The organism is Sphingomonas abaci (genome assembly GCF_014199625.1).
Lineage (GTDB): Bacteria > Pseudomonadota > Alphaproteobacteria > Sphingomonadales > Sphingomonadaceae > Sphingomonas > Sphingomonas abaci.
The window spans coordinates 1-55,021 of the sequence record NZ_JACHNY010000001.1 but is presented as its reverse complement, the minus strand read 5'-3'; the positions used below and the strand labels follow the sequence as shown (position 1 = coordinate 55,021).

The window sequence follows — 55,021 nt, the reverse complement described above, 5'->3', positions numbered from 1 at the left end:
GCGACCTGGCCTAGACCAGGCCGGGATGGTGGGTTCTACACAGGTCTCGCCGTCGCCGGATCATTTTGACGCTTCGGATGATCCGGAGGCGATCGCAACCATCCCGGGTGGATGCGAAGCGCCCTCAATCCTCGCCGAACTTGCCCTCGACCAACGCGACCAGCGCCTCGACCGCCGCCTCCGCGCCGTCGCCGCTGGCGCTGATCGTGATCGAATCGCCCTTGGCGGCGCCCAGCATCATCAGGCCCATGATCGAGGTGCCGGTGACGCTGGACGAATCCTTCTCGACCTGCACCTCGCAGGGCTGGGTCGAGGCGAGGGTGACGAACTTGGCGGAGGCGCGGGCGTGGAGGCCGCGGCGATTGGTGATGCTGACCGTCCGGCGGACCGTCATGCCGCCGCCTCGCCCAGCACCTCGGAGGCGACCGAGATATATTTGCGACCGGCCTCGCGCGCGGCCGCGACCGCGTCGACCACCTTCATCGACTTGCGCGCCGATCCCAGGCGGATCAGCATCGGCAGGTTCATGCCCGCGATCACCTCGACCCGGCCGCGCTCCATCAGGCTGATCGCCAGGTTGGACGGCGTGCCGCCGAACAGGTCGGTCAGCACGATCACGCCGCGCCCGATATCGACCGACTGGATCGCCGCGGCGATATCCGCGCGCCGGCCCTCCATATCGTCCTCCGGACCGATCGCGATCGTCGCGACTCGCTCCTGCGGGCCGACGACATGGATCATCGCGGTCACGAATTCATCGGCCAGATGCCCGTGCGTTACCAGAACCAAGCCGATCATAAAGCGGACACGTACCTCATGCGGGACTCGTCGGCAGTCCTTCCAGTGGATCCTGCGGCCGGGTGCCCAAATCGCGATGCGTCACCGTGGGCGAAAAACCGCGATCGTGCAAGAACCGGCCGATCCGTTCGGCGACATGCACGGACCGATGTCTCCCTCCGGTACACCCTATCGCCACGGTGACATAGGATTTTCCTTCGGCCCGGTAGCGTGGCAGCAACAGCGCGAGCAGGTCCTCGATCCGCGACACCGCCGGTTCGTAACAGGGGTCCTCGGCAACATAGGCGGCGACATCCGCGTCCAGCCCGGTGCCCGGCTTCAACGCGGGCACCCAGTGCGGATTGCGCAGGAAACGCATGTCGAACACCAGGTCGGCATTGCGCGGCAGCCCGCGCGCGAAGCCGAAGGAGGTGACGGTCAGCACCGGCTCGGTGGCCGGCCCTGCGAAGCCGGTGCGGATCTGCGCGGCGAGCTCGCTGCTGTTGAGCGTGCTGGTGTCGATCAGCCGACCGGCGGCGGCCCGCAACGGCGCGAGCAGCTCGCGCTCGCGGGCGATGCCGTCGCGCGCCGGCCGGTCGAGCGCCAGCGGGTGGCGGTGGCGCGTCTCGGCATAGCGTCGCTCCAGCTCCGCGCCGGTGCAATCGAGGAACAGCAGCTCGACCTGCGCGCCGCGCTGTCGTTGCAGCCGCTCGATCCCCTCGACGATCCGCTCCGGATCGAAGTCGCGGGTGCGCGCGCCGATGCCGACTGCCAGCGGCTGGTCGCGGCCGCCCGATCCGGTCGGTGCGGCGGGCGCTTCGAGCAGCCGGTCGAGCAGCACCAGGGGAAGGTTGTCGACCACCTCCCACCCTAGATCTTCCAGCGTCTTGAGCACGGTCGACTTACCGGCGCCGGACAGGCCGGTGACGAAGAGGATGTTGGCGGTCATGGCAGGGGGGCCTGTTCCAGGGCCAGCTCGATCTTGATCGGCGTGGCGGCGGGGAAGGGGGCGAGGGCGATCTCGCGGATCGCCACACCGAGGATGGCATGGCGTCGGTCGTCGGGCATGCGCGGCACCTCCGCATCGATACGGACGATCAGCGCGACCGGGATATCGGTCATATAGGGCCGGGCGATGACACCGATCCCGCGTACTTCCATTTGTCCCGCGATAGTGGCGGGCGGCGTGGCGCACAATTCGTCGCCGGTCCGGGTCAGGATTGTATAGTCATCGCTGACCAGCACCGCGCCGCGGTCGATCAGCCGCAGCGCCAGGTCGGATTTGCCCGAGCCCGACGGACCGGAAATCAGCACGGCGCGGCCGCGGATCGCGACGCAGGTCGCGTGGATCGTGGTCGACCCTGTGTCCGCCATCACGCGTCCTCGGTCATCGGCGCGGCGGCGGGCAGGCGGACGACGAAGCGCGCGCCGGTCCGCCCGTCCGCCCGGTGCTCGACCGTGATCTGGCCGCCATGGCCGTCGACGATGGTGCGGGCAATGGCCAAGCCCAGTCCGGAATGGCGGCCGAACGCCTCGCCCTCCGGCCGGATCGAATGGAATCGGTGGAAGATCGTCTCGCGCTTGTCGGCGGGGACGCCGGGCCCCTCATCCTCGACCGCGACGATCCGCTCGCCATCGTCGGCATGGAGCAGGATGGTGACGATGCCGCCATCGGGCGAGAAGGACAGGGCGTTGTCGATCAGGTTCTCGAACACCCGTTCCAGCCGCGCGCCTTCGCCGGGCACCAGCATCGCCGCGCCCTCCTCGATCAGGTCCAGTCGGATGTCGCGCTCGATCCCGCGCTCCTCGCGCTGCATGACCAGCGCGTCGAGCAGCGCGGCGAGGTCGACCGGTTCGAACTGCGCCCGGCTGAGCTGCGCGTCGAGGCGCGAGGCATCCGAGATGTCGGTGATGAGCCGGTCGAGGCGCATCACGTCGTCGCGCACGATCGCGATCAGCTGCGCCTGGAGCGCCGGGTCCGACACGCGGCCCAGCCCGTCGACCGCCGACCGCAGCGACGCGAGCGGGTTCTTCAGCTCGTGGGTGACGTCGGCGGCGAAGCTTTCGGTGGCATCGATCCGGGCGCGCAGGGCCAGGCTCATGTCGGACAGCGCGCGTGCCAGCATCCCCAGCTCGTCCCGGCGCGACGGCAGGCGCGGCACCACCACTTCGCGCGCCCGCCCCCGCCGCACCCGCACCGCCGCCCGCGCCAGCCGGCGCAGCGGCCGGACGATGGTGCGGGCCAGGAACAGCGACAGCAGCACCGAGAAGATGGTGACGCCGAGCAGGACCACGCCCAGTCGGTAGCGTTCGATCCGCACCGTGCGGGTGATGCCGCGCGCATTGTTCGCGGTCATCACCACCTCGCCGCCGGGCAGCGGCGCGGCGGCGGTGATGACGGGCGTGCGGTCGGGCGCGCGCCAGACCGTGGCGGCGACCCGCCCGGTCCGCGCCGCGACGACCTCCGGCCAGCCGGCGGGATCGGTGCGGTCGCGATAGAGGGGCGGACGCTGCGCGGAGACGACGGTGTCGATCGCGCCGTCCAGGAAGCGCGCGATGCGCTGGTCCCAACCCTCGCGATCCGGGTCCTGAAGGGTGAAGTTGCGGACGCCGAGCGCACGGCTGTCGAGCGTCACGCCGCCCGGCCCCAGCAGCCGCAGCCGCGCGCCGGTATCGCGGGCCAGCCGCCGGACTAGCGCCACCCGCCCGTCCGGGTTGCTGGCGCCGATCGCCTCCGCCACCAACCGCGCTTCCCGCGTGGCCTGTTCGATCCGGCTGTCGACGATGCGGCTGCGATAGGAGTCCAGATAGAAGAACCCGCCCGCCAGCAGCGCCAGCGCCAGCAGGTTGACCAGCAGGATGCGCTGGGTGAGCGAAATCTGCCCGGACCAGCTCAGCGCCAGGTCGCGGGCGTCCTCGCCGTCATTCCTCGGAAAAGCGATAGCCGGCGCCATAGAGCGTCTCGATGGCATCGAATTGTGGGTCTACCGCGCGGAACTTGCGGCGGACGCGCTTGATGTGGCTGTCGATCGTCCGATCGACGACATAGATGTCGTCTTGATAGGCCGCGTCCATCAGCTGGTTGCGCGTCTTCACGATGCCGGGCCGCTGCGCCAGCGTCTCGAGGATCAGGAATTCGGTGACGGTCAGCGTCACCGGTTCGCCGGCCCATAGCGTGCGGTGGCGCGCCGGGTCCATGGTCAGTCGGCCGCGCTCCAACACCGGGGCGGGGGCGGTCTCGCCCTCGCGCGGCGCGCTGCTCGCCTCGGTGCGACGCAGGATCGCGCGGATGCGGGCGATCAGCAGCCGCTGCGAGAAGGGTTTGGCGATGTAATCGTCCGCGCCCATCGCCAGCCCCATCGCCTCGTCCAGCTCGTCGTCCTTGGACGTGAGGAAGATGACCGGCGTCTGGCGCTGCGCGCGCAACCGGCGCAACAGCTCCAGCCCGTCCATCTTCGGCATCTTCACGTCGAGCACGGCGAGGTCGGGGGGATTGTCGACCAGCGCCTTCAACGCCGCCTCGCCATCGGCATAGACGCGGGTCAGGAACCCCTCGGCCTGGAGGGCGATCGACACCGAGGTCAGGATGTTCCGGTCGTCATCGACCAGCGCGATCGTGGCGGTCATGCGATCCGCGCTAGGCGGGCGTCACGCCCTTGGCAATGAAAACCACGCGGATAGCGGCTGGCAGGCCCATCGAAATGGCGTAGAGCCGGGCGCATGACCGAACCGACCGCGACCCGCTTCCTGCCGAGCTTCGACAACCACTGCATCGCCTGGCGCGAGCTGGGGAGCGGGCGGCCGGTGGTGCTGATCCATGGCTATTTCTCCGACGCCGCGACCAATTGGATCCGCTACGGCCATGCCGAACGGATCGCGGCGGCGGGATTCCGTGTCATCATGCCGGACCTGCGCGCGCATGGCGAAAGCGACCGCCCGCACGACGCCGCCGCCTATCCGCCCGACGCGCTCACTCGCGACGGCCATGCGCTGATCGAGCATCTGGGCCTGACCGACTATGATCTGGGCGGCTATTCGCTGGGCGCCCGCACGGTGGCGCGGATGATCGCCACGGGCGCCCGGCCGCGCCGCGCGATCTTCGCCGGCATGGGGCTGGAGGGGCTGACCGACACGCATCGCCGCGTCGACCATTTCCGCAACATCCTGACCCGGCTGGGCCAGCACGAGCGCGGCTCGCCCGAATGGCTGGCGGAAGCGTTCCTGAAGAGCACCAGGGGCGATGCCAAGGCGCTGCTCGGCATCCTCAGCACCTTCACCGACACGCCGCTGGCGGCGCTGCATGGCTTCGACCTGCCGGCGCTGGTGGTGGCGGGAGTCGACGACCATGACAATGGCTCGGCGCAGGATCTGGCGGCGACGCTGCCGCAGGGGCGCTATGTTGAGGTGCCGGGCAATCACATGAGCTCGGTGGTGAAGCCCGAACTGGGTGCGGCGATCGCCGCATTCCTGGCGGGGTAGGGTGCGGCATGGGGCAGGCTCGGGTGATGGCCGCGTCTGCGCTGTCGCCGGTTCGCCGCCCGGGACGACGCACCACCCGGCGCAAGCGGGGTGGGTAGGTTCGGTTTGGCGAAGGGCGCGCCTTCGCCGAAATGGTTGCGGCGGCATGACCAAGGTCGCGCCCCCGTCCGGGTCGCGATGTCAGGCCTCGTCCGGGGCCTCGCCTTCAGACGCCCCGGTCGCGGCATCGTCGCTGCCGGGCCGATCCTTTTCGGGCTTGGCGGGATTCTCGGGCCTGGCGGTGCTGCCACGCAGCGACAGGAGCGCCGCCGCCGCGGCCAGGCCCCCCGCGATCGCCGCCGCGCCCCAGGGACCGCGGACCCGGTCGCCGAAACGGTCGAGCGAGTCGCGCAGCGATCCGCCCTTCACTACGGGGGCGGGCGCGGCGGCCGCCGCCGTCCGGCTGCGCTTGGCACCGGTCTTGGCGGCGCTGCGTTTGCTGCTGCGCGGCTTGGGGGCCGGCTTCGCCTTGGATTTGGTCGCCATGGTCGCATCCAGCGCCGCATCCCCGCCCTTGCTCTTGGCCTTGCGCGACGGGCGCGACTTGGCGGCGGCCTTGGCCGGCGTCGTGGCGCGGCGGCGTGGCGTCTTGGGCGTGTCGCCGCCCGGCTTGTCCTTGTCGGCCATGGTCGCTGTCCCTGAGCTATGATCGGGGGGCGTAACGCTGGCGGGTGGGCGAGGTTGCCCGGCCTGGTTCCGGCCAGCGGTCAGCGGAAGGGTGGCTCGTTGAACGCGCGCAGCTTGCGCGAGTGCAGCCGGTCGCCCTCCAGCCGAAGCTGCTCGCAAGCCTGGATGCCGATCCGCATATGTTCGCTGATTGCCCGTTCATAGAAGCGATTGGCCTGACCCGGCAGCTTCAGCTCGCCGTGCAGCGGCTTGTCGGATACGCACAGCAGCGTCCCGTACGGCACGCGGAAGCGGTAGCCCTGCGCCGCGATCGTCGCCGACTCCATGTCGATCCCGACCGCGCGGCTGAGTGAGAAGCGCAGGGCCGATTGCGAATAGCGCAGCTCCCAGTTGCGGTCGTCGGTGGTGACGATCGTGCCGGTGCGCAGGCGGCGCTTCAACTCCTCGCCCGACTGGCCGGAGACGATCTCCGCCGCCTTGGCCATCGCCACCTGCACCTCGGCGATGGCGGGAACCGGGATCTCCGGCGGCAGCACGTCGTCGAGCACATGGTCGTCGCGCAGATAGGCGTGCGCCAGCACATAGTCGCCGATCCGCTGCGACGGGCGCAGGCCGCCGCAATGGCCGATCATCAGCCACGCCTCGGGCCGCATCACCGCCAGATGGTCGCAGATCGTCTTCGCGTTGGAAGGCCCCACGCCGATATTGACCAGGGTGATCCCGGTCTGGTCGTCCGCCATCAGGTGATAGGCGGGCATCTGATGCCGTCGCCACGCACTGTCGGTGACGATCGTGTCGACATCGTCGGGCCGGTGGATCATCACGTTGCCGGCACCGGACAGCGCCGTGAAGCGGCTGCCCTCGCCCAGTTGGGACGCCGCCCAGCGGACGAATTCGTCGACATAGCGGTGATAGTTGGTGAACAGCACGAAGCGCTGCACATGCTCGGCCGGCGTGCCCATGTAATGGCGCAGCCGCGCCAGGCTGAAATCGGTGCGCAGGCCATCGAACAGCGCCAGCGGCCGCGTGCCGTCGACGGTCATCCACAGGCCGTCGGCGATTTCATCGCCGATATGCGCCAGCTCGGTCGCCGGGAACCAGCGCGCCAGCTCCGATGCGGACACCTGGTCGAGGCTCAGCGCATGGCCGGGATCGAGCACATAGGGGAAGGGGATTTCCTGCCGTCCCTCCGCCGCGCTGACCTCGACGTCGAAATCCTCGATCAACAGGGTCAGCTGCTCGGTCAGGTAGTCGGCGAAGATCGCCGGCTTGGTGACGCTGATCCGATAGTCGCCCGGCGACACCAGCCGGCCGAACGAGCGCGGCGGCGTCGGCCGGGATTCCTGGCCGCGAAAGCGCAGGTGGATCTCGGGATAGGCGAAGCTGCCGTCGCGCCGGCTGTCGGCCGAAGGAATGGTGCCGTCGCGCAGATAGGCGGTGAGCGCGGCTTGCAGCCGCTCCACCGAAGCCGTGTAAAGCCGGTCGAGTTCGGAAACGATCTGGGAAGCCTGAGTCATGCCAAGGGCGCTACGCCCGTCACAGGACTCTGACAAGACGCGGGCCGGCGTCAGGACACCAGGGCCTGGCGGAGGACGCGGGGGCCGAGCTGCATCAGGTCCTCGACCTTGTCCGGGTCGGCGGGCCGGTGCGACGGCCGGCCGATCAGATAACCCTGGATCGCCGAACATCCCTCGCGCGCGACGATGGCAAGCTGAGCGGGACGTTCGATCCCCTCGGCCAGAACGGGCATGTCAAGGATCGTGCCGGGCGCGACCACCGAGCGCAGGATCGCCACCGCCTGCTCGCTACGTTCGATCTCCGCGACGAAGGAGGAGTCGAGCTTGATCCGGTCGAAGGGGAAGGAGCGCAGCACGTCGAGCGAAGAATAGCCGACACCGAAATCGTCGAGCGCGATCGCGATGCCCATCGCCTTCAAGGCGGCGAGCTGTCGCAGCGCGTAACGCCGGTCGCGGATGATCGCGCTCTCGGTCAGCTCCAGCAGCAGCCGTTCGGCGGGCAGGCCGCTCTCGTCCAAAGCCGCGCGCACCATGGCGATCAGTTGCGGGTCCGCCAGGTGGAGCGGCGACAGGTTGACCGACACGATGTGCGGATCGGGCCACAAGGCGGCTTGGAAACAGGCCTCGCGCAGCACCCAGACGCTGAGCGGCACGATGTCGCCATTCTCCTCCGCCAGCGGGATGAACTTGGCCGGTGAGATCGGCCCCCGCGATGGATGCGTCCAGCGAAGCAGCGCCTCATAGCCGGTCACGCGCCCGGTCGCAATTTCGGCCTGCACCTGGAAATGGAGATGGAATGCCCCCGCCTGGACGGCGGCCCGCAGGTCGCAGGCCAGCTCGCGCCGGTCGCGCACCGCATCGTCCATCGCCGAGTCGTAGAAACAGGGCTGGTCCGAATGCGCCGACTTGGCGCGGTACATGGCGAGATCGGCCTTGGCGAGCAGCGTGTCCTGGTCACGACCATCATGGATAGCGAGCGCGACGCCGATATTTGTGCCGATCGAGGCGGTGAACCGCTCGAATTGGAAGGGCGGTACGAAGACCGCTCCGAGCCGCCCCAGGAAGCCGGCGAGCTGGTCGGGCGTATCGTAGGAAATCAGCGCGCCGAACTCGTCGCCGCCCAGCCGCGCCACGATCTCGCCCGGAAGCAATGTCGCGGTCAGCCGCGCGGCCAGCGCGGTCAGCAACTGGTCGCCGGCTTGGTGGCCATAGGTATCGTTGACCGCCTTGAACCGCGAGAGGTCGAGCATGATCACCGCCATGCACGGCCGGCCGCCCTTCATCGCCAGGCGGCGCGCCAATTCCTCGTTGAAGCTCATGCGGTTGGGCAAGTCGGTCAGGCCGTCGTGCAGCGCCATGTGGCGCAAGCGGCGGAAGGCTTCGTCCTGGCTATGCTCGTCGATCAGCGCGCTGACCGCGGCACAGCCGAGCACCAGCAGGCCGGCGACCGCCGTGGTCATGCCAAGCACGGTCATCGTCGTCGGCGACAGGCCGCCATTCAGGTCCAGCACCGCGATCGACATCGCCGCCATGCCGGTGAAGTGGAGCGCGGCGACCGCCAGGCCCAGCAGTCCGCCGGCGATGATGCGCCGTCTGCGGTGCTGGCCGACCAAGGTACCGAACGCCGCCGCCCCGAGCAGCATCGCCAGCATGACGGACGCCGCGACATAGCGCATATCCCAGTGGACGATCCCGTCGATGCGATAGGCGGCCATGCCGATATAGTGCATCGCCGCGATCGACGCGCCGATCAGCGCGCCGCCCGCCAGCGCCCAGGACCGGTTACGGCCGACGATCTCGATCCCCGGCGCCGAAGCGACGATCGCGACCAGTAACGACACCAGGGTGAGCGGCGGATCGAGGACGACCGGCGCATGGCTGCGGAAGGCCATCATCGCGACGAAATGCGTGCACCAGACCATCGTGCCGGTGCCGGTCGCGGCCAGGAACACCCAACCGGCATGGCGCCGTCCGACCGCCGAGCGGACCCGCTCGACCAGCTCGATCACCGCGGCCGAGCCGACCAGGCAGACCAGCAGCGCCGCCGCGACCAAATAGGGGTCGTGCTCCTGAAACAGGCACAGCGCGACCCGCTTCATGCCAGACCGGTCCCGCCACCCGCCAGGCCCGCGCGTGCCGCATCCTGGACGTCGTTCCAGACCTCGCCGCGCGTCTCCAGCGCCAGCATCGCCTGGCGCGCGAGCGCCAGCAGATAGGCCTTCTGGTCGGCGGAGGCGGGGACGCGCGGCACGGTGTCGATCACGCAGAGCGCGCCGACATCGATGCCGCTCAGTAACCGCAGCGGCGCGCCGATATAATAACGCGCGAAGGGCGCCTCGACCACCGGCGGCAGGCTGGCGAAGCGCGGATCGGCGCGGGCGTCGCACACCTCCAGCACGTCGGGCCGGTCAAGCGCGAAACCGCAGAAGCCGCTGCTGCGCGGAATGCAGTCCATCGCCAGTCCGTGCGCTGCCTTGAACCATTGCCGGTCGTCGTAGATCAGGGACAGCGCGGCAATAGGGGCGTCGAACGCATCGGCCGCGGCGCGGACGAAGCGGTCGAACGCCTGCTCGGCCGGGGTGTCGAGCACGTGGAGGCCGTGGACGGCCACGGCTCGCCGGCGTTCGCGCATCAGATTCTTGAACATTGACCGGTCACCGCGAGCGTGGAGGGACCGGCCATAGCTGGCGGTGAAAGGTTAAGCTTCGGTCAAATTGGCGACAAAAGTGATGTCGCTCAATTGATGTATATTTGTTCGCCCTTACCGGCCGGCGCGCCACAGTGAGTCGAGCCGCGCCTGGTCACCGCCGGGTTGGCGGAGCCGGAAATCGACCAGTGCAAAGCCGCGTCCGCGCAGAGGGCGGCCATGGCTGCGCCAGACCAGGTCGTAGATCGCCCGCTTCGCGACCGGCCGGTCGTCGACCAGATAGGTGTAGCGGACCAGCACCGGCACGCGCCCCGTGCCCTCATCCGCGCCGCCATCGGTGGCCTTGCGCAGCGGCTCGACGAACCAGTCGAGTGGGATGCGCCGGTCGACCACGTCCTTGGTGCCGACGCCAAGCGCGCCGGGGAAGGTGACGCGAATATCGGTCAGGGGATGCGCGTCGTCCGATGCCAGCTCGATCGCCTCGCCGCCGGAGCCCGGGACGCCCTGCACGTCGTAGCGGCGGCGCTCCTGTGCACCGGCGATCCGCTCCGCCGCCTTGGTGGCGGTGGCGTCGCGGCGGTCCTGCCAGTTGTTCCAAAGGCTGAGCCCGGCGATGATCACGCCTGCCACCGCGACGATCTCCGCGATCGTCAGCCAGCGGCGGCGCGCCTGCCGGTCCGACGTATCGCTCATCGGCCGCCGACCTCCAGCAGCCGGTCCGGCGCGGTCACTTCCCAGGCACGGGCGATCCGGTCCTCGACCAGCGGCCGGTCAAAGGCGTCGGTCAGGGCGATCGCTTCGCCGGCGATCTCGGCAGGCAGGATCAGCCGGTCGCCGGCGACCGTTGCGAACTCACGGCCGTCGACCAGGAAGCGCGTGACGTCGCCGTCGACCTGCGTCTCGACCTCGGGCAGCGTGGTGGCGAAGGCGTGGATATGATCGGCTGGGGACATGACGAACTCCGCTAGGGTGCGCGGGTATAACGCATGTTCGGCGATCAGGACGCGCGCGGCGAGCGTATCGGCATCGTCGCCGGGCAGGATCGGCACGCGCGCCTGGCCCAGCAGCCGGCCGCCGTCCAGTTCCTCGGTGACGATATGGACGGAGCAGCCACCCTCCGCATCGCCTGCCTCGATCGCGCGCCGGTGCGTGTCCAGGCCCTTGTAGAGCGGTAACAGCGAGGGATGGATGTTGACGATCCGGTCGCGCCAGCGGGCGACGAAATCGTCCGACACCAGCCGCATATAGCCGGCCAGCGCGATCACCGTCACGCCCGCCGCGCGGAGGGCGGCGTCGAGCTGCGCCTCGTAGGCGGCCTTGCCGATCCCCCTGGGCGACAGTGCCCAGGTCGCAAGACCGCGCTCGCGCGCCCAGGCGAGGCCGGGCGCATCGGGCTTGTCGGAGGCGACCAGCACGACCGAGTAGCCGCGCGCCTGCTCGACGAGCGCCATCATGTTCGAGCCCCGGCCGGAAATCAGGATGGCGATCTTGTGGTCGGTCATCGCTGGCGCGCTCATCTCCTGCCCGCTCACTGGTGGTGCGTCGCGGTCCAGTCGGCGCGCGCGCTCCACGTCTCGGCGGAGCCGCGCACGGTGCAGCCGCGCGGTCCGGCCTCGACCCGGCCGATCGCGAACACCGTCTCGCCCGCCGCGTCCAGCGCCGCGGCTACGGCCTCCCCCGCTTCGGCCGCGACGACCACCGCCATGCCGATGCCGCAGTTGAAGGTGCGCGCGAACTCCGCCGGCTCGATCCCGCCCTGCGCCTGCAGGAACGCCATCAAGCGCGGCTGGGGCCAGGCATCGGCGTCGATCACCGCATGCGCGCCCTCGGGCAGCACGCGCGGGATGTTCTCCAGCAGGCCGCCGCCGGTGATATGCGCCAGGCCCTTGATCTTCCCTTCGCGCAGCAGCGGCAACAGGCTGGCGACATAGATCCGCGTCGGCGCCATCAGCACGTCGATCATCAACCGGTCCTGGTCGAACAGCGCCGGCCGGTCGAGCTTCCACCCCTTGTCGGCGGCGAGGCGGCGGACCAGCGAGAAGCCGTTGCTGTGCACGCCCGAGGAGGCGAGGCCGAGCACCACGTCGCCGGCCGCGATGGTCGCGCCGGTCAGCAGCTGTTCGCGCTCGACCGCGCCGACGCAGAAGCCGGCCAGGTCATAGTCGCCGGGCGCGTACATGCCCGGCATCTCCGCCGTCTCGCCGCCGATCAGTGCGCACCCGGCCTGTTTGCAGCCCTCCGCGATCGACGCGACGACTCGCTCGGCGACGCCGTTCTCCAGCTTGCCGCTGGCATAATAGTCGAGGAAGAACAGCGGCTCCGCGCCCTGGACGATCAGGTCGTTGGCGCACATCGCGACCAGGTCGACGCCGACCCCCTCGTGACGGTCCCATTCGATCGCCAGTTTCAGCTTGGTGCCGACGCCGTCATTGGCGGCGACCAGCAGCGGATCGGCGAAGCCGGCCGCCTTCAGGTCGAAGATGCCGCCAAAGCCGCCCAAATCGGCATCGGCACCTGGCCGGCGCGTCGACCGGGCGAGCGGCGCGATCGCCCGGACCAGCGCATTGCCGGCGGCGATCGAGACGCCGGCATCGGCATAGGTATAGGCCCCGGAAGGGGGCGCGGCGGGCGTGGTGGAGTCGGGCTGGTCGCTCATGTTCGCCCGCCTAGCCATATCCCGCTTGGATTTCCACGCCCCCTCCTGCAAAAGGCGCGGCAATCCTATGCGCCGTCTTCTCCCCGTCCTGGCCCTCAGCGCCCTTCTCGCCGGCAGCGCCACGCTCGCCCAGGTCGATGGCGGCAGCCGGGGCGTCGCCCCGGTCGACAGCGGCAGCGCGTTCGAGGTGGCCGGCGTCATCGTCGATGTCTCTGGAAAGACGGCGGAGGCGGCGCGCTATGGCGGATGGCGGCTGGCGCAGCGCAAGGCCTGGGTGCAGCTGTCGCGCCGGCTGGGCGGGCCGGGCACGCTCCTGTCGGATGGCGCGCTCGACCAGCTCGTGTCGGGCATCGGCGTCGAGAACGAACAGATCGGGCCAACCCGCTATATCGCGCGGCTGGGCGTGTTGTTCGATCGCGGGCGGGCGGCCGGGCTGCTCGGCATTTCGGCCTATGCCGACCGCTCGCCGCCGATGCTGGTCGTGCCGCTGATCTGGCAGGGCGGCACCGGTCAGGTGTTCGAGCGGCGGACGCCCTGGCAGGAGGCCTGGGCCCGGTTCCGGACCGGCGACAGCCGCATCGACTATGTCCGCCCCGCCGGCACGGGGCCCGATTCGCTGCTGCTGAACAGCGGGCAGGTCGGCCGGCCGGGGCGTGGCTGGTGGCGGGCGATCCTCGACCAATATGGCGCGTCCGATGTGCTGATCCCGACCGTGCGGCTCAGCCGACAATGGCCCGGCGGCCCGGTCATCGGCGTGTTCGAGGCGCGGCACGGACCGGACAATGTGCTGCTCGGCCGGGTCACCCTGCGCGTCGGCAGCGCCGGCGGCCTAGCGCAGTTGATGGACGCGGGCGTCGCGCGGCTCGATTCGATCTACCAGAACGCGCTGCGGGGCGGCCGGCTGAGCCCGGACGCCAGCCTGTCGCCACCACCCGAACCGGCGCCCGTACCCGCGCCCGTGGCGGAGCCGACCATCGATACGCTGCTCGCCGACATCGCCGCGTCGAACGCGGTGCCGGTGACGGTGCAATATGACACGCCCGGCACCAGCAGCGTCGCCAATAGCGAGGCGCTGATCCGCTCCCTGCCGGGGGTTCGGTCGGCGAGCACCACCAGCCTGGCGCTGGGCGGCGTGTCGCTGATGCGCGTGTTCGTCGACGATCCCGCCGCCTTCGCCACCGCGCTCCGCTCGCGCGGCTACGAGGTGTCGGGCAGCGGCGCGGCGCTGCGCATCCGCCGGCCGGCGGCGCCGGCGGCCACCCCCACGCCCGGCGCGACGGGGCCGGGATGAACCAGATCGCGCTGCCGCTCGAATGGCCGGAGGACCCGCGCGACGACGCCTTCCTGGTCACGCCCTCCAACGCCCGCGCGGCGCAGTTGCTGGAACATTGGGGCACTTGGCCGGTGCGCGCGGCGCTGCTCACCGGTCCGCGCCGGTCGGGGCGCAGCCTGCTGGCGCGGATCTTCGCGGCGAAGAGCGGCGGCACGATCATCGACGACGCCGACCGCGTCTCCGAGACGGGGCTGTTCCATGCCTGGAACCGGGCGCAGGCGGAGCGGCGGCCGCTGGTGATGGTCGCCGACGTCGCGCCGCCGGTCTGGCGGATCGCACTGCCCGACCTGCGGTCGCGACTGGCCGCGACGCCCCATGCGGAGATCGGTCCGCCCGACGACGCGCTGCTGCGCGCGTTGTTCGAGCGGCAACTGGCGCGGCGCGGCGTGGTCGCCCCGCCCGACGTGCTCGACTGGCTGGTCGCGCGGCTGGAGCGCAGCCACCTGGCGGTGGAACGCAGTATCGACGCGCTCGATGAAGAAGTCATGGAACGGCAAAAACGCCTGACTATTCCCCTGGCTCGAACCAGCTTGATCGAGGCGGGGCTGCTGCCCCCGCAACAGGAGACGCCATGACCCGCCCCGCGCATATCGCCGCGCTGACCAAGACCGACGATGACGGCTTCACGGCGGCCGAACCCAACGACCGGTACTTCAATCGCGAACTGTCCTGGCTGGCGTTCAACCGGCGGGTGCTGGAGGAGGCGTGCAACGAAGCGCATCCGTTGCTCGAGCGGCTTCGCTTCCTGTCCATATCCGGTTCGAATCTCGACGAATTCTTCATGGTCCGGGTGGCGGGACTGAAGGGGCAGCAGGCGCAGGACGTGGAACGCCGTTCCGCCGACGGGCTAACCCCAGGCCAGCAGCTCGGCGCGATCATCGAGGAGGCGGACCGGCTGATGCGCAGCCAGCAGGCGGTGTGGAGCGACCTGCGCACGCTGCTCGCGGCGAACGGCATCGAGGTGCTGCGCCGCGACGCGATCGACTCGGACGACCAGACCTGGCTGGAGAATCACTATCGCGAGCAGATCTTCCCGATCCTGACCCCGCAGGCGCTCGACCCCGCGCATCCCTTTCCGTTCATCCCCAACAAGGGGCTGACCGTGATCTTCGACCTGGAGCGGATCGTCGACGGCGAGCCGATCCGCGAGCTGGTGATGCTGCCGCCGACGGCGCCGCGCTTCGTGCGGCTGCCGGGCGACCCGGCGCGCTATGTCTGCACCGAGACGATCGTGAAGCGGTTCGCGCCCTTGCTCTTCCCCGGCTATGTCGTCCACGGCGCGGCGGCGTTCCGCGTGCTGCGCGACAGCGATATCGAGATCGAGGAAGAGGCGGAGGACCTGGTCCGGTATTTCGCCAACGCGATCAAGCGCCGCCGCCGCGGCCGCGTCATTCGGCTGGAGCTGGAGACGGGGATGCCCGACACGCTGGCGGCGGTGCTGAAGGACGAACTGGGCGGCGCGGACGCCATCATCACCGAAAGCGGTCATCTGCTGGGCATCGGCGACCTCGACCTGCTGGTGGAGGAGGATCGGCCGGACCTGAAGTTCCCGCCCTTCACGCCGCGCTTCCCCGAGCGGATTCGCGAGTTCGACGGCGATTGTTTCGCCGCGATCCGCGCCAAGGACATCGTCGTCCAGCATCCATACGAAACGTTCGGCGTCGTGCTCGCCTTTCTGAAGCAGGCGGCGGCGGACCCGGACGTGGTCGCGATCAAACAGACGCTCTACCGCGCGGGCAAGCAGCCGGCGGTCATCAACGCGCTGATCGCGGCAGCGGAGGCGGGCAAGTCGGTGACCGCGGTGGTCGAGCTGAAGGCGCGGTTCGACGAGGAGCAGAACCTGTTCTGGGCTTCGGCGCTGGAGCGGGCGGGCGTGCAGGTCGTCTATGGCTTCATCGACTGGAAGACGCATGCCAAGGTGTCGCTGGTGGTGCGGCGCGAGGCGGGGGAATTCCGCACCTACTGCCATTTCGGCACCGGCAATTACCACCCGGTGACCGCGCGCATCTATACCGATCTCAGCTACTTCACCGCCGATCCGGCGATCGGGCGCGATGCGGCGCAGATGTTCAATTATGTCACCGGCTATGTCGAGCCGCATGACATGAGCTGCATGAGCCTGTCGCCCCTGACCCTGCGCCAGCGGCTGACGGCGTTGATCGACGACGAGATCGCCCATGCCAATGCCGGCCGCCCGGCGGCGATGTGGGCGAAGATGAACAGCCTGGTCGATCCTGCGATCATCGACAAGCTCTACGAAGCGAGCGGGGCGGGCGTGCAGATCGACCTGATCATCCGCGGCATCTGCTGCCTGCGTCCGCAAGTGCCCGGCCTGTCGGAGAATATCCGGGTCAAGTCGGTGATCGGCCGCTTCCTGGAGCACAGCCGCATCTGGGCGTTCGGGGCGGGCGCGCCGCTGCCCAATGACGATGCCAAGGTGTTCATCTCCTCGGCCGACTGGATGCCGCGCAACTTCGACCGGCGGGTGGAATATATGCTGCCGATCACCAACGCGACCGTGCACGACCAGATCCTGGACCAGGTGATGGTCGCCAATCTGATCGACGACGAGCAGAGCTGGGTGCTGCAGGCCGACGGATCGTACATCCGCACAGAGCCGGGCGACAAGCCGTTCAACCTGCATCGCTACTTCATGACCAACCCGTCCCTGTCCGGGCGCGGCGCGGCGATCGAGGCGGGGCGCGGCGTCCCGACCCTCGCCTGGCCCCGCAAGCGTTGATGGGGCGGGATTGATGGGATTGTTCCGGCGCATGGCGTCGCCGCCGCGCAAGGCGATCGTCGATATCGGCTCCAATTCGGTGCGGCTGGTCGTCTATCAGGGCCAGCCGCGGTGCCCGGCGGTGCTGTTCAACGAAAAGGTGATGGCCGGCCTGGGGCGGGGCCTGGCGGAGACCGGCCGGATCGATCCGGCAGGGCTGGCGCAGGCGCATGGCGCTTTGACCCGCTTCGCCGCGGTGCTGCGCGAGATGGAGGTGACGGAGATCCGCACCGTCGCCACCGCCGCCGTGCGCGACGCCGCCAATGGCGCGGGGCTGATCGAGGCGGCCGGCGCGCTCGGCCTCAACCCCGAGATCCTGTCGGGCGAGCAGGAGGCGATGGCGGCGGGCGAGGGGGTGTTGTCTGGCATTCCCGATGCGGACGGCGTGGTCGGCGATCTGGGCGGCGGCAGCCTGGAACTGGTGCGCGTGGCGGACGGGCGATGCGGCGAGCGGGTGTCCTTTCCGCTCGGCGTGCTGCGCATCGCGGGGCTGCGCGGCAAGCCGCTGGAAGCCCGCGTGGTGAAGCTGATCCGCGAGGCGGGTTGGACGAAGCGCGGGCAGGGCCTGCCTTTCTATCTGGTCGGTGGATCGTGGCGCGCGCTGGCGCGACTCGACATGCACCTGACCGGCTATCCGCTGCCGATCATCCACCAGTACAGCATGAGCCCGGCGCGGATCGCGACGCTCGGCCGCACGATCGCGCATCTCGACAAGCCGCGCCTGCGCGAGGTCCCGGGCCTGTCCTCGGGCCGGGCGGGGACGCTGGCCGATGCCACCGCCCTTCTGGGACTGGTGGTGCGCGAACTGGGCAGCCGCGAGACGATCGCCTCCACCTATGGCCTGCGCGAGGGATTGCTCTTCGAAGCGCTCGATCCCGCCACGCGCGCGCAGGACCCGCTGATCGTCGCGACGCGCGAGGAGGGGCGGCTGCTCGGCCGCTTTCCCGAACATGGCGACCTGCTCCACGACTGGATCGCGCCGCTGTTCGCGCGCGAGCCGCATGAGCGGATTCGGCAGGCGGCCTGTCTGCTCGCCGATGTGGGCTGGCACGCCAATCCCGATTTCCGGGCGGAGCGCGGGCTGGAGGTGGCGCTGCACGGCCATTGGGTCGCGATCCGCGCGGCCGAGCGGGCGATGCTGGCGCAGGCGCTGTTCACCAGTCTGGGCGGCGGGGTCGCCACGCCCGCGCCGCTGGCCGCGCTGGCGAACGCGGACGAATTGAAGAAGGCGATCGCCTGGGGACTGGCGATCCGGCTGGGCCAGCGGCTGTCGGCGGGGCTGGCGGGACCGTTGCAGCGCGCAACCCTGCGCGACGATGGCGCGCGGCTGACGCTCGACCTGGCCGGCGCGGACCGGGCGCTGTATGGCGAGGCGGTCGAGAAGCGCCACGCGGCGCTGGCGACGATGATGGGGCGGATGCCGGTGGTGACGGGGTAGCCTGCGTCCAGCCGTTCACCCTTCTTGCTCCCCTGCGGAGGCAGGGAGCCAGTTGGTGGACATTGGTGACGACGCGCGGCACCGGAAACCACAGCCCTCCCAACTGGACCCCTGCCTGCGCAGGGGAACAAGGGGGCCTTACCCGCAGGTCAGGTCGGTGATCTGCCCGAAATCGTCGACCATGATGTTCAGCCGATCGGGACGGAAGTCCATCGTCGCCGGCTCGTTCGGGCGCAGCACGCGGGCGATGCGGGCCTGGGCGTCGCGGCGGACGGCATCGCGTTCGCGCAATTTGAAGTTCACGCCTGCCCAGCGCATCTTGACCGGCTCGGTGATGGCGCAGGGACCAGTGGGCTCGGGCGGCGGCGGCATCGTCGCGCAGGCCGACAGGCCGGCGGTGAGCAGGAGGGCGGGCAGGAGGGCGGGCAGGATGCGGTGCGTCATGCGACGGGTTCCTCGGTCCGGGTCATCTTGAGCTTGCCGTTCCGCACGGCGAAACCCAGCCGCCCTTCGACCAGGTCGACGGCATCACGGCCGAACTGATCGTAGCGCCAGCCCTGCAGCATCGGCAATCCATCGCGCACCCCCGAGGCCAGCGCCTCCAGTTCCTCCGACCGGGCGAGCAGGCGCGAGGCGACGTCGATGTCGCGGGCGCGGATCTTGAGCAGCAGCTTCAACAGGTCGGCGACCAGCGCGCCGTCCTTGCCCAGCCCCGGCTTCTTGTCGTCCTTGGGCGGCAGTTCGTCGGCCGACAGCGGCGTCGCCTCGGCCAGCGCCTGCATCAGCCGCGCGCCGATGTCGTTCTGCGCCCAGGTCGCCGACAGGCCGCGCACCTTGGCGAGATCGGCCTGCTTGCGCGGCGGGTTGCCGGCGAGATCGCCGAGCGTCTCGTCCTTGACGATGCGACCGCGCGGCAGGTCCTTGGACCGCGCCTCCAACTCGCGCCAACGGGCCAGCGCCTTCAGGCGGCCCAGCACCTCGGGCTTGCGGCCGGAGATGCGGACGCGCTTCCAGGCAAGGTCGGGGTCGTTGGCATAGTTGGCGGGATCGGCCAGCCGCTCCATCTCCTGGTCCAGCCAAGCGCCGCGCCCGGTGCGGCGCAAGCGTTCCAGCATCTTGGGGAAGATGGTCGACAGATAGGTGACGTCGCCGATCGCATATTCGATCTGGCGCGCGTCAAGCGGACGGCGCGACCAGTCGGTGAAGCGCGCGCCCTTGTCGATCGACACGCCCAGCCAGCTATCGACCAGGTTGGAATAGCCGATCTGCTCGCCCTGTCCCAGCGCCATCGCCGCGACCTGGGTGTCGAACAGCGGATGCGGCGTCTTGCCGGTCAGGTTGTAGATGATCTCGATATCCTGGCCACCGGCGTGGAAGACCTTAAGCACATCCTGATTGTCGACCAGCAGGTCGAGGAGCGGCGTGAGGTCGAGGCCGGGCGCGAGCGGATCGATCGCCGCCGCCTCCTGGGTGTCGGCGACCTGGATCAGGCAGAGTTCAGGCCAGTAGGTGCTCTCGCGCATGAACTCGGTGTCGACCGTGATGAAGTCGGCCTGGGCGAGGCGGGTGCAGAGATTGGCGAGCGTCGCGCTATCGGTGATCAGCGGGTGGATATGCATCCCACCGCCCATAGACCGACCGGGGCGGGTTGACAAAGAGGGGGTGGGAAGGGGAGTGGCGAAGGCTTAGGGATCATCCCGTCGCATCGGCCCAGTGGCCGGCGCGGCGTTCAGCCAGAGATTGCGATCATGCACGCCTATCGTACGCACACCTGCGCCGCGCTCGACGCTTCGGCCGTCGGCCAGACCGTCCGCCTGTCGGGCTGGGTCCATCGCCGGCGCGACCATGGCGGCGTGCTGTTCATCGACCTGCGCGACCACTATGGCATCACCCAGATCGTCGCCGACAGCGACAGCGCGGCGCTGCCGGTGCTGGAGAGCGTGCGCGTCGAATCGGTCGTGACGATCGACGGCGTGGTCAAGGCGCGCGCCGAGGGCACCACCAACGCCAATCTGGCGACCGGCGAGATCGAGGTGTTCGCGCAGAGCGTCACCGTCCAGTCGGCGGCGCAGGAACTGCCGATGCCGGTAGCGGGCGACGCGGAATATCCCGAGGATATCCGCCTGCGCTATCGCTTCCTGGACCTGCGTCGCGAGCGGCTGCATGCCAACATCCTGCTGCGCAGCCATGTCATTTCATCGCTGCGCCGCCGGATGATCGACCAGGGCTTCACCGAGTTCCAGACGCCGATCCTGACCGCGTCGTCGCCCGAGGGCGCGCGCGACTATCTGGTGCCCAGCCGCGTCCATCCCGGCAAGTTCTACGCGCTGCCGCAGGCGCCGCAGATGTTCAAGCAGCTGCTGATGGTGGCGGGCTTCGACCGTTATTTCCAGATCGCGCCGTGCTTCCGGGACGAGGACGCCCGCGCCGACCGCAGCCCGGGCGAGTTCTATCAGCTCGATTTCGAGATGAGCTACGTCACGCAGGAGGACGTGTTTCAGGCGATCGAGCCGGTGCTGCACGGCGTATTCGAGGAATTCGCCAACTGGCAGGGCAAGGGCCGAACCGTCAGCCCGCTGCCGTTCCAGCGCATCCCGTACCGCGAATCGATGCTGAAATACGGCAACGACAAGCCGGACCTACGCAACCCGCTCATCATCTCCGACGTCAGCGAGCAGTTCACCGGCTCGGGCTTCGGCCGCTTCGCCTCGATCGTCGAGGCGGGCGACGTGGTCCGCGCCATCCCTGCGCCGGGGACCGCCGACAAGAGCCGCAAGTTCTTCGACGACATGAACGCCTGGGCGCAGTCCGAGGGCTTTGCGGGCCTCGGCTATGCGACGCGCAAGGGTGGCGAATGGGGCGGCCCGATCGCCAAGAACCATGGCGAGGACAAGATGAGCGCGATGGCCGACGCGCTGGGCCTGGGGCCCGACGACGGCCTGTTCTTCGCCGCCGGCAAGGAGGCGCAGGCCGCCAAGCTCGCCGGGCTGGCGCGCACCCGCGTCGCCGACCAGCTTGGCCTGATCGACGACAAGCGCTTCGAATTCTGCTGGATCGTCGACTTCCCGATGTTCGAATATGACGAGGACGCGAAGAAGGTCGATTTCAGCCACAACCCCTTTTCAATGCCGCAGGGCGAGCTGGAGGCGCTGGAGACCAAGGACCCGCTCGACATCCTCGCCTATCAGTATGACATCGTCTGCAACGGCGTGGAGCTGTCGTCGGGCGCGATCCGGAACCACCGTCCGGAGATCATGTACAAGGCGTTCGAGATCGCCGGCTACAGCCAGGCTGATGTCGATGCCAACTTCGCGGGCATGATCAACGCCTTCAAGTTCGGCGCGCCGCCGCACGGCGGCTCGGCGCCGGGCGTCGACCGGATCGTCATGCTGCTCGCCGACGAGCCGAACATCCGCGAGGTGATCGTCTTCCCGATGACGCAGAAGGCCGAGGATCTGATGATGGGCGCGCCCAGCTTCGTGTCCGCCAAGCAGTTGCGCGAACTCAACCTGCGCTCCACCGCCGAGGTGAAGGCGGAGCCAAAGAAGGATGTCGACGCGGCGGTCACCCCCGCTGCGGGGTGATCATCGCCGCCGTGCTACCATCCCGGCAACCGCCGGGGTGGCGCATGGATTGATAAGATCGGGCTTTCCAAAAGCGTGTGACGACGGCGGGAGAGGTCGTCACCGCCGCCCATAATCCTGTCCCAGGAAGTCCAGCACCGGCAACGCCTCCCAGCGTCGGTGGAGGTCGAACCAGGCGGCATTCTCCCAGCCCGACCCCTGGCCCCATCGGGTCGAGCAGCCGGTGGAGATCCAGTCGGGCGCCCAATACACCACGCCCGACCCTCCGGCGCGCACCACCGTCCGGGTGAGGTCGATCATATAGGCGCGCTGCCCGGCCGGCGTCGCCGGATAGCCCGCCACCAGCGCGTCCGCGCCGAGCAGGTTGCTGGAGGCATCGCCATTGTCGAGCGTGTAGGGATAGGCGGTCTCCACCACCACCACGTCCTTGCCATGGGCGGCGCGCAACCGCCCGATCGTGGCGGCGAGCCCCGCCATCGGCTGCTTCGACCATTTGGCGTAATAGCTCAGGCCGATCAGGTCATAGTCGGTCAGCCCCGCCCGCTTGGCAGCCGCGAACCAGGGTTCGGCATGTTCCGGCTGGGCGATATGGAGCATGGTGCGGATCGGCTTGCCCTGCGCGCCGGCCGCTTCGCGCACCGCGCGCAGACCCGCGCCGAGCAGCGCGGCATTGCGGGTCCAGTCGATCGCCTTGGTCGGGCCGGCCATCAGCTCGCCGTTCGTCTCATTGCCGACCTGGACCAGTTCGGGCGTCAGCCCCTTGGCGGCGAGCGTGTCTAGCGTCGCGCGGGTGAAGTCATGAACCGCGCGGACCTGCGCCGGGGTGTCGAGCCTGGCCCAGGCGGCAGGCACCGGCTGCTTGTCGCCATCGGCCCAGTCATCGGCATAATGGAAGTCGAGCAGCACCTGCAGCCCTGCCTGGTGCGCGCGGCGGATGGTCTTCTCCACATCGGCCAGGTTGCTGTAGCGGGTCCAGCGCGCATCGTTCCACAACCGCACCCGGACCAGATTGCCGCCCGCGCGCCGCAGCATCGCGAAAGGATCGACGGGATTGCCCTGCTGGCGATAGACCGCGCCGCAATCCTCCATCTCGTTGGTGAAGGACAGGTCCGCGCCAAGGTAGAGCGGGTGGCTCGGCTCGGCGGCATGCGCCGGTCCGGCCAGCAGGGCAAACAGGGCCATCAGATGCTTCATGGTGGGCGATCCTCTCGCCGGTGTCCTACGGCATCAGGGGCAGGGGCACGCAAGTCCCTGATTTCGTGGAGTCGCTCAATCTGTCAGACATTTTCAAAATATATCATGAGCAATCTTGACGCTCTGCCATCGTGATATATCTTGACCCTATCGCGAGACGGAGATGATGATGTTCGATGGAATGGAACGCCGGGGCGGCGGTCACGGCGGTCGCCATGGCTGGCACCGCCATGGTGCGGGCCGCATGGGCGGTCCGCGTGGGTTTGGCGGGTTTGGCCCGGGCCGCGGCGGCTTCGACGGGGCTGGCGATGACGGCCGGCCGCACGGCCGGGGCCGGCGGATGTTCGAGGGGGGCGAGCTGCGGCTGGTGCTGCTGAAGATGATCGCCGATGCGCCGCGCCATGGCTATGAGCTGATCAAGGCGATCGAGGAGCAGACCGGCGGCGCCTATGCGCCCAGTCCCGGCCTAGTCTATCCGTCGCTGACCATGCTCGGCGAGATGGGCCTGATCGAGGAACAGGCGAGCGATGGCGCGCGCAAGCGCTTCGCCGCGACGGCGGACGGCGTCGCGCATGTCGCCGATCGTGCCGAGGAGATCGCGGCGGTGATGGCGCGGCTGACGGCGCTGGACCAGGAACGCAACCGCGTCGCCTGGAACCGGATGCCGATCCGCCGCGCCATGGGCAATCTGCGCGAGGCGGTGCGCCACCGGTTCGAACAGGGCGACCTGTCGGACGAGCGGCTGCACGACATGGCGGCCATGATCGACGACGTCGCGCAGCAGATCGAGCGGTTGAAATGAGCGTCGCCGTCGCCCGCGTGCCGACCCTGTCGGCCAGCCGCTATCTCCAGCAGCTCGCCAAGCATTGGAGCCACAAGATGGAGGTGGCGTTCACGGCGGAGGAAGGCAGCATCGCCTTCCCCAATGGTGCGCACCTCGCCATGCGCGCCGACAGCCAGACGCTCGATCTGGTGCTCACCGTGCCCGAGGACGGTGACATGGCCAGGATGCGCGAGGTGGTCGCCAGCCATATCGACCGCTTCGCCTTTCGCGAGGGGCCGCTGACCTATGATTGGCAGGAGGGGTAAGCCGATCCGTTTCCGACAGCGTACCGGCATTCCCTGACATGCCGGTACGCCGTGTTCGTTCAGATCAGGTCGAGCAGGTGTTCGGCGCTGCTGACCTTGAACGCACCCGGTTCCTCGACGTTCAGGCGGGTCACCACGCCGTCTTCCACCAGCATGGAATAACGCTGGCTGCGCAGGCCCATGCCATAGGCGGAGCCATCCATCGACAGGCCGATCGCCCGGGCGAAATCGCCATTGCCGTCCGCCAGCATGGTCACGCCCTCCACGTCGTTGGCCTTGGCCCAGGCGCCAAGCACGAAGGCATCGTTGACCGCGGTGCAAGCGATCTCGTCGACCCGCTTGTCGCGGAACGCCTGCACCTTGGCGGCGAAGCCCGGCAGGTGCTTGGCGGAGCAGGTCGGGGTGAAGGCGCCCGGCACCGCGAACAGGACGATCGTGCGGCCGGCGAAATAGTCGGTGGTGGTGACCCGGTCCGGCCCCTCCGCCGTCACCTTGACCAGCGTGGCTTCGGGCAAGCGATCTCCGATGGCGATGGTCATGGGCTTCTTCCTTGTGGTTCCTCGACCCCTTCGATCACCGTGACCGGGAATTCAAGCCGTTCCGTCGCATTCCCCCGTGGCGGGCGTGGGGCGGGGCGGCTAGGACGGGATCGTGAAGGATGCGGATTATCTCGTTGGACAGTTCCTGCTGGCCATGCCGGGGATGGGCGATCCCCGTTTCGACAAGGCGGTGATCGCGCTGTGCGGTCACGATGCGAAGGGCGCGATCGGCATCGGGCTGGGCGCGGTGGTGGGCGGCATCGGCTTCCACGCGCTGCTCGAACAGCTCGACATCCCGGTCGGGCAGGCCCCGGACGCGCCGGTGCATTTCGGTGGCCCGGTCGAGATCCGGCGCGGGTTCGTCGTCCACAGCACCGACTGGACCGGACAGGATACGATCGATGTCGCGGGCCGCTGGCGGTTGTCGGGCACGGTCGACATCCTGCGGGCCATCGCCGATGGGACAGGCCCGCGCGACTGGGTCTGCGCGCTCGGCTATGCCGGCTGGGGCGCCGGGCAGCTCGACGAGGAGTTGACCAGCGCCGGTTGGTTCACCGCGCCGGGTGATCCCGCATTGATCTGGTCCACCCCCGCCGCAGAGCGCTGGACCAGGGGCTATGAAGGCGCTGGCATCGATCCGCGGCTGCTGGTGGCGGGCGCGGGCCACGCCTGAGCCGCCTTCACCCGGTAGCGGATCGACCGGGGGTGGTGAGGATATAAAGATATCTTTATATTTGATCCGGGGGCGGCAAGGCTCTAAGGCGGCGGGCATCATCCGAGTTTCAGGAGCAACACCCGTGGCCACTGCAATCGCCCCGACGGGCACCGGCACGCAGAACGACTATGTCATCAAGGACATCGGCCTCGCCGATTTCGGCCGCGCCGAGATCCGCATCGCCGAGACCGAGATGCCGGGCCTGATGGCGCTGCGCGAGGAGTTCGGCGCGGCGCAGCCGCTGAAGGGCGCGCGCATCACCGGCTCGCTGCACATGACGATCCAGACCGCGGTGCTGATCGAGACGCTGACCGCGCTCGGCGCCGATGTGCGCTGGGCGACCTGCAACATCTTCTCGACCCAGGACCATGCCGCCGCCGCGATCGCCGCGTCGGGCGTGCCGGTCTTCGCCGTGAAGGGCGAGTCGCTGGCCGAATATTGGGACTATGTCGGCGACATCTTCACCTGGGACCGCGAGGTCGAGGGCCAGACCGCCAACATCATCCTGGACGATGGCGGCGACGCCACCATGTTCGCGCTGTGGGGCGCGAAGCTGGAGGCCGGCGCTACCTTCGCCGAGCCGGAGAATGAGGAAGAGGTCGAGTTCCAGCGCTCGGTCAAGGCGTTCATCGCCAAGAAGCCGGGCTATCTGACCGAAACGGTCAAGAACCTGAAGGGCGTGTCGGAAGAGACGACCACCGGCGTTCACCGCCTGTACGAGATCGCGAAGAAGGGCGAGCTGCCCTTCCCGGCGATCAACGTCAACGACTCGGTCACCAAGTCGAAGTTCGACAATCTGTACGGCTGCAAGGAATCGCTGGTCGACGCGATCCGTCGCGCCACCGACGTGATGCTGGCCGGCAAGGTCGCCGCGGTCGCCGGCTTCGGCGACGTGGGCAAGGGCTCGGCCCAGTCGCTTCGCAACGGCGGCGCGCGCGTGCTCGTGACCGAGATCGACCCGATCTGCGCGCTGCAGGCGGCGATGGAGGGCTTCGAGGTCGTGACGATGGACGAGGCGGTGAAGCGCGCCGACATCTTCGTCACCGCGACCGGCAATGCCGACGTGATCACCGCCGATCACATGAAGGCGATGAAGCCGATGTCGATCGTCTGCAACATCGGCCACTTCGACAGCGAAATCCAGATCGCGGCGCTGTCCAACTACAAGTGGACCGAAGTGAAGCCCGGCACCGACCTGGTCGAGTTCCCGGACGGCAAGCAGATCATCGTGCTGGCCAAGGGGCGCCTGGTGAACCTGGGCTGCGCGACGGGTCACCCCAGCTTCGTGATGTCGGCCTCGTTCACCAACCAGACGCTCGCGCAGATCGAGCTGTGGACCAAGGGCGAGACCTACAAGAACGAGGTCTATGTCCTGCCGAAGCATCTCGACGAGAAGGTGGCGGCGCTCCACCTGGAGAAGCTGGGCGTGCAGCTGTCGAAGCTGAGCGAGAAGCAGGCCGCCTATATCGGCGTGCCAGTCGAGGGGCCGTTCAAGCCGGATCATTATCGCTACTGATCGCCGCGATCGGCGATGAAGAGGGGGCGCTTGCCGGCTGGCGAGCGCCCCTTTTGTTTTTGGGATCAGCTCGCGGTGAAGCGATCGCAGGTCATGCGCTGCACGGCCGGCGCGGGATTGTATATCTGGGCGAAATCGCGCCGGTCGCGGACGATATAGGCGGCGGTGTAGGTCAGGCGCGTCGATCCATTCGGCAGCCACCGGGCGCTGACGATCGGCTTGTAGTCATAGTTGATCTCGACGAACATCACGCCCGATCCGGGCGGCGCGGTGACCTTGGCGCCGGTCGGTCCCATGCCGCCGGGCGCGGGGGTGCCGGCATTGCCGCTGCTGGAATCGGTCCCCGCCGTCGTGCTGGTGGTGCCGAAATGCGAGGCATAGTCGGTGCCCGTCCGCGTGCCGAGGCAGCGTTGCCAGTGGATCTTCTGATTGCCGTTATTGTCCGCCTCCAGGCTGCTGACCGTGATCCGGCCACGCGTGGTCAGGTCCCAGGCAGCGCCCTGCAGGCGGGCGGCGATCAGCACGTCGTTGACGTCGACCTCGCGCAGCTGCTGGTTCGACAGGTTGTTGTTCAGCCCGACGCGCGAGGCGTTGTCCGACAGGTTGGTCGCGACCTGGCTGAGCCTGAGATTCATCAGCGCCAGGTTGGCGGTCTCCACGCCATACAGGCCGACCCCGAGCACGATCGGCAGCGCCAGCGCGAATTCCATCAAGGCCAGCCCGCGTGTATCGGCGGCCAGGGAGCGGCAGGGGCGGGTCAGGTGCATATCGTCTTGGGCTCGGTGGTGGCCTGGGAATCGTAGGGCTGGTTCTTCAGGATGGTGGTCGAGGTCATGCGCAGCATCGCCGGCCAGCCGATCATCGCCGCGACCGGAAACAGCCGGGGAAAGGTGACCGAGAAGGTGTAGAGCGTGACGTCGTTGGCGCCGCCCTGGCCCGCATTGCCCGGATCGGCATCCCAGCTGCCATTGCCGTTCACGTCCTGGAAGCATTCGCCCGAGTCGCGAAGGCCGTTGCCATTGGTGTCGGAAAAGGGCTCGGGCTTGATGGCGGCGAAATTGTCGTAGTTCTTGCGCGTCACGCACCAGGTCGCCGGCACGCGGGTGCTGGGCACGGCCACCGCGCAGGAGGGCTGCGGCGATCCGATCAGCGGCTGGAGCATCCCCAGCACCCGCGAGTCGATCGTGCCCGTGCTCTGCGCGCCGCCCTGGAGCGCGGAGTCGCGCGCCGCCTTCTGCACCGCGCCGTCCAGCACCGACTGGGCATAGATCTGGAACCCCAGGTCGAGCAGGCCCATGATCAGTGCGATCATCACCGGCGCGACGATCGCGAACTCGATCACCGTATTGCCGCGCCGGTCCCGGACCAGGCTTCGGAGCCGCCGGCCGGTCATTTCGACACGCGCAGCATCGCGACCTGGTTGGCGATCGTCTTGAACGCCGTCTGGAGCGAGGCATTGTCGCTGGCGTAATAGGCCTTGCCGGGCGAGGCGCATTGGGTGAGTTGCTGGGTCAGCGACTGGCCGAAACCGACCACGAACACCGTGATGTTGCGCGCCTTCGCCGCCGCGCATTCGGCGACGAAACGGGCATTGTGGTTGGCGAGATCGTCGCCGGGCGAGTTGCCGCTCACGCGCTTGTCGTAATTCTCATTGCCATAGGTGCCGTAGATCGCGCCATTGGGAGACATGTCGCCATCGGTCATGAACACGATGTAGCGATTGGGCTCGTTGCGGCCCGGCCAGGCGACCGTGTCGCCCTTGAAGATACCGCCCGGCGAGATCATCCGCGTGCCCCAGATCATGCCGACGTCATGATAGGTGCCGCCCTGCGCACGGAAGTCGTTGGCGTTGACATAGGCGGAGATGTCGTCGCGCGACATAGTCGTCAGCCGCTGCGCCGCCTTGCCGCACGAAACGAAGCCGGAGGAGATGTTCTCGTACATCAGCATGTTCGACAGGATGTCGGTCGCGCGCCGCGGGCTGGCATAGTAATCGCCGTACGGATTGGTGCTGTTGCCCCCGTAATCCACGGAAGAGTAGTTGCCGCGATAGTAGAAGACGTCGGGCCATAGCGGTCGCCACCGTGTGTCGTTACTGGTCGGAGCAAGATCCGGGTCGAGATCGGGCGGCAGGTTGTTGATGTCAAAGCTTGAGGCGACGTTGGTATTCCGCTCTTCGATGCACCCCTGCCAGGTCGATCGAGCGCCGGTGATCTTGCTGGGATCCGGGACCGACGCGCCGGCAACATATTGCGACACGTCGAGCGTCACTAGTTCGTAGCGCCACATTGGGCCGTACTTCTTCTCCTCGACGTAGCAGCTGCCGTTGGCATAGCTGGTCTGGAAAGTGGAGGCGGTTCCCTGGGTCGTGAAACCCTTGGCCGGCGACCGGGTCCCATTCAGCGCCATACAAGAGCTATAGTTCAGGTCATTGCGATTATATTGCGACGTGCTGAGGTAATTGTCGGTGTCGAGCAGACGACGCGAATTGTAATTCCATTGCGACACGAATGCATTGGAAGCGACCGCGCGGATCGCCGCGCCGACGTTCACCGTCGAGGAATAGGTGACGAAGCCGTAGCGAACATGGGTGCTGGGATCGATATTGCCGTTGAGCGTGTCGTAGAAGCTGAGCACCGCCGAGCGCAGGCCGGACAGTTTCGATCCATTCTTCTCGCGTACGTTATAGGCGGTGTTGCCATTGGTCGTGTAGCTGTCGACCGGCTGGCTGCACCCGGCGGTGCCGTCCGCCGTGGTGCAGGCCATCGAGCCGGTGGTGTCGAGCACGAACATCACGTCCGCGTCCGCCACGTCGTAACGCGCTTCGCAGGTCACGGTCAGCGTCACGTCGCTCGCCGCCATCATCTTGGAGATCGTCATCGGCACGGTGACGCTGGCGGTGCCGGCGACCTGATTGTCGGCGGTTTTGGTCGGCACGAATTTCGGCGTGCCCGATTGCATGTAACCCGTGGTGAAGTTGTTGGCGAAGAATTGCTGCGCCTGTTTCGCGGCGTTCGCGTCCAGCGTGGTGCTGTTCGAGTCGAGCAGGAACTTGCGCCCGGCGAGCGCGCCCGCGTCGCAGGCCTGCTGGAGGCGCGACTTGACGACATAAAGGCGGGCGGAGTCGACGCCCGCGCCGGCCATGGCGGTGAGCGGGATCAACGCGATCGCCATGATCGCCAGCGTATTGCCGGCCACGTCCCGCATCAGCCGGCGCATGACGCCGGGATTGCAGCGGGCCCAACCCGTCCGGAAGCTTCGCACCAATCGCATTGCGCCTCGACATCGGCTAGACACCCGGACACCCCGTCCGGTGAGAAAGAAGCCTTTTGCAGTCAGATGGTTAAGAACTTACCCCATGCCGAGGAGGTGATCGCGGCGGAACGTAACCTCGCCTTCAGCTATGCGCCGCGCGACCGGCGCGCCGGGCTGGAAGCGCTGTTCGCGCTCGATGCGCGGCTGGCGGCGATCCTGCGCGGCACGCGCGAGCCGATGGTCGGGCAGATGCGGCTGACCTGGTGGTACGAGGCACTGGCCGCGCTGGACACCCGCCCGCCGCCGGCCGAGCCGGTGTTGGCGGAGCTGGCGGAGGCGGTGCTGCCGCACGGGGTGACCGGCACGATGCTGGCCGGGCTGGTCGATGGCTGGGACGTGCTGCTCGACGGCGCGGCGCTGGACCAGGAGTCGCTGGAGCGGGTCGCGGTCGAACGCGGCGAGCGGCTGTTCGCGGCGGTGGGGCGGCTGCTGGGCGAGGCGGCGCTGCCGGCCGCAGCGGGACAGGGCTGGGCGCTGGCCGATCTGGCGACGCACCTGTCGGATGAGGCGACCGCAGCGCGCGCGGCGGCGCTGGCGCGTGACCGTCTGGCGGGCGTGATGGAGCGACGCTGGCCGGTGCGGCTGCGCGCGCTGGGGGCGCTATGCCTGCTGGCGCGATTCGATCTGGCCATGCCGCCGGTCCCGCCCGGATCGCCGCGCCGCACCTGGCGGTTGCTCCGCCATAGGCTGACCGGCCGATAGGAAAACTGATCCAGGTTGTAGAAACGCCATCGGCCCTCTAGCCTCCCAGCCGGCAAGGGGGAGACGCGGCATGGATTGGCGATGGGTGGCGGCCGCCGGAGCGGGGCTGGCGGCGATGCTGGGTGGTTCGATGGTGTTGCGGCAGCCCTCGGCACCCGCTCAGGCCGGGCTGCCGGTGCGCCCCCCCGCTTCGCGTACGGTCGTCGATGCCGAACTGCCCGACCGCTTGCCCGAGGCGAGCGCGCGGACGCGGGAGGACAAGCGCTTCGACCGCTATGACAAGGATCGCGATGGGCAGGTCACGCGCGACGAGTATCTGGCCCAGCGGCGCAAGGCCTTCGCCAAGCTGGACCGCGACGGCGACGGTCATCTGTCGTTCGACGAATGGGCAGTGAAGGCGACGACGAAATTCGCCGCCGCCGACCGCGACCGTTCCAATGCCATGGACCGCGCCGAATTCGCCACCACGGCGGTCAAGCGCAAGCCGGCGCGGACGATGCACTGCCCGCCCGCGTCCGACGATGCGGTCAAGCCGACTGAGGAGAGCTGAGCCACGTCGCCAGCGCGGCGCGTCCCCGGTCGGTGTACATGCGCTTGCGATCCGCCTTCTTGGTGCGGCCGGGTATGGGCGGGAACAGGCCGAAATTGACGTTCATCGGCTGGTAGGTCTCGGCGGTCGCCGCGCCGGTGATATGGCCGAGCAGCGCGCCCAGCGCGGTTTCGGGCGGGGGCGGGGTGAGGGTCTGCCCGCGCAGTTCGGCGGCGGCGAAGCGGCCTGCGAGCAGCCCGACCGCGGCGCTCTCGATATAGCCCTCGCAGCCCGTGATCTGTCCGGCAAAGCGCAGGTTCGGCCGGTTCTTCAGCCGGAGCGTCGGGTCGAGCAGTTCGGGCGACTTGATGAAGGTGTTGCGGTGCAGGCCGCCGAGCCGCGCGAACTCCGCATTCTGCAGGCCGGGGATGGTCCGGAACAGGCGGACCTGCTCGCTATGCTTCAGCTTGGTCTGGAAGCCGACGATGTTCCACAGCGAGCCTTGCGCATTGTCCTGGCGCAGCTGCACCACCGCATAGGGCCAGCGGCCGGTGCGCGGGTCGTCCAGTCCGACCGGCTTCATCGGGCCGTAGCGCAAGGTATCGACGCCGCGCTCGGCCATCACTTCGATCGGCATGCAACCCTCGAAATAGGGCGTGTCCTTCTCCCAGTCCTTGAACGGCGTCTTCTCGCCATCGAGCAACGCGGCGTGGAAGGCGAGATACTCGTCCTTGGTCAACGGGCAGTTGATATAGTCCTTGGTCTCGCCCTTGTCCCAGCGCGAGGCGAACCAGGCGACCTCCATGTCGATCGAGTCGCGATAGACGATCGGCGCCAGCGCATCGAAAAAGGCCAGCGCCTCCGCGCCCGTCGCGCCGCCGATCGCGTCGGCCAGCGCCGGCGCGGTGAGCGGGCCGGTCGCCAGGATCGCGGGACCCTCGGGCAGGGCGTCCACCCGCTCGCGCACCAGGGTGACGTTGGGATGGTTGGCGAGCGTGTCGGTGACGCCCTGCGAATAGCCGTCGCGATCGACCGCCAGCGCCGATCCGGCGGGCACCCGGTGTCGGTCCGCCTGGGTCAGGATCAGCGAGCCGAGCGTCCGCATCTCTTGGTGGAGCAGGCCGACCGCGTTCGCCTCGGCATCGTCCGAGCGGAAGGAGTTGGAGCAGACGAGCTCGGCCAGGCCATCGGTCTGATGCGCCGGGGTCTTCTCACCCGAGCCGCGCATCTCCGACAGGCGCACCTTGAAGCCCGCCTCGGCGAGCTGCCACGCGGCTTCCGAGCCGGCCAGGCCGCCGCCGACGATATGGATGTCATGGGTCATGCCCGCCTCCCTAGCCGCCGCCGCTTGGCAAGTCAGGCCCGGATCGCCAGCTTGGGCGGCATGAAACTCTATACGATCGGCTACGAGGCCACGACGATGGCGGATTTCATCGCCACGCTGATCGCCGCCGGCGTCAGCCGGGTGATCGACGTCCGCGCGCTGCCGCTGTCGCGCCGGCCCGGCTTTTCCAAATCGCCGCTCGCCGCCTCGTTGGCCGAGGCGGGGATCGGGTACGTCCATCTGAAGGCGCTCGGCACGCCCAAGCGCGGGCGCGATGCGGCGAAGAAGGGCGATGTCGCGACGCTGACCCAGGTCTATGACGACCAGCTCGAACTGCCCGAGGCGCAGGCGGCGGCGGCGCAGATGCTGGCGCTGGCGGCGGAGCGGCCTTCGGCGCTGCTCTGCTACGAACGCGATCCCAGCCATTGCCACCGCCGCCTGCTGGTCGAGGCGGTGGGGCAGGGGGTCGAGGTGGTCGACCTGTTTCCTTGACCCTGTCGATCGCGGCGGAACCGGGCAAAGGGCCGGGCCGTTGCGGCGGCTCTCATCTCAGACAGCGCAAAGGACGGCAAAGTGGCGATCTTCAACAAGGACATGGTCGCGCTGGCGACCAAGAACACCCACTTCCAGAAGGAAGTCTATCGTGACGAGAACTGCCAGATCGTGCTGATGTCGATCGAGCCGGGCGACGATATCGGTGAGGAGACGCACGACGCCGATCAGACCACCTTCTTCGTGGCGGGCGAGGGTCAGGCCAAGGTCGATGGCTCGACGACCAAGGTGACGCCGAACCATCTGATCGTCATCCCCAAGGGCGCGCTCCACAACATCATCAACAAGGGCGACGAGCCGTTGAAGCTGTTCAGCGTCTACTCCCCGCCGGCCGAGGAGCCGGGCGTCGACCACAAGACAAAGGCCGAAGCCGAAGCCGCGGAGGAAGGCGAAGACTGATCCGGGCGGCGCGCCGTCCCGGCGGATGGCGCGCCACCTTCGGCGCTCAGCATTCCACCACATTCACCGCCAGCCCGCCCAGGCTGGTTTCCTTATATTGCGAGCGCATGTCCGCGCCGGTCTGGCGCATCGTCTCGATGACCGCGTCCAGACTGACGATATGGCTGCCGTCGCCGCGCAGCGCGAGATAGGCGGCGTTGATCGCCTTGACCGCGCCCATCGTATTGCGTTCGATGCACGGGATCTGCACCAGCCCGCCGATCGGGTCGCAGGTCAGGCCGAGATTATGCTCCATGCCGATCTCGGCTGCGTTCTCGATCTGGCGGTTGCTGCCGCCGAGCACGGCGGCCAGCGCGCCCGCCGCCATCGAACAGGCGACGCCGACTTCGCCCTGGCAGCCCATCTCGGCCGCCGAGATGGACGCGCGCTTCTTGTAGAGCATCCCGATCGCGGCGGCGGTGAGCAGGAAGGTCCGTGCCCCCTCCGCATTCGCGCCCGCGATCAGCGTCTCGTAGAAGCGCAACACCGCCGGCAGCACGCCTGCGGCACCATTGGTCGGCGCGGTGACGACGCGGCCGCCCGCCGCATTCTCCTCGTTCACCGCCAGCGCCCAAAGGCTGACCCACTCGAAGACCTCGGCCGGATTGCCGCCGGGCCGCTCGCCGGAGAGGCCGGCGGACAGGGCGCGGGCGCGGCGACGCACTTTCAGGCCGCCGGGCAGCACCCCGTCCTGGGCGATGCCGCGATCGATGCACGCGCTCATCGCCCGGCGCACCGCATCCAGAAAGGCGTCGGTCTCGCCGGGCGAGCGCCACGCCTCCTCATTCGCGCGAACGATGTCGGCGATCGCCAGGCCGGTGGCGTCGCCGATCGCCAGGAGGTCGGCGCCCGAGGAGAAGGGATGCCGTACCGCGATGTTGATCGCCGTGATCCCGGCGCCCTTGCGCAGGATCGCGCCGCCACCGATTGAGAAATAGGTCTCCGCATAGGCGGTGCCGTCCGTCAGCGTGGCGGTGAAGGTCATGCCATTGGGATGTTCGGGCAGGAATTCGCGCGGATGGAAGACGATGTCGCCGGCCGCGAAGCCGATCGGCAGCGTCCCGCCCAGCGTCAGCCGCGCGTCCCGGTCGATGGCTGCGAGGATCGTCGGCGCGTCGTCGGGATCGATCCGCTCGGGCTCCCAGCCCGCCAGCCCCAGAACGGTCGCGGTATCGGTGGCATGGCCGCGCCCGGTCAGCGCCAGCGAGCCGTACAGGTCGCAGGTGACGCCCACGGGCGGCGAATCGCGCCCCAGCGCGCGCTGCGCGAAGTCGAAGCCGGCGCGCATCGGACCGACCGTGTGCGAACTCGACGGGCCGATGCCGATGGTGAACAGTTCAGCGACGCTGATCGGCCGGTGGACGTCCCGGTCCAATGGGGTGACGGGAGTCGCGGGGGTGACGTCGGCGTGCATGGCATCCTCTCGCCGGTCGGGCCGGCCTTCCATGCCCCTTCTGTCCCTTGCGCCTGAGATCGCTATCCCGTCGGCGGACACGGGGGACGCCCATGCCTCTCTCCAGAAATCCTGCGTCCACGTGGTCCTTTTGCCTGAGAGTTTCCGGGGCGGTTGCTCCTTCGGCGCCGGTCGCCCGGTCTCTCCCACATCGACGTGCCGGGCTATCGGCCGGTCCGGGGGGCGGGGTCAAGCGGGATCATGCTGGCGACCATCCCGATACGCCGAACCCGGCCGACGCACGGGGGCGTCGACCGGGTTCGTGCAATCCTGAAGTGGCGGCCGGGTCGCCCGGCCGCCGATGCGGGGATCAGCCGCTATAGTACATGTCGTATTCGACCGGGCTGGGCGTCATCTCCCAACGCGCGACTTCCGAGCGCTTGATCTCGACGAACGCCTCGATCTGGTCCTTGGAGAACACGTCGCCCTTCAGCAGGAAGTCGTGATCGGCCTCCAGACAGTCGAGCGCCTCGCGCAGCGAGCCGGCGACGGTCGGCACCTGCGCCAGTTCGGCCGGCGGCAGGTCGTACAGGTTCTTGTCCATCGCCTCGCCGGGATGGATCTTGTTCTGGATGCCGTCCATGCCGGCCATCATCAGCGCCGCATAGGCGAGATAGGGGTTGGCGAGCGCGTCCGGGAAGCGGACTTCCACGCGCTTGGACTTCGGACCCGTGCCATAGGGGATGCGGCACGAGGCCGAGCGGTTGCGCGCCGAATAGGCGAGCAGCACCGGCGCCTCATACCCCGGGACCAGACGCTTGTAGGAGTTGGTCGACGGGTTGGTGAAGGCATTCACCGCCTTGGCATGCTTGATGATGCCGCCGATGAAATAGAGGCACATGTCCGACAGACCGGCATAGCCATTGCCCGCGAACAGCGGCTCCTTGCCGTTCCAGATCGAGAAGTGGGTGTGCATCCCCGAGCCGTTATCTTCCTTGATCGGCTTCGGCATGAACGTCGCGGTCTTGCCATAGGCATGGGCGACCTGATGCACGACGTACTTGTAGATCTGCATCCGATCCGCGGTCTGGGTCAGCGTGCCGAAGGTCAGGCCCAGTTCGTGCTGCGCGGCGGCGACCTCGTGATGGTGCTTGTCGCAGGGCAGGCCCATTTCGAGCATGGTGGTGACCATCTCGCCCCGGATATCGACCGCCGAGTCGACCGGTGCGACCGGGAAATAGCCGCCCTTGGCGCGCGGACGATGGGCGAGGTTGCCGCCCTCATATTCGCGGCCGGTGTTGGTCGGCAGCTCGACATCGTCGATCTTGAAATAGGACGCGGCGTAGTTCGTGTCGAACTGCACGTTGTCGAACATGAAGAACTCGGCCTCGGGACCGACATAGACGGTGTCGCCGATGCCGGTGGTCTTCAGATAGGCCTCGGCGCGCTTGGCGGTCGAACGCGGGTCGCGGGCGTACAGCTCGCCGGTCGACGGTTCGACCACGTCGCAGAACACGATCAGCATCGGCGTCGCCGAGAAGGGGTCGGTATAGACCGCGTCCAGATCGGGCTTCAGCACCATGTCGGACTCGTTGATCGCCTTCCAGCCCTCAATCGACGAACCGTCGAACATCAGGCCGTCGGTCCACTCATCCTCGCCCATGATGCCGGCGACCATGGTCAGGTGCTGCCACTTGCCCTTGGGATCGGTGAAGCGCAGATCGACCCACTCGATCTCTTCGTCCTTGATCTTCTTCAGGATGTCGTTGGCCGTCGTCGCCATGGTTCTTCCCTTCTTGGCCCCAGCGAAGTGCGTGGGCCGTGTTTGAAACTCTGCTGCCCCGGCCGCGACCGGGGCGGGGATGTGTTCAGATCGCCGCTTCGTCGCGCTCGCCGGTGCGGATGCGCAGCGCCGCCTCGACGGGGATGACGAAGATCTTGCCGTCGCCGATCCGGCCGGTCTGCGCGGCGGTGGCGATCGCCTCCACCACGCGCTCGGCCAGCGCGTCCTCGACCACGATTTCCAGCTTCACCTTGGGCAGGAAGTCGACGACATATTCGGCGCCGCGATACAGTTCCGTATGCCCCTTCTGCCGGCCGAAGCCCTTGGCCTCGGTGACGGTGATGCCGGATACGCCGATCTCGTGGAGCGCTTCCTTGACCTCATCCAGCTTGAACGGCTTGATGATGGCTTCGACTTTTTTCACAGAAACGCGTCCTCGATCGTCATGGAAGCTTTGCCCGCTCGGGCGTTCGAACCCTCGCCCGTGCGGGCGCATTGCACAGGCCGTGCCAAGTTCCGCAACAGGGGGGCGGGGCCAGCACAATGCAATGGGCTGCCCGATAAAGCGGCAGATGGCGCAACGCTGCCTTGTTTGGCGGCAGTCACAGCACCTCCGTCACGCGTTCGGGCGGGCGGGCCAGCACGACGCCGCGCTCGGTCTCGACCAGCGGGCGCTCGATCAGGATCGGATCGGCGGCCATCGCCACGAGGATCGTCGCATCATCGGCCCCGGCAAGGGCCGCCGTGCCGGCCTCGCCACGGCGCAGGCCCTGGGCGGCGGTCAGGCCGGCACGGGCATAGAGGCGCGCCAGTTCGGCGGGATCGGGCGGATCGTTCAGATAGTCGATGATCGTCACCTCGGCCCCCGCCGCCTCGAGCAGGGCCAGGGCCGCGCGCGACTTGGAGCAGCGCGGGTAATGGTAGAGCGTCGCCGCCGGGCGGTGGGGATCGGCCATGACCGGCTTATGCGCCGCTGCGGCGGGGATGCCAAGGTCGCGATGGCGATGGGCGCGGAAAGCCGGCTGGTGCGAGGCGGCGCGCGGCGCGAAAGGCGGGCGGGACATGACGGCCCGCCCGCGGGTGCCGTCCTATCAGCGGCGCTTGACCGGCGGTTCCTGCTTCAGCGCGGTCTGCACCGCCGCCAGGAAATGATTGCCCGGACGCGCCTTGCACTGGTCGACCACGACCGGCACGATCTTCTCGACGCCATCGATCGTCACTGTCGGATGCGGCTTGCCCTTGGGGCCGTAATTGGCGGCATAGACGATCGCCTGGGGTCGGAAGCTTTCGTCGAGCTGGCCGAAGTCGTGGCAGGTCACCGTTTCGAGCCGCTTGCCCTTGGCGAGCAGGTCGATCACGCGCTGTCCGTCCGGGCCGGCCGGAACATTGGCCTGTTCCTTGACCCATTGCGCGGTGGCCGGGGCCATGGCCGTCATCGATGCCAGCGACAATGTGGCGGCGACGCCAAACGTGCGAACCAAATTCATCTGGAACACTCCCTCCTTGATGGCGAGGGAAGAATGCGGGCCGAAAACCGATGTTCCTTTATGATTCACATTAATTTTACGTCATTCGTGTAGGGTGGTCAGAGACGGGAGCGCCCGACGGCGCCGCCGTTGACGCCATGGGTGTCGGAGCGCCGAGGCCCCCGCGACACCCATGCCGCCCATCAATCGGCCTGGCGCGCCAGCCATTCCTCCAGCCACTTGATCGTGTACTGGCCCTGCTGGAACTCGGGGTCCTCGATCAGCGCCTGGTGGAGCGGGATGGTGGTCTTCATCCCCTCGATCACGAACTCCTCCAAGGCGCGGCGCAGTCGGCGGATCGCGCCTTCGCGGGTCGCCCCATAGACGATCAGCTTGGCGATCATGCTGTCGTAATAGGGCGGCACCTTGTAGCCGGCATAGAGGCCGCTATCGACGCGGACATGCATGCCGCCCGGCGCGTGGAACTGCTTCACCAGGCCCGGCGAGGGGACGAAGGTGCGCCAGTCCTCGGCATTGATGCGGCATTCGATCGCGTGGCCGCGGAACTGCACGTCCTGCTGGCGAAGGGTCAGCGGATGGCCCTCGGCGATGCGGATCTGCTCGCGCACCAGGTCCAGGCCGGTGATCATCTCGGTGACGGGATGCTCGACCTGGAGCCGGGTGTTCATCTCGATGAAGTAGAATTCACCGTCTTCCCACAGGAATTCGATCGTCCCCGCACCGCGATAGCCCATGTCCGCCATCGCCCGGGCGACGATGCCGCCCATCCGTTCGCGCTCGGCGGCGGTGATGACGGGAGAGGGGGCCTCCTCCAGCACCTTCTGGTGACGGCGCTGGAGCGAGCAGTCGCGCTCGCCCAGATGGATGGCGGCGCCGTTGCCGTCGCCGAACACTTGGAACTCGATATGACGCGGATTGCCGAGATATTTCTCGATATAGACGGTGGCGTCGCCGAATGCGGCCTTGGCCTCGCTGCCGGCCTGCTGCATCAGCGTCTCGAGCTGGTCCTCGCTGTTGCAGACCTTCATGCCGCGACCGCCGCCGCCCGAGGCCGCCTTGATGATCACCGGATAGCCGATCCGCGCCGCCAGCTCGCGCGCCTCGCCCACGTCGCTGATCGCGCCGTCGGAGCCGGGCACCAGCGGCAGGCCGAGCGCGCCGGCGGTGCGTTTGGCCTCCACCTTGTCGCCCATGGTGCGGATGTGCTCGGGCTTGGGGCCGACGAACAGCAGGTTGTGCAGCTCGACGATCTCGGCGAAGCGCGCATTCTCCGACAGGAAACCATAGCCCGGATGGATCGCGTCCGCGCCGGAGATTTCCGCTGCCGAGATGATGTTGGGGATGTTCAGATAGCTGTCGGTCGCGGCGGGCGGCCCGATACACACCGCCTCGTCCGCCAGGCGGACGTGCATGGCATCGGCATCCGCCGTCGAATGCACCGCCACCGTCTTGATGCCCATCTCGTGACAGGCGCGGTGGATGCGAAGCGCGATTTCGCCGCGATTGGCGATCAGCAGTTTCTTGATCGGCCGCATAGGCTTACTCAACGACGATCAGCGGCTGGTCGAATTCGACCGGCTGACCGTTCTCGACCAGCACCTGGGTGACGGTGCCGGCGGCGGTGGCAACGATCGGGTTCATCACCTTCATCGCCTCGACGATCAGCAGCGTGTCGCCGGCCGCGACCTTCTGGCCGATGCCCGCGAACGGCTTGGCGCCCGGCTCGGCCGCCAGATAGGCGGTGCCGACCATCGGCGAGCGCACCGCGTTGGCGCTGCTGGCCGGCGCGGACGCGCCGACCTCGGCCGCGACGGGTGCGGCCGGCTGCGCGGCGCTCATCGCCACGGGGGCAGGGGCGTAATGCACCGCCTGGCCGCCGCCCTGCGACACCTTGCGGGCGACGCGGATCTTGCGCTCGCCATGCTCGACCTCGATCTCGGTCAGCTGGGTGGCGTCGAGCAGCTCGGCGAGCTGGCGCACCAGGTCGACATCGACCATCATGGTGCCGCTGGAATTCGTGTCGGTCATGGAACCTTCCCTGTACAAGCGCGTGCCCCTGTCAGAACCGGGCCGCGGCTTCAAGCGCGAGGATATAGGACAACGCCCCGAATCCCGCGACCGTGCCTTTGGCGGCACGGCCGATCATGCTGACATGACGGAATTCTTCGCGGGCATGCGGGTTGGAGAGATGGACCTCGACCACCGGCGTCACGATCGACTTGATCGCATCGTGCAGCGCGACCGAGCTATGGGTGAAGCCGCCTGCATTGAGCAGCACCGCCTTCGCGCCCACGGCTTGCGCCTCGTGCATCCAGTCGATCAGATGACCTTCATGATTCGACTGGCGCAGGTCGATTTCCAGCCCCAGTTCGCGGGCGCGATCCTCCATCATGCCGGCGATGTCGTCGAGCGTGTCATGGCCGTAGATGGCCGGCTCGCGCAGCCCCAGCAGGTTGAGGTTGGGGCCGTTCAGCACGAACACGGTATTGGCTTCGGTGGCGAGAGAGGTCGACATGGGCGGCTTCCGGTTGCGGCCGCCGTCCGCGACCCCTAGATCGCCCCTCTACCCGTTCGCATCCCGTCAAGTCGAGATGCGAACGTGGTGCGCCCCTTTTCACGCGCCGGCCGGCCCGTCCGGCGGCGCCCCGGCTGGAACTGGACCCGATGCCCCATAGCGATGGAACCGTCTCGATCACCGTCAACGGCGAGCACAAGCGAATCGCGGCCGGCCTCAGCCTCGCCGACCTGGCGAGCGAGCTGGGACTGGTGCCGGAGAAGGTCGCCGTGGAGCGCAACATGGAGGTGGTGCCGCGCTCGACGCTGAAGGACGTGACGGTCGAGGACGGCGACGATATCGAGATCGTCCATTTCGTTGGCGGCGGCGACCACGCCGCGCCGCTGGCGGACGATCGCTGGACGGTGGCGGGCCGCAGCTTCCGCTCGCGGCTGATCGTGGGCACCGGCAAGTACAAGGACTTCGCGCAGAACGCCGCCGCGCTGGAAGCTTCGGGCGCGGAGATCGTGACGGTGGCGGTGCGGCGCGTGAACGTCAGCGACCGCAACGCGCCGATGCTAACCGATTTCATCGACCCGAAGAGGGTCACCTATCTGCCCAACACCGCCGGCTGCTTCACCGCCGAGGATGCGATCCGCACGCTCAGGCTGGCGCGTGAGGCGGGCGGATGGGACCTGGTGAAGCTGGAGGTGCTGGGCGAGGCGAAGACGCTCTATCCCGACATGGTCGAGACGCTTCGCGCCACCGAGATCCTGGCCAAGGAGGGGTTCCTGCCGATGGTCTATTGCGTCGATGACCCGATCGCGGCGAAGCGGCTGGAGGATGCCGGCGCGGTCGCGATCATGCCGCTCGGCGCGCCGATCGGCTCGGGGCTGGGCATCCAGAACCGGGTGACGATCCGCCTGATCGTCGAGGGCGCCAAGGTGCCGGTGCTGGTCGATGCGGGCGTCGGCACCGCGTCGGACGCGGCGGTGGCGATGGAGCTGGGTTGCGATGGCGTGCTGATGAACACCGCGATCGCCGAGGCCAGGGACCCGGTGATGATGGCGGCGGCGATGCGCGCGGCGGTGGAGGCGGGACGGCTGTCCTATCGCGCCGGCCGGATGGGCCAGCGCCGCTATGCCGATCCGTCTAGCCCGCTCGCCGGCCTGATCTGACCGGCTCCGCCCCGCCCGGCCGATCCCGCTAGAGCGAAATTGGGAACCTGGGTGTAAGTCCTTGGTTACTCTTGCTGAGCGGTCCGGCGACCGGGCGATTTTCCCGCCCCTCGCGTCCGACCGACATGGAGGTTGCGATGGGCGAACTGACCGACAAGATCAAAGGCAACGTCAACGAGGCGATCGGCAAGGCCAAGGAGGCGATTGGCGAGCATAACCGGGATCCCAACCTTGCCGCCGAGGGCGAGGCGCAGCAGGCCGAGGGCAAGGGCCAGCAGCTCAAGGGCAAGGTGAAGGGCGCGCTGGGCGACGACATCTGATCGGGGCTGAATCCCGGACATGAAGAAGGGCCGCTCCGGTATACGGGGCGGCCCTTTTTGCATCTGTCCCGGTCGGCGGGCGATCAGCTCTCCGTCACGACGCTCATCAGCGTCGGAAAGAACGCCTCGTGCGCGGTGCGCAGATCCTCCAGCGACACCACGTCGTCGCGGTCCGGCCGCTCGAAGATCAGGCGCTTGCCACCGGTGCGCCCGAGCGGCTCGACCTCGACGCCCGCCGCATGGGCCTCGGTCAGGAAGTCGAGCAGCGCGGCGTCATCGGCGGTGACGATGTAGACGCCCTGATCCTCGCCGAAGAAGGACCGCGCGCAGTCATAGGGCTGCTTGCGGTCGAGGATCGCGCCGATCGCGCCGGCCAGCGCCATCTCCGCCACCGTCACCGCGATGCCGCCGTCGGACACGTCGTGCACGGCGGTCAGCCAGCCGGAGGCGATGCCCTTGCGCACCAGGTCGCCCGCGCGACGCTCGGCATCGAGATCGACCGGCGGCGGCGGGCCATCCTCGCGGCCGTGCAGCTCGCGCAGCCACAGCGTCTGGCCGAGATGGCCGGTGCGGGTGCCGACCGCCAGGATGATGTCCCCCGCGCCCTTGAACGCGATGGTCATGTTCTTCTGCCAGTCGCCGAGCAGGCCGATCGCGCCGATCGCCGGGGTGGGCAGGATCGCCGAGCCGCCGCCGGTCGCCTTGGATTCGTTGTAGAGCGAGACGTTGCCCGACACGATCGGGAAGTCGAGCGCGATGCACGCCTGGCTCATTCCGTCGAGGCAGCCGACGATCTGGCCCATGATCTCGGGCCGCTGCGGGTTGGCGAAGTTCAGGCAGTTGGTCACCGCCAGCGGGTTGGCGCCGACCGCGGTCAGGTTGCGCCACGCCTCGGCCACCGCCTGCTTGCCGCCCTCGACCGGATCGGCGAAGCAGTAGCGCGGCGTACAATCCGTAGTGATCGCCAACGCCTTGTCGGTGCCATGGACGCGCACCACCGCCGCATCGCCGCCTGGGCGCTGCACCGTGTCGGCGCCGACCATATGGTCATACTGCTCCCAAATCCAGCGACGGCTGGCGATGTCGGGCGAGCCGATCAGCGTCTTGAGATCGGCGGCGATGTCCCGGCATTGGGGCGCGTCGGCGAGCGGCGCGCGCGGCGGCGTCGGCACCCAGGGCCGGTCGTAGAGCGGCGCCTCGTCGGCCAATGGCCCCAGCGGAATGTCGCAGACCGTCTCGCCCTTGAACTTCAGCACCATGCGACCGGTGTCGGTGACATGGCCGATCACCGCGAAGTCCAGCTCCCACTTGCGGAAGATCGCCTCCGCCTCGGCCTCGCGGCCGGGCTTGAGGACCATGAGCATCCGCTCCTGCGACTCGGAGAGCATCATTTCATAGGGCGTCATGTTCGATTCGCGCTGCGGCACGTCGTCCATGATCAGCTCGATGCCGACGCCGCCCTTGGACGCCATCTCGACCGAGGAGGAGGTGAGGCCGGCGGCGCCCATGTCCTGGATCGCGACGATCACGTCGGTGCCCATCAGCTCTAGGCACGCCTCGATCAGCAGCTTTTCGGTAAAGGGGTCGCCGACCTGCACGGTCGGGCGCTTCGCGTCCGCATCCTCGCCGAAATCGGCCGAGGCCATGGTCGCGCCGTGGATGCCGTCGCGCCCGGTCTTGGAGCCGACATACACGATCGGGTTGCCGATGCCGCTGGCCGCCGAATAGAAGATCTTGTCGGTATCGGCGACGCCCACGGTCATCGCATTGACCAGGATGTTGCCGTCATAAGCGGGGTGGAAGTTCACTTCGCCGCCAACCGTCGGCACGCCGACGCAATTGCCGTAGCCGCCGATGCCATGGACGACGCCCGAGATCAGGTGGCGCATCTTGGGATGGTCGGGCCGGCCGAAGCGCAGTGCGTTCATGTTCGCCACCGGCCGTGCGCCCATGGTGAACACGTCGCGCAGGATGCCGCCGACGCCGGTCGCCGCGCCCTGATAGGGCTCGATGTACGAGGGATGGTTGTGGCTCTCCATCTTGAAGATGGCGGCCTGGCCGTCGCCGATATCGACCACGCCGGCATTCTCGCCGGGGCCGCAGATCACCTGCGGGCCGGTGGTCGGCAGCTTCTTCAGGTGGAGGCGGCTCGACTTGTAGCTGCAATGCTCCGACCACATGACCGAGAAGATGCCGAGCTCGACAAGGTTGGGCTCGCGGCCCAAGGCGTGGAGCACGCGCTCATATTCCTCGGGGGACAGGCCGTGGTCGGCGACGATCTGTGGCGTGATGGCGGTCATGGCCCGCGCCTTTAGCGGGAGCGGGCCGGTTCGTCACTATTCCGGTGAAACTAACGCGCCGCACGGTTGGACGATCGAACGCGACGATCCGCCCGGGGCCGGCGCCACGCTACAGATAGGGCGGCTGGTGCAGCCCCGCCGGGCTGGTGGTGAAGATCTCGCAGCCGGTCTCGGTGATGCCGATTGAATGCTCGAACTGCGCCGACAGCGAGCGGTCGCGGGTCACGGCGGTCCAGCCGTCGTCGAGCAGCTTCACGTCGGGGCGGCCGATGTTGATCATCGGCTCGACCGTGAAGATCATGCCGGGGCGCAGCTCCGGGCCGGTGCCGGGTCGGCCGACATGGACGACCTCCGGCGCGTCGTGGAACAGCCGGCCGACACCGTGGCCGCAGAAATCGCGGACGACGCCGTAGCGGTGCTTCTCGGCATGGCGCTGGATGACGTGCGAGATGTCGCCCAGATGATTGCCCGGCCTGGCCTGCTCCAGCCCCAGCATCAGGCATTCATAGGTCACCTCGACCAGCCGCTTCGCCTTCAGCGGCACGTCGCCGATCAGGTACATGCGGCTGGTGTCGCCATGCCAGCCGTCCAGGATCGGGGTGACGTCGACATTGACGATGTCCCCCGACTTCAGCGTCTTCTCGGACGGGATGCCATGGCAGACGACATGGTTGATCGAGATGCAGCTGCTATGCGTGTAGCCGCGATAGCCGAGCGTCGCCGGCACGCCGCCGCGCGCGCACACGAAATCGTAGATCAGCCGGTCGATCTCGGCGGTGGCGACGCCGGGCACCATGTGCGGCGTGATCATGTCCAGCGTCTCGGCGGCGAGGCGGCCGGCGGCGTGCATCCCGGCGAAGGCGGCGGGGCCATGAAGCTTGATCGCCCCGGTGCGGCCCTCGGGCGCGTCGGACGTCACGGTCACATATTCGGTCATTGTCGCGATATAGCGTGGCGGCGGCGCTTTTGCGAGGCTAAGGTCGCGCCATGGCCGATCGCATCTGGACCGCCGCCCTCGTCGTGATCGGCGATGAAATCCTGTCCGGACGGACGCAGGATCGCAACGTCGCGCAGGTCGCCGCCTGGCTCAACGTGCAGGGTATCCGCCTGGCCGAGGTGCGCGTGGTCGCCGACCGCGAGGCGGCGATCGTCGAGGCGGTCAACGGTTTGCGCGCGCGCAACGACTATCTGTTCACCACCGGCGGCATCGGCCCGACGCATGACGACATCACCGTCGATGCGGTCGCGGCGGCGCTGGGCGTGGGCGTCGTCCATCACCCGGAGGCGATGGCGGTTCTGACCGAATACTATGCGACGCGCGGCGGCCTGACCGAGGCGCGGGCGCGGATGGCGCGCGTGCCGGAGGGGGCCGGCCTGATCGTCAACCGCGTATCCGGCGCGCCGGGCATCCGCATCGGCAACATCTTCATCATGGCGGGCGTCCCGCACATCACCGCCGGCATGCTCGATTCGCTGACCGGCACGCTGGAGGGCGGCCGCCCGGTCGTGTCGCGTACGATCGGCGGCTGGATCGCCGAAAGCGAGGTGGCGGACCTGTTGCGCGACGCGGAGAAGCGGTTCCGCGACCGCGGCGAGATCGCGATCGGCAGCTATCCCTTCTTCCGCGAGGGGCGGGTGGGGGCCAATCTGGTGGTGCGCGGCCCGGACGCGGCGCTGGTCGCCGACTGCGTCGCCGATCTCGCCGCGGCGCTGCGGGCGGCGGGGCATGAGACGGTCGATGGCGGCATCTGACCGACCATGAAGAGCCGGGTCGGGCGGCGTTTGACAGGACGCCGGCGATCGCTGGATCACCACGCACGATCCGGGTAACGGGAGCGGCAGGGCAGAATTCCCGGCTTACATGTTGACCGTGCACGCTCCGCTCGGCGGCTGCAACCATCTGGATAATGGGCAATGTTCTCCGTCATCAAATCATCCATTGTCATCATGGTCCTTACCGCGGCGGCGATGTATCTCTTCGCGTCCTGCGTGAAGCCGGCATGGAAACCGGTCGGCCGAGCCTCGGCTAAAGTCACGGCATTCGCGTTCCTCGGATTGTCGTTGGGACAAATCTACGTTGCCTTCGCCGCCTTGCTGGTGGTCGCGGCCGGGTTCATCAGAAATCGGGCGCATGCGGCCGGCCTGATCATCTTCCTGATCGTCACCCTGCCGGGGATCGCCTTTACCGCAATGGCGGGGTCGCTCCAGTTGGTGAACATCTCGACCGAGTCGTGCGTGACGCTCGGCGCCTTGATCGCCGCCTTCATGTGGACCAAGGGCAAGGGCACCCGTTATTCCCTCGCCGATGTGCCGGCATTCGCCGTCATGTTGGTGCTGGCGTTCATCTCTGCGCGCGACTCCTCGCTGACGAACGTCATGCGCGTGACGGTTCAGATCAGCCTGAGCCTGTTCCTGCCCTATCACATCGTCAAGAAGTCGATGAATGAGGCAGATGCGGTGCGTAGCGCCGTTCTGTTCGTGGTGGCATCGGCCTTGGCCATCTCGGCCGTCGCGATCTTCGAAAGCGTGAAAGCCTGGCCTATGTACCAGGTATTCCGCAACCAGTTCGGCATCTACGGTCTTGCGAACGTGAAGATGCGCGGCGGGATGTTGCGCGCCGGCGGACCGCTGATGAATCCTCCCTTGTCGGCCGCGTTGCTGGCGCTCTGCTTCGTGACGACCTTTGCCGCGCGCGACCTGTTCAAGTCCCCGGCGAAGCATAGGATATTGCTGGCGATCGTCGCGGTCGGCCTGTTCTCGGTGCAGTCGCGCACCGGCTGGCTCGGCGCAGTGGCCGGTTGCATGGGCGTGATGCTTTCCCGTCGCGGCGTGACGGGGATGATCGCGCCTGTCGCCGCGCTGTCTCTGGTGTTCGGCGGTGTCTACGGATTGACCTTGGCCAGTGAGCGGGCCGCCAACCTTCTTGGTTTCTCAGTCGATGCGAAGAACAGCAGCGACTATCGCGACAAGCTGTACGATCGCGGCGTCGAACTCGTTCGCCAGCATCCGGCGATCGGCCAGCCGCCCTCGATCGTCACCGCGCAGATGGAGGATCTGCGCCAAGGCGAGGGGATCATCGATTTCGTGAACGGCTATCTGGGTATCGCGCTGTTTTCCGGATTGATCGGTCTGGCGTTGTTCGCCGGCGGCATCGTGGCGCAAGCCTTCGCTTCCTATCGGGCCCGCCGCGTGTCGCGGGCGAGAGGTTGGGGGAGCCTGTCGGACATGGGGCTGGGGGTCGCGGTCTGCGCCGGCGCGATGTTCCCCTATATTCCGACGGACGGCCGCGTCGTGCTGACCATGTTGCTGCTCTTTGCGCTGAGCAATGCGGTGGCGAGCCTGCCGGCCGTCGGCCGTAAAAATTCCGCCCGGCGGCCGTCCGCACCCCCGCCGCGGTCCACGGCGGAGGCGGTGCCGGCGGTCGCCTGATCCCGCGATCGTCTACATCGTCCATTAACTTCTCAACGGCATAGCGTCTCGATCGCGGCGGACCCTCCATCTGCCCGGAACAGGGACGGAATGATGCGGTTGCGTTCGACCACGGCTTGGCGGGCCTTGATCCTCGTGCCTCTGCTCGCCGGGTGCGGCGGCGGCGGCGGTGATGCGTCGGGGGCCGGCACGGCGGTGACCGTGATCCCGGCCGCGACGCCCACGCCCGCGCCGACCCCTGCCGCGACGCCGACGTCCGATGCTACGCCCGCACCGACGGCGATGCCGACGCCGACTTCCAGCCCGACGCCGGCGGCCAGCATCCCGACCGCCTGGGCCGCGGGGATCGCGGCGAGCTATTCGGTCCAGCCGGACGTGGCGAACTGCAAGGCGGGCACGCTGGGCGCGAACGTCCGGGCCGAGGCGCTGGCGGTGATCAACACCATCCGCGCGCTCCACAAACTGCCTGCCGTCACCTATTCGGACGCCGACCAGGCGGAGGCGATGGAGTCCGCGCTGATGATGGCGGCGAACGGCCAGCTCAGCCACACGCCGCCGACCAGCTGGAAGTGCTACAGCGCCAGCGGCGCCGCAGGCGCCGGGTCGAGCAACCTCTATGGCGCGGTGCCGTCGCCCTTTCTTTCGCTGACGCCCACGGACACGATCTTCGCCGGCTGGATGACCGAGGTGCGGAACATCGTCGCGGACAATGTCGGCCACCGCCGCTGGATCCTGTCGCCTTTCCTGACCAGCATCGCCTATGGTCGCGTCGCCGGAAGCGATGGGGTCAATCGCACCGACGCCACCTCGCTCAAGGTCTTCGGCCAGGCGAGCGCGCCGGCGGTCGACGCCGCCGCGCTGCCGAGTTTCGTCGCCTATCCGCAGGGCGACTATCCTGCGCGCTATTTCGACATGAGCGCGCTGCTGTCCTTCTCGGCGATCATCGATCCCACCCGCGCCGGCAATAATAGCGCGGTGGACTATGCCGCCGCGACGATCCGGGTCACCGGCGCGGATGGCGCGGCGATGACTGTGTCGGGCATCAGCTTCGACAATCTCGGCTATGGCGTGCCCAACAACATCCAGTGGAAGGTGGCGGGGCTTGGCCGCAACGTCACCTATAGCGTGACGATCGACAATGTCCGGGTGCGCGGCGTGGCGCGGTCCTACGGCTACACGTTCCGCATCATCGATTAGGGTGCATCGGCTGGACAGGCCGGGATCGGGCCTTTAGCGGATCAGGCTGATAAGTGCCTGACAACGCGAGGGTGCGTGCCGATCGAATCACGCCATGTCGCGATCATCGCACCGCCCACGCCGGGGCATCTCAACCCGCTCCAGGTGCTGGGGGGCGAGCTGGTGCGGGTGGGGCACCGGGTGACGATCGTCCATCTGGGCGAGGCGGCGGACCTGGTCGGCGACCCCCGCATTGGCTTCGCCGCGATCCAGGGGCTGGGGCTGACCAGCCTGTCCGACTATCATGCGCGGCTCGCCGACCCGACCGGACCGGTCGGCCTGACCCGGATGATCCGCGCGACCGCGGGCATGACCGGGCTGCTCCTGGACCAGGGGCCGGCGGTGCTGACCCGGATCGGCGCGCAGGCGGTGATCGCGGATGCGGCCGAGGCTGCCGGCCCCCTGATCGCCGCGCGGCTTGGCCTGCCGCTGGTCGGCACCATCACCGGCCTGCCGCTGTTGGCGGAGCCGGACGTGCCGCCGCCCTTCCTCGGCTGGCGCTACCGGGCCGACGGCCTGGGACGGTTCCGCAACCGGGGCGGCTACCAGGTGTCGGACCTGTTGATGCGGCCGATCACCCGGGTGCTGGCCACGCGACGGCAAGCCTGGCGCGTGACTGAGGCCGAGCCGCTGGTGCAGGTGGCGCAATGTCCTGCGGGTCTGGACTATCCGCGCCGCCGATTGCCCGCGGCCTTCCGCTACGGCGCGCCGTGGCGCGGCGCGCCGGCCGCGATCGACCTGACGCGGGACGGTCGCCCCCTGATCTTCTGTTCGCTCGGCACGTTGCAGGGCGGCCGCGGCGACCTGCTGGCGACGATGGCGGCGGCCTGCGCCGCCATCGGGGCGCGCGCGGTGATCGGCCATGGCGGCGGGCTGAGCGCGGCCGAGGCGGCGGCGCTGCCCGGCGACCCGCTGGTCCGCGCCTTCTGGCCGCAAGAGGCGGTGCTCCGCCACTGCGTCGCGGCGGTGCTGCATGGCGGCTTCAACACCGTGCTCGATGCCCTGGCGGCGGAGGTGCCGATCGTCGCGGTGCCGATCGCCTTCGAGCAGCCGGGCACCGCCGCGCGGCTGGCGCGGATCGGGGCCGGGCGGGTGGTGCCGATGCGCGCGCTCACCCCCGCCCGGCTGGCGCAGGCGCTGGCGGCGGTGATCGGCGAACCCGGCTACCGGGCGTCAGCCCGGCGTCTGGCGGAGGAGATGCGCGCCGCCGGCGGCGCGCCGGTGGCGGCGGCGGCGATCAGCGCGGCGTTGCGCGCCGTAGCCGGGGCAGCCGCCACCAGGGCGTCTGCGGGCTCAGATGATGTTCGTGGTGACAGGCGCCGAAGTGGAAGCAGGTGAGCAGCGACAGGAGCGGCGACAACCGGCTGTTGCGCGCGTGATGGGCATCGGCGAAGGGCTGCGCCTCGTGCCGGTGCGGGAGATAGGTGCCGAACAGGAACAGCTGTCCCAGCGCCAATAGGGCCGGCACCGCCCAGAAGGCAACGATCGACCAGAGCGATGCGCCGAGCAGCATGTAGAGGATCGCCGCCAGCGTGATGCGGACGATCTGGCCGTGGGTGTAATAGCCCCGGAAGAAGCGCACGAACCAGGGGAGCGCGCGGGTCGGTGCGTCGGGGTGGAAGTCGGGATCGGCCGGGGTGCCCGGCGCGGCATGGTGGGCATGATGCTTGGGCAGCAGCGCGCCATAAGAGAGACCGGCATAGGCGGCGAGGCAGACCGTGCCGACGATCCGGTTGAGCCGGGGGCGGCCGGGGGCCAGCGAGCCGTGCATGCAGTCATGCGCGACGATGAACAGCCCGGTGCTGAGCCAGGCCTGGATCAGGATGAGCAGCCCGGCGATCGGTGCGGTGGACCAGCGCCATTCCCAAAAGAAGATGCCGCCGAGATGGATCGCCGCCCAGGCGAGGGCGATCGCGCCGGCCAGCATCAGGCCGGACAGGGTATCGGCAGCCGGGGCGCGGCGGTCAGGCAACGGCATCGCGCACTCCCAGAGGCGGTCGAGAATCACGGACCGGCTGCAACCGGTCGACCGCGAACAGGCGGCGGACGACGAGCAGAGCCGGCGGCGCGAGCGCCAGGCCGGCGATCACGTCGACCCCATAATGCCCGCCGAACAGCGGCGTCGCAAGGATGGTGACGCCGGCCCAGACCGGGGCGGTCCAGCGCAGCCCCCGGATGTCCCGCTGCGCCCAGGCCAGCAACACCGGCAGGGTCGCGTGATAGCTGGGGAAGCTGACGATCCCCATCAGCTGCGTCAGGTCCAGGATGCGGCGGCTGCCGTTGCGCAGGCCGGCGATCAGGTCCTGCTCCAGCCAGGCGATAGACGGCCAGAGATGGCGGTAGTGCGTGGGGTCGAAGAGATTGCCCATCGCCGGCATTGCCCCCGACAGGGCGATGGTGACGAAGCCCGCGAGGATGGCGGCGGCCACGGTCCGCGCCAGCCGCTCCGCCTGCCCGCAGGCGCTGAGTGCGACGATCGCCACGATCATCTGCAGCGTCAGGCTGTGATAGGCGAAACCCCCGATCCACAAGGCGACCGGCGCCTGGTCCACCGCCCGGAACACGGCCGGCCAGTCGAAGCCCAGCCAGCGGTCGGCCGCAGCGAAGCGCGCATCCCATAACCGCCCCGCCCGCGCCGCCAGGGCATAGGCGAAGACTACGCCGATGATCGTGAACAGCGTCATCTGGAGGAAAGCCTCCGCGCCGACCGCCAGTCGCGCCCGGCCGCTGCGCCGCCCCCACAGCGCGGCGGCGGCGAGCATCGCCAGGGTCAGCAACGGCGGCACCGCGCGTGCCGGATCGATGCGGAAGCCGACGCCGAGACAAGCGAACAGGCACGTCAGCGTCATCGCCCCCAATAGCCACCAGGAGAAGCGACTCGCGACGCGGGCGGGACCGTCGGTCGGGCGGGGGGCGATCATCGATACCCAACGCGATGCCGCTGCGTATGTGCCAACAAGGGATGGAAGGACGCCGATAATTTCGGACTGAAATTCTGGGCCGAAAAGCCTGGGGGGATCGCGAGAAAGGGGCTGCGTCCGAACGACGGGGTGGTCCCGTGAGAACGGGAGCGGGTGCGGGAATGTCGCGGCAGGGCATGACACCGTTCACGCCGCGGTGCGTTTCACCCGCATCAACAAGGAGCGCATGATGCACGACCAGGCCCACACGCCGCATGAGCCCGAGAGCTTCGCCGACATGCCGATCCAGCCGACCGGATCGGGCGTCCAGGATCTGGAGACCGCCTATGAGCAGATGCGGCTGTCCGAGGAGGAGGAGGCGGGCGAGGCTTCGTCCGTGGTCCCGACGCTAAGTGGCGAGGCGATGGCGGAAAGCGAGGCGCATCCGAGCTGATCGTAACAGCAGCCGCGACATCCCTCGCCCCGACCGGTAAGACGGGCTTCGGACAGAAGACGCCGAACGGGGCGGGGGAGGCGTGTCGATGATGCAAGTGAAGGTCAGCCGCCGCGAGGCCCTGTCGGGCGGCGCTGCGACCGGTGCCGCGATGGTGACGGCCTCGCGGGTGGACGCGGCGGCCAGCCCGCTCCTCGCGCCCCGCCCGCCGATGGGCTGGAATAGCTGGAACAGCTTCGCCACCACGATCACCGAGGCGCAGGCGCGCGAGACCGCAGCGATCATGCGCGCCCGGCTGCTGCCTTTCGGCTATGATATCTTCACGGTCGACATCCAATGGTATGAACCCGAGGCGTCTAGCTACAGTTACAACGCGACGCCCGTGCCGGCGATGGACGATTATGGTCGGCTGGTTCCCGCACCCAACCGCTTTCCCTCCAGCACCGACGGTTCGGGCTTCACCAGGCTGGCGGCGGATGTCCACGCCATGGGCCTGCAATTCGGCATCCACCTGATGCGGGGCATCCCCCGGCTGGCGGTGAAGCGCAATCTGCCAATTCTCGGCACCCGCTACCACGCCGCGGATGTCGCCGACACGAACAGTGTCTGTTCGTGGAACCCCGACATGTACGGCGTCGACATGACGCGGCCGGGCGCGCAGGCTTATTATGACAGTGTCTTCCGCCTTTATGCCGGCTGGGGCGTCGATTTCATCAAGATGGACGATATGAGCCGCCCCTATGACGCGCACGCGCCGGAGATCGAGGCGGCGCACCGGGCGATTCAGCGGAGCGGCCGGCCGATGATCCTCAGCCTGTCGCCCGGCGAAACGCCGGTGCTGCGCGGCGATCATGTCCGCCGCTTCGCGCAGATGTGGCGCATCTCCGACGATTTCTGGGACGAATGGCCGATGCTGGAGGCGCAGTTCACCCGGCTGGAGAACTGGACGCCCTATCGTGCGCCGGGCTCGTGGCCCGATGCCGACATGCTGCCGCTGGGCCGGCTGGCGCTCGGCAAGCGGGACAGCCGGTTCACGCCCGACGAGCAGCGTACGCTGATGACCTTGTGGTCGATCGCGCGCTCGCCGCTGATCATGGGCGGCGACCTGCGCCATCTGGATGCCGCGACCCTGGCGCTACTGACCAATCGCGCGGTGCTGGCGGTCAACCAGGCCTCGACCAACAACCAGCCGCATTTTGTCGAGGACGGCGCCCGCATCTGGTCCGCCGTGCCCGACGGCGCGCCCCGCGACCGCTATGTCGCGCTGTTCAACACCGGCGCGACGGCCAAGGCCATCGGGCTGCCGCTTCGCCAGCTTGGCCTGATCGCACCGGTCGCGGTCACGGATCTATGGTCGGGGGAAAGCCGGGGGCGGGTTCAGGGCCACTTCGCCGTCACGTTGCCGCCCCACGGCGCCGGCCTCTACCGTCTCGCCGCGCGATGATGCAGGTTGATGCGGTCGGTTTGACGCTTAAGTTACGGAAAATCATAGTTAATTAATGACCGTAAGTCTGACATACATGCTGCGCTGCACGATGAGGCGGCGACAGCAACGGTGGTGCCCATGCGGTCGGATCGGATCGATGAGACGCGAGGAATAGCGTGTCTCCTGGTGCTGGCATTTCACGCGATCGGGTCCGAACCGGGCCTCGGGCGATCGTCCTGGGTCTATTTCGCCGACAGCCTCCATTTCGTCCGGATGCCGATCTTCATCGCCATCACCGGCTATCTCTACGGCCGGACGCGCGGCTATCGCCCGCTGACGCCCGCCATGTGGTCCAAACGGCTGTCCCGCCTATGGCCACCCTTTCTGCTGGTGACCCTGATCGTCGGCATCATCGACAAGGTGGCGGGCCGCGGTTTCCATCCGGTCGACGCCTTGCTGTTCGGATCGTGGCACCTTTGGTACATCCAGGCGATCGGCGTGATCCTGGGCACGATGCTGTTCATCGAACTCTGGATATCCCCTGGCAGTCGTAGCCTGTGGATCGCCGCTGCGATCGCCGCGCTGGTCGCGGCGTCCGGCGTGCTGGCCGATGTCAGGCTGCTGTCCATCCAGCGGGCGATCTGTCTCATGCCGCACTTCCTGGCCGGCGCGGCGCTAGGATCGACCCCGCGGGAGAACCAGCCCCGTCTGCTCAAGATCGCGATCTATGCGCTGGGTGTTGATTTTCACTGAGAGTTGACCCGGCGTTTTCATCGAGAAGTGACCCGGGTCGTGGGGGTAATGTCAGGCCCGCGGGTTTGCGGGTCAAGTC

Annotated in this window: 55 protein-coding genes, 1 pseudogene and 1 riboswitch; of the genes and pseudogenes, 23 read left to right on the top strand and 33 right to left on the bottom strand. The window is 68.4% G+C overall.

What is annotated here, in order from left to right:
• Window positions 1-124: 124 nt before the first annotated feature.
• From GGQ96_RS00280 to GGQ96_RS00255, 6 genes are read right to left on the bottom strand one after another with little or no spacing between them, the layout of a single operon-like run.
• On the bottom strand, window positions 125-394 hold the full coding sequence (locus tag GGQ96_RS00280; protein ID WP_184110472.1) for an HPr family phosphocarrier protein: 270 nt from the start codon (window positions 392-394) through the stop codon (window positions 125-127).
• Entirely contained in the window at window positions 391-798 is a 408-nt protein-coding gene (locus tag GGQ96_RS00275; protein WP_125996309.1) for a PTS sugar transporter subunit IIA, read from the bottom strand. The genes GGQ96_RS00280 and GGQ96_RS00275 overlap by 4 nt, the downstream gene beginning before the upstream one ends.
• A 16-nt stretch (window positions 799-814) precedes the next feature.
• Entirely contained in the window at window positions 815-1,726 is a 912-nt protein-coding gene (gene rapZ / locus GGQ96_RS00270) for an RNase adapter RapZ (RefSeq protein WP_184110470.1), read from the bottom strand.
• The gene (locus GGQ96_RS00265) at window positions 1,723-2,151 is read right to left on the bottom strand and encodes an HPr kinase/phosphorylase (protein ID WP_184110468.1); all 429 of its coding nucleotides are present in this window, start codon (window positions 2,149-2,151) and stop codon (window positions 1,723-1,725) included. The genes rapZ and GGQ96_RS00265 overlap by 4 nt, the downstream gene beginning before the upstream one ends.
• Window positions 2,151-3,731, bottom strand: coding sequence for a sensor histidine kinase (locus tag GGQ96_RS00260; protein WP_184110466.1), 1,581 nt, complete (start codon window positions 3,729-3,731; stop codon window positions 2,151-2,153). The genes GGQ96_RS00265 and GGQ96_RS00260 overlap by 1 nt, the downstream gene beginning before the upstream one ends.
• Window positions 3,700-4,404 (bottom strand): response regulator transcription factor, encoded by a 705-nt coding sequence (locus GGQ96_RS00255; RefSeq protein WP_184110464.1) that lies wholly within the window; start codon window positions 4,402-4,404, stop codon window positions 3,700-3,702. Before GGQ96_RS00255 ends, GGQ96_RS00260 begins: the two co-directional genes overlap by 32 nt.
• Before the next feature lie 93 nt (window positions 4,405-4,497).
• Between GGQ96_RS00255 and GGQ96_RS00250 the strand changes: the two genes are divergently transcribed.
• Window positions 4,498-5,256, top strand: coding sequence for an alpha/beta fold hydrolase (locus GGQ96_RS00250; protein WP_184110462.1), 759 nt, complete (start codon window positions 4,498-4,500; stop codon window positions 5,254-5,256).
• A gap of 180 nt (window positions 5,257-5,436) precedes the next feature.
• Here the strand turns inward: GGQ96_RS00250 and GGQ96_RS00245 are convergent, their stop codons facing one another.
• The 7 genes and pseudogenes from GGQ96_RS00245 to purM form a co-directional block, all read right to left on the bottom strand.
• Window positions 5,437-5,922 carry a hypothetical protein gene (locus tag GGQ96_RS00245; protein ID WP_184110460.1) on the bottom strand — a complete coding sequence of 162 codons (486 nt, stop codon included), beginning with the start codon at window positions 5,920-5,922 and terminating at the stop codon, window positions 5,437-5,439.
• Window positions 5,923-6,002: 80 nt separating this feature from the next.
• Window positions 6,003-7,439, bottom strand: coding sequence for an AMP nucleosidase (locus tag GGQ96_RS00240; RefSeq protein ID WP_184110458.1), 1,437 nt, complete (start codon window positions 7,437-7,439; stop codon window positions 6,003-6,005).
• A gap of 50 nt (window positions 7,440-7,489) precedes the next feature.
• Window positions 7,490-9,538: a putative bifunctional diguanylate cyclase/phosphodiesterase gene (locus tag GGQ96_RS00235; protein ID WP_184110456.1), complete on the bottom strand. Its 2,049-nt coding sequence runs from the start codon at window positions 9,536-9,538 to the stop codon at window positions 7,490-7,492.
• Window positions 9,535-10,086 (bottom strand): GAF domain-containing protein, encoded by a 552-nt coding sequence (locus GGQ96_RS00230; RefSeq protein ID WP_184110454.1) that lies wholly within the window; start codon window positions 10,084-10,086, stop codon window positions 9,535-9,537. Before GGQ96_RS00230 ends, GGQ96_RS00235 begins: the two co-directional genes overlap by 4 nt.
• Window positions 10,087-10,200: 114 nt before the next feature.
• Entirely contained in the window at window positions 10,201-10,779 is a 579-nt protein-coding gene (locus GGQ96_RS00225; protein ID WP_184110452.1) for a hypothetical protein, read from the bottom strand.
• Between the two features lie 260 nt (window positions 10,780-11,039).
• A pseudogene (gene purN / locus GGQ96_RS00220) lies at window positions 11,040-11,603 on the bottom strand (phosphoribosylglycinamide formyltransferase); the annotation flags it as partial.
• 11 nt (window positions 11,604-11,614) lie between these two features.
• Window positions 11,615-12,742 carry a phosphoribosylformylglycinamidine cyclo-ligase gene (purM, locus tag GGQ96_RS00215; RefSeq protein ID WP_184110448.1) on the bottom strand — a complete coding sequence of 376 codons (1,128 nt, stop codon included), beginning with the start codon at window positions 12,740-12,742 and terminating at the stop codon, window positions 11,615-11,617.
• A gap of 67 nt (window positions 12,743-12,809) precedes the next feature.
• Here purM and GGQ96_RS00210 point away from each other — a divergent pair, with 67 nt between their 5' ends.
• The 4 genes from GGQ96_RS00210 to GGQ96_RS00195 are packed head-to-tail and all read left to right on the top strand — an operon-like array spanning window position 12,810 to window position 18,292.
• On the top strand, window positions 12,810-14,033 hold the full coding sequence (locus GGQ96_RS00210; RefSeq protein ID WP_184110446.1) for a heavy-metal-associated domain-containing protein: 1,224 nt from the start codon (window positions 12,810-12,812) through the stop codon (window positions 14,031-14,033).
• A complete protein-coding gene (locus GGQ96_RS00205; protein WP_184110444.1) occupies window positions 14,030-14,650 on the top strand; it encodes an HdaA/DnaA family protein in 621 nt (206 codons plus the stop codon). The genes GGQ96_RS00210 and GGQ96_RS00205 overlap by 4 nt, the downstream gene beginning before the upstream one ends.
• Window positions 14,647-16,815 carry an RNA degradosome polyphosphate kinase gene (locus tag GGQ96_RS00200; protein ID WP_184110442.1) on the top strand — a complete coding sequence of 723 codons (2,169 nt, stop codon included), beginning with the start codon at window positions 14,647-14,649 and terminating at the stop codon, window positions 16,813-16,815. Before GGQ96_RS00205 ends, GGQ96_RS00200 begins: the two co-directional genes overlap by 4 nt.
• Before the next feature lie 13 nt (window positions 16,816-16,828).
• Entirely contained in the window at window positions 16,829-18,292 is a 1,464-nt protein-coding gene (locus GGQ96_RS00195; protein ID WP_184110440.1) for a Ppx/GppA family phosphatase, read from the top strand.
• A gap of 138 nt (window positions 18,293-18,430) precedes the next feature.
• Here GGQ96_RS00195 and GGQ96_RS00190 read toward each other — a convergent pair whose 3' ends face one another.
• Both GGQ96_RS00190 and rnd read right to left on the bottom strand, forming a co-directional pair.
• On the bottom strand, window positions 18,431-18,736 hold the full coding sequence (locus GGQ96_RS00190) for an I78 family peptidase inhibitor (RefSeq protein WP_184110438.1): 306 nt from the start codon (window positions 18,734-18,736) through the stop codon (window positions 18,431-18,433).
• Window positions 18,733-19,911, bottom strand: a complete 1,179-nt coding sequence (rnd, locus tag GGQ96_RS00185; RefSeq protein WP_184110436.1) for a ribonuclease D — start codon at window positions 19,909-19,911, stop codon at window positions 18,733-18,735. The genes GGQ96_RS00190 and rnd overlap by 4 nt, the downstream gene beginning before the upstream one ends.
• 129 nt (window positions 19,912-20,040) lie before the next feature.
• Here rnd and aspS point away from each other — a divergent pair, with 129 nt between their 5' ends.
• Entirely contained in the window at window positions 20,041-21,876 is a 1,836-nt protein-coding gene (gene aspS, locus GGQ96_RS00180; protein WP_184110434.1) for an aspartate--tRNA ligase, read from the top strand.
• A gap of 99 nt (window positions 21,877-21,975) precedes the next feature.
• Here aspS and GGQ96_RS00175 read toward each other — a convergent pair whose 3' ends face one another.
• Window positions 21,976-23,070, bottom strand: coding sequence for a glycoside hydrolase family 53 protein (locus GGQ96_RS00175; RefSeq protein ID WP_184110432.1), 1,095 nt, complete (start codon window positions 23,068-23,070; stop codon window positions 21,976-21,978).
• A gap of 163 nt (window positions 23,071-23,233) precedes the next feature.
• Here GGQ96_RS00175 and GGQ96_RS00170 point away from each other — a divergent pair, with 163 nt between their 5' ends.
• Both GGQ96_RS00170 and GGQ96_RS00165 read left to right on the top strand, forming a co-directional pair.
• Window positions 23,234-23,872: a PadR family transcriptional regulator gene (locus GGQ96_RS00170; RefSeq protein WP_425506676.1), complete on the top strand. Its 639-nt coding sequence runs from the start codon at window positions 23,234-23,236 to the stop codon at window positions 23,870-23,872.
• Window positions 23,869-24,159: a DUF2218 domain-containing protein gene (locus GGQ96_RS00165; RefSeq protein ID WP_184110430.1), complete on the top strand. Its 291-nt coding sequence runs from the start codon at window positions 23,869-23,871 to the stop codon at window positions 24,157-24,159. Before GGQ96_RS00170 ends, GGQ96_RS00165 begins: the two co-directional genes overlap by 4 nt.
• A gap of 59 nt (window positions 24,160-24,218) precedes the next feature.
• Here the strand turns inward: GGQ96_RS00165 and GGQ96_RS00160 are convergent, their stop codons facing one another.
• On the bottom strand, window positions 24,219-24,698 hold the full coding sequence (locus GGQ96_RS00160) for a peroxiredoxin (protein WP_184110428.1): 480 nt from the start codon (window positions 24,696-24,698) through the stop codon (window positions 24,219-24,221).
• 112 nt (window positions 24,699-24,810) lie between these two features.
• Between GGQ96_RS00160 and GGQ96_RS00155 the strand changes: the two genes are divergently transcribed.
• The gene (locus GGQ96_RS00155; protein WP_184110426.1) at window positions 24,811-25,371 is read left to right on the top strand and encodes a YqgE/AlgH family protein; all 561 of its coding nucleotides are present in this window, start codon (window positions 24,811-24,813) and stop codon (window positions 25,369-25,371) included.
• 124 nt (window positions 25,372-25,495) lie between these two features.
• The gene (ahcY, locus tag GGQ96_RS00150) at window positions 25,496-26,929 is read left to right on the top strand and encodes an adenosylhomocysteinase (RefSeq protein ID WP_343058868.1); all 1,434 of its coding nucleotides are present in this window, start codon (window positions 25,496-25,498) and stop codon (window positions 26,927-26,929) included.
• Window positions 26,930-26,994: 65 nt separating this feature from the next.
• On the opposite strand, the gene GGQ96_RS00145 is transcribed toward ahcY, so the two are convergent.
• From GGQ96_RS00145 to GGQ96_RS00135, 3 genes are read right to left on the bottom strand one after another with little or no spacing between them, the layout of a single operon-like run.
• Window positions 26,995-27,639 carry a TadE/TadG family type IV pilus assembly protein gene (locus tag GGQ96_RS00145; protein ID WP_246359978.1) on the bottom strand — a complete coding sequence of 215 codons (645 nt, stop codon included), beginning with the start codon at window positions 27,637-27,639 and terminating at the stop codon, window positions 26,995-26,997.
• Between the two features lie 47 nt (window positions 27,640-27,686).
• Window positions 27,687-28,322: a TadE/TadG family type IV pilus assembly protein gene (locus GGQ96_RS00140; protein WP_184110423.1), complete on the bottom strand. Its 636-nt coding sequence runs from the start codon at window positions 28,320-28,322 to the stop codon at window positions 27,687-27,689.
• Complete coding sequence (locus GGQ96_RS00135) at window positions 28,319-30,136, bottom strand: TadE/TadG family type IV pilus assembly protein (protein ID WP_246359977.1); 1,818 nt, start codon at window positions 30,134-30,136, stop codon at window positions 28,319-28,321. The genes GGQ96_RS00140 and GGQ96_RS00135 overlap by 4 nt, the downstream gene beginning before the upstream one ends.
• A 132-nt stretch (window positions 30,137-30,268) precedes the next feature.
• Between GGQ96_RS00135 and GGQ96_RS00130 the strand changes: the two genes are divergently transcribed.
• Both GGQ96_RS00130 and GGQ96_RS00125 read left to right on the top strand, forming a co-directional pair.
• Window positions 30,269-30,946, top strand: coding sequence for a squalene/phytoene synthase family protein (locus GGQ96_RS00130; protein WP_184110419.1), 678 nt, complete (start codon window positions 30,269-30,271; stop codon window positions 30,944-30,946).
• A 70-nt stretch (window positions 30,947-31,016) separates the two neighbouring features.
• Window positions 31,017-31,496, top strand: coding sequence for an EF-hand domain-containing protein (locus tag GGQ96_RS00125; RefSeq protein WP_246359976.1), 480 nt, complete (start codon window positions 31,017-31,019; stop codon window positions 31,494-31,496).
• On the opposite strand, the gene trmFO is transcribed toward GGQ96_RS00125, so the two are convergent.
• Complete coding sequence (gene trmFO, locus GGQ96_RS00120) at window positions 31,474-32,799, bottom strand: methylenetetrahydrofolate--tRNA-(uracil(54)-C(5))-methyltransferase (FADH(2)-oxidizing) TrmFO (RefSeq protein ID WP_184110417.1); 1,326 nt, start codon at window positions 32,797-32,799, stop codon at window positions 31,474-31,476. The genes GGQ96_RS00125 and trmFO overlap by 23 nt on opposite strands.
• A gap of 60 nt (window positions 32,800-32,859) precedes the next feature.
• Here trmFO and GGQ96_RS00115 point away from each other — a divergent pair, with 60 nt between their 5' ends.
• Together GGQ96_RS00115 and GGQ96_RS00110 are read left to right on the top strand one after the other, a co-directional pair.
• Entirely contained in the window at window positions 32,860-33,291 is a 432-nt protein-coding gene (locus GGQ96_RS00115; protein WP_184112069.1) for a DUF488 domain-containing protein, read from the top strand.
• Between the two features lie 81 nt (window positions 33,292-33,372).
• Window positions 33,373-33,750 (top strand): cupin domain-containing protein, encoded by a 378-nt coding sequence (locus tag GGQ96_RS00110; RefSeq protein ID WP_184110415.1) that lies wholly within the window; start codon window positions 33,373-33,375, stop codon window positions 33,748-33,750.
• A gap of 46 nt (window positions 33,751-33,796) precedes the next feature.
• On the opposite strand, the gene GGQ96_RS00105 is transcribed toward GGQ96_RS00110, so the two are convergent.
• From GGQ96_RS00105 to aroQ, 8 genes are all read right to left on the bottom strand, one after another.
• Window positions 33,797-35,203, bottom strand: coding sequence for an L-serine ammonia-lyase (locus GGQ96_RS00105; RefSeq protein WP_184112067.1), 1,407 nt, complete (start codon window positions 35,201-35,203; stop codon window positions 33,797-33,799).
• A 112-nt stretch (window positions 35,204-35,315) separates the two neighbouring features.
• Window positions 35,316-35,401, bottom strand: a riboswitch (glycine riboswitch).
• A 151-nt stretch (window positions 35,402-35,552) separates the two neighbouring features.
• Entirely contained in the window at window positions 35,553-36,965 is a 1,413-nt protein-coding gene (gene glnA, locus GGQ96_RS00100) for a type I glutamate--ammonia ligase (protein ID WP_184110413.1), read from the bottom strand.
• 85 nt (window positions 36,966-37,050) lie between these two features.
• On the bottom strand, window positions 37,051-37,389 hold the full coding sequence (locus tag GGQ96_RS00095; RefSeq protein ID WP_184110411.1) for a P-II family nitrogen regulator: 339 nt from the start codon (window positions 37,387-37,389) through the stop codon (window positions 37,051-37,053).
• A gap of 178 nt (window positions 37,390-37,567) precedes the next feature.
• Window positions 37,568-37,921, bottom strand: coding sequence for an ArsC/Spx/MgsR family protein (locus GGQ96_RS00090; protein WP_184112065.1), 354 nt, complete (start codon window positions 37,919-37,921; stop codon window positions 37,568-37,570).
• 135 nt (window positions 37,922-38,056) lie between these two features.
• On the bottom strand, window positions 38,057-38,452 hold the full coding sequence (locus GGQ96_RS00085; RefSeq protein WP_184110410.1) for an HdeA/HdeB family chaperone: 396 nt from the start codon (window positions 38,450-38,452) through the stop codon (window positions 38,057-38,059).
• A 182-nt stretch (window positions 38,453-38,634) separates the two neighbouring features.
• Window positions 38,635-39,987: an acetyl-CoA carboxylase biotin carboxylase subunit gene (accC, locus tag GGQ96_RS00080; RefSeq protein ID WP_184110409.1), complete on the bottom strand. Its 1,353-nt coding sequence runs from the start codon at window positions 39,985-39,987 to the stop codon at window positions 38,635-38,637.
• A gap of 4 nt (window positions 39,988-39,991) precedes the next feature.
• Window positions 39,992-40,480: an acetyl-CoA carboxylase biotin carboxyl carrier protein gene (gene accB, locus GGQ96_RS00075; protein WP_184110408.1), complete on the bottom strand. Its 489-nt coding sequence runs from the start codon at window positions 40,478-40,480 to the stop codon at window positions 39,992-39,994.
• Between the two features lie 31 nt (window positions 40,481-40,511).
• The gene (aroQ, locus tag GGQ96_RS00070) at window positions 40,512-40,967 is read right to left on the bottom strand and encodes a type II 3-dehydroquinate dehydratase (RefSeq protein WP_184110407.1); all 456 of its coding nucleotides are present in this window, start codon (window positions 40,965-40,967) and stop codon (window positions 40,512-40,514) included.
• Window positions 40,968-41,116: 149 nt separating this feature from the next.
• Here aroQ and thiS point away from each other — a divergent pair, with 149 nt between their 5' ends.
• Complete coding sequence (thiS, locus tag GGQ96_RS00065) at window positions 41,117-42,124, top strand: sulfur carrier protein ThiS (RefSeq protein WP_184110406.1); 1,008 nt, start codon at window positions 41,117-41,119, stop codon at window positions 42,122-42,124.
• 137 nt (window positions 42,125-42,261) lie between these two features.
• The gene (locus tag GGQ96_RS00060; RefSeq protein ID WP_184110404.1) at window positions 42,262-42,444 is read left to right on the top strand and encodes a CsbD family protein; all 183 of its coding nucleotides are present in this window, start codon (window positions 42,262-42,264) and stop codon (window positions 42,442-42,444) included.
• An 83-nt stretch (window positions 42,445-42,527) separates the two neighbouring features.
• Here GGQ96_RS00060 and purL read toward each other — a convergent pair whose 3' ends face one another.
• Both purL and map read right to left on the bottom strand, forming a co-directional pair.
• A complete protein-coding gene (gene purL, locus GGQ96_RS00055) occupies window positions 42,528-44,744 on the bottom strand; it encodes a phosphoribosylformylglycinamidine synthase subunit PurL (protein ID WP_184110402.1) in 2,217 nt (738 codons plus the stop codon).
• 109 nt (window positions 44,745-44,853) lie between these two features.
• Window positions 44,854-45,681, bottom strand: coding sequence for a type I methionyl aminopeptidase (gene map / locus GGQ96_RS00050; RefSeq protein WP_184110400.1), 828 nt, complete (start codon window positions 45,679-45,681; stop codon window positions 44,854-44,856).
• A 50-nt stretch (window positions 45,682-45,731) separates the two neighbouring features.
• Between map and GGQ96_RS00045 the strand changes: the two genes are divergently transcribed.
• From GGQ96_RS00045 to GGQ96_RS00030, 4 genes are all read left to right on the top strand, one after another.
• Window positions 45,732-46,496, top strand: coding sequence for a competence/damage-inducible protein A (locus tag GGQ96_RS00045; protein WP_184110398.1), 765 nt, complete (start codon window positions 45,732-45,734; stop codon window positions 46,494-46,496).
• Window positions 46,497-46,658: 162 nt separating this feature from the next.
• A complete protein-coding gene (locus GGQ96_RS00040) occupies window positions 46,659-48,173 on the top strand; it encodes an O-antigen ligase family protein (RefSeq protein ID WP_184110396.1) in 1,515 nt (504 codons plus the stop codon).
• 135 nt (window positions 48,174-48,308) lie between these two features.
• Entirely contained in the window at window positions 48,309-49,370 is a 1,062-nt protein-coding gene (locus tag GGQ96_RS00035; protein WP_343058924.1) for a CAP domain-containing protein, read from the top strand.
• A gap of 75 nt (window positions 49,371-49,445) precedes the next feature.
• Window positions 49,446-50,747 (top strand): glycosyltransferase, encoded by a 1,302-nt coding sequence (locus GGQ96_RS00030; RefSeq protein WP_343058866.1) that lies wholly within the window; start codon window positions 49,446-49,448, stop codon window positions 50,745-50,747.
• Here the strand turns inward: GGQ96_RS00030 and GGQ96_RS00025 are convergent.
• Both GGQ96_RS00025 and GGQ96_RS00020 read right to left on the bottom strand, forming a co-directional pair.
• Window positions 50,647-51,387 carry a fatty acid desaturase gene (locus tag GGQ96_RS00025; RefSeq protein ID WP_184110392.1) on the bottom strand — a complete coding sequence of 247 codons (741 nt, stop codon included), beginning with the start codon at window positions 51,385-51,387 and terminating at the stop codon, window positions 50,647-50,649. The two genes, GGQ96_RS00030 and GGQ96_RS00025, sit on opposite strands and share 101 nt — an antisense overlap.
• Window positions 51,374-52,330 (bottom strand): phosphatase PAP2 family protein, encoded by a 957-nt coding sequence (locus tag GGQ96_RS00020; RefSeq protein ID WP_184110390.1) that lies wholly within the window; start codon window positions 52,328-52,330, stop codon window positions 51,374-51,376. The genes GGQ96_RS00025 and GGQ96_RS00020 overlap by 14 nt, the downstream gene beginning before the upstream one ends.
• Window positions 52,331-52,559: 229 nt before the next feature.
• Here GGQ96_RS00020 and GGQ96_RS00015 point away from each other — a divergent pair, with 229 nt between their 5' ends.
• The 3 genes from GGQ96_RS00015 to GGQ96_RS00005 all read left to right on the top strand — a co-directional run bounded on the left by GGQ96_RS00015 (window position 52,560) and on the right by GGQ96_RS00005 (window position 54,942).
• On the top strand, window positions 52,560-52,763 hold the full coding sequence (locus GGQ96_RS00015; protein WP_184112276.1) for a hypothetical protein: 204 nt from the start codon (window positions 52,560-52,562) through the stop codon (window positions 52,761-52,763).
• Window positions 52,764-52,854: 91 nt separating this feature from the next.
• Window positions 52,855-54,207, top strand: coding sequence for a glycoside hydrolase family 27 protein (locus tag GGQ96_RS00010; RefSeq protein ID WP_184112061.1), 1,353 nt, complete (start codon window positions 52,855-52,857; stop codon window positions 54,205-54,207).
• Between the two features lie 120 nt (window positions 54,208-54,327).
• Window positions 54,328-54,942: an acyltransferase family protein gene (locus GGQ96_RS00005; protein ID WP_281392596.1), complete on the top strand. Its 615-nt coding sequence runs from the start codon at window positions 54,328-54,330 to the stop codon at window positions 54,940-54,942.
• Window positions 54,943-55,021: the final 79 nt, after the last annotated feature.

Bases quoted from the DNA above. Each gene is read 5' to 3' on its own strand.
- GGQ96_RS00280 (WP_184110472.1), bottom strand. From the start codon at position 394: ATGACGGTCCGCCGGACGGTCAGCATCACCAATCGCCGCGGCCTCCAC.
- GGQ96_RS00275 (WP_125996309.1), bottom strand. From the start codon at position 798: ATGATCGGCTTGGTTCTGGTAACGCACGGGCATCTGGCCGATGAATTC.
- rapZ (WP_184110470.1), bottom strand. From the start codon at position 1,726: ATGACCGCCAACATCCTCTTCGTCACCGGCCTGTCCGGCGCCGGTAAG.
- GGQ96_RS00265 (WP_184110468.1), bottom strand. From the start codon at position 2,151: ATGGCGGACACAGGGTCGACCACGATCCACGCGACCTGCGTCGCGATC.
- GGQ96_RS00260 (WP_184110466.1), bottom strand. From the start codon at position 3,731: ATGGCGCCGGCTATCGCTTTTCCGAGGAATGACGGCGAGGACGCCCGC.
- GGQ96_RS00255 (WP_184110464.1), bottom strand. From the start codon at position 4,404: ATGACCGCCACGATCGCGCTGGTCGATGACGACCGGAACATCCTGACC.
- GGQ96_RS00250 (WP_184110462.1), top strand. From the start codon at position 4,498: ATGACCGAACCGACCGCGACCCGCTTCCTGCCGAGCTTCGACAACCAC.
- GGQ96_RS00245 (WP_184110460.1), bottom strand. From the start codon at position 5,922: ATGGCCGACAAGGACAAGCCGGGCGGCGACACGCCCAAGACGCCACGC.
- GGQ96_RS00240 (WP_184110458.1), bottom strand. From the start codon at position 7,439: ATGACTCAGGCTTCCCAGATCGTTTCCGAACTCGACCGGCTTTACACG.
- GGQ96_RS00235 (WP_184110456.1), bottom strand. From the start codon at position 9,538: ATGAAGCGGGTCGCGCTGTGCCTGTTTCAGGAGCACGACCCCTATTTG.
- GGQ96_RS00230 (WP_184110454.1), bottom strand. From the start codon at position 10,086: ATGTTCAAGAATCTGATGCGCGAACGCCGGCGAGCCGTGGCCGTCCAC.
- GGQ96_RS00225 (WP_184110452.1), bottom strand. From the start codon at position 10,779: ATGAGCGATACGTCGGACCGGCAGGCGCGCCGCCGCTGGCTGACGATC.
- purM (WP_184110448.1), bottom strand. From the start codon at position 12,742: ATGAGCGACCAGCCCGACTCCACCACGCCCGCCGCGCCCCCTTCCGGG.
- GGQ96_RS00210 (WP_184110446.1), top strand. From the start codon at position 12,810: ATGCGCCGTCTTCTCCCCGTCCTGGCCCTCAGCGCCCTTCTCGCCGGC.
- GGQ96_RS00205 (WP_184110444.1), top strand. From the start codon at position 14,030: ATGAACCAGATCGCGCTGCCGCTCGAATGGCCGGAGGACCCGCGCGAC.
- GGQ96_RS00200 (WP_184110442.1), top strand. From the start codon at position 14,647: ATGACCCGCCCCGCGCATATCGCCGCGCTGACCAAGACCGACGATGAC.
- GGQ96_RS00195 (WP_184110440.1), top strand. From the start codon at position 16,829: ATGGGATTGTTCCGGCGCATGGCGTCGCCGCCGCGCAAGGCGATCGTC.
- GGQ96_RS00190 (WP_184110438.1), bottom strand. From the start codon at position 18,736: ATGACGCACCGCATCCTGCCCGCCCTCCTGCCCGCCCTCCTGCTCACC.
- rnd (WP_184110436.1), bottom strand. From the start codon at position 19,911: ATGCATATCCACCCGCTGATCACCGATAGCGCGACGCTCGCCAATCTC.
- aspS (WP_184110434.1), top strand. From the start codon at position 20,041: ATGCACGCCTATCGTACGCACACCTGCGCCGCGCTCGACGCTTCGGCC.
- GGQ96_RS00175 (WP_184110432.1), bottom strand. From the start codon at position 23,070: ATGAAGCATCTGATGGCCCTGTTTGCCCTGCTGGCCGGACCGGCGCAT.
- GGQ96_RS00170 (WP_425506676.1), top strand. From the start codon at position 23,234: ATGATGATGTTCGATGGAATGGAACGCCGGGGCGGCGGTCACGGCGGT.
- GGQ96_RS00165 (WP_184110430.1), top strand. From the start codon at position 23,869: ATGAGCGTCGCCGTCGCCCGCGTGCCGACCCTGTCGGCCAGCCGCTAT.
- GGQ96_RS00160 (WP_184110428.1), bottom strand. From the start codon at position 24,698: ATGACCATCGCCATCGGAGATCGCTTGCCCGAAGCCACGCTGGTCAAG.
- GGQ96_RS00145 (WP_246359978.1), bottom strand. From the start codon at position 27,639: ATGGAATTCGCGCTGGCGCTGCCGATCGTGCTCGGGGTCGGCCTGTAT.
- GGQ96_RS00140 (WP_184110423.1), bottom strand. From the start codon at position 28,322: ATGACCGGCCGGCGGCTCCGAAGCCTGGTCCGGGACCGGCGCGGCAAT.
- GGQ96_RS00135 (WP_246359977.1), bottom strand. From the start codon at position 30,136: ATGCGGGACGTGGCCGGCAATACGCTGGCGATCATGGCGATCGCGTTG.
- GGQ96_RS00130 (WP_184110419.1), top strand. From the start codon at position 30,269: ATGGTTAAGAACTTACCCCATGCCGAGGAGGTGATCGCGGCGGAACGT.
- GGQ96_RS00125 (WP_246359976.1), top strand. From the start codon at position 31,017: ATGGATTGGCGATGGGTGGCGGCCGCCGGAGCGGGGCTGGCGGCGATG.
- trmFO (WP_184110417.1), bottom strand. From the start codon at position 32,799: ATGACCCATGACATCCATATCGTCGGCGGCGGCCTGGCCGGCTCGGAA.
- GGQ96_RS00115 (WP_184112069.1), top strand. From the start codon at position 32,860: ATGAAACTCTATACGATCGGCTACGAGGCCACGACGATGGCGGATTTC.
- GGQ96_RS00105 (WP_184112067.1), bottom strand. From the start codon at position 35,203: ATGCACGCCGACGTCACCCCCGCGACTCCCGTCACCCCATTGGACCGG.
- glnA (WP_184110413.1), bottom strand. From the start codon at position 36,965: ATGGCGACGACGGCCAACGACATCCTGAAGAAGATCAAGGACGAAGAG.
- GGQ96_RS00090 (WP_184112065.1), bottom strand. From the start codon at position 37,921: ATGGCCGATCCCCACCGCCCGGCGGCGACGCTCTACCATTACCCGCGC.
- GGQ96_RS00085 (WP_184110410.1), bottom strand. From the start codon at position 38,452: ATGAATTTGGTTCGCACGTTTGGCGTCGCCGCCACATTGTCGCTGGCA.
- accC (WP_184110409.1), bottom strand. From the start codon at position 39,987: ATGCGGCCGATCAAGAAACTGCTGATCGCCAATCGCGGCGAAATCGCG.
- accB (WP_184110408.1), bottom strand. From the start codon at position 40,480: ATGACCGACACGAATTCCAGCGGCACCATGATGGTCGATGTCGACCTG.
- aroQ (WP_184110407.1), bottom strand. From the start codon at position 40,967: ATGTCGACCTCTCTCGCCACCGAAGCCAATACCGTGTTCGTGCTGAAC.
- thiS (WP_184110406.1), top strand. From the start codon at position 41,117: ATGCCCCATAGCGATGGAACCGTCTCGATCACCGTCAACGGCGAGCAC.
- GGQ96_RS00060 (WP_184110404.1), top strand. From the start codon at position 42,262: ATGGGCGAACTGACCGACAAGATCAAAGGCAACGTCAACGAGGCGATC.
- purL (WP_184110402.1), bottom strand. From the start codon at position 44,744: ATGACCGCCATCACGCCACAGATCGTCGCCGACCACGGCCTGTCCCCC.
- map (WP_184110400.1), bottom strand. From the start codon at position 45,681: ATGACCGAATATGTGACCGTGACGTCCGACGCGCCCGAGGGCCGCACC.
- GGQ96_RS00045 (WP_184110398.1), top strand. From the start codon at position 45,732: ATGGCCGATCGCATCTGGACCGCCGCCCTCGTCGTGATCGGCGATGAA.
- GGQ96_RS00040 (WP_184110396.1), top strand. From the start codon at position 46,659: ATGTTCTCCGTCATCAAATCATCCATTGTCATCATGGTCCTTACCGCG.
- GGQ96_RS00025 (WP_184110392.1), bottom strand. From the start codon at position 51,387: ATGCCGTTGCCTGACCGCCGCGCCCCGGCTGCCGATACCCTGTCCGGC.
- GGQ96_RS00020 (WP_184110390.1), bottom strand. From the start codon at position 52,330: ATGATCGCCCCCCGCCCGACCGACGGTCCCGCCCGCGTCGCGAGTCGC.
- GGQ96_RS00015 (WP_184112276.1), top strand. From the start codon at position 52,560: ATGCACGACCAGGCCCACACGCCGCATGAGCCCGAGAGCTTCGCCGAC.
- GGQ96_RS00010 (WP_184112061.1), top strand. From the start codon at position 52,855: ATGCAAGTGAAGGTCAGCCGCCGCGAGGCCCTGTCGGGCGGCGCTGCG.
- GGQ96_RS00005 (WP_281392596.1), top strand. From the start codon at position 54,328: ATGCGGTCGGATCGGATCGATGAGACGCGAGGAATAGCGTGTCTCCTG.